Below are 55,962 nucleotides of genomic sequence, written 5' to 3'. Positions count from 1 at the left end.
CAGCCTTTCGGCCGGGATGCCTTTTCAGTGACGCCCGAACGGCCGGTGCGGCCCTCAAGCTCCTTCAGCACCTCGCCCAGCGAAACGCCGGCCATGCCAAGCACGACGAGCCAATGATATATGAGATCGGCACTTTCGGAAACGAGGGCTTTCTCGTCGCCCTTGACGGCGGCAATGACGGTCTCGACTGCCTCTTCACCAAGCTTCTGCGCCGCCTTGTCGATGCCTTTGGCGAACAGTTTTGCCGTCCACGAGTCCGGGTCGCCGGAACGGGCGCGTTCGCCAATGATCGTTTCCAGATCGGACAGCGAAAATTCAGCCATGACGCAGTCTACAGCCTTTGTGGAGTGGATTGAACCGGATAGTCCAGCCGCATCGGCAGCCCGCCCTCGGCCATATGCGCCTTGGCTTCCGTAATCGTGTAAGTGCCGAAATGGAAGATCGAGGCGGCGAGCACGGCGCCGGCATGGCCGTCGCGAATGCCCTCGACCAGATGGTCGAGCGTGCCGACGCCGCCCGACGCGATGACTGGCACGCGAACCGCATCGGCTATCGCGCGGGTCAGCGCAATGTCGTAGCCGGCCTTGGTGCCGTCACGGTCCATCGAGGTCAAAAGAATCTCGCCAGCGCCGCGATCAACCATTTTTCGCGCGAACTCGACCGCATCGATGCCGGTCTTTTCGCGGCCGCCATGGGTGAAGATCTCCCAGCGGCCGGGCTCTTTGGGCGCCGACACCCTCTTGGCGTCGATGGCGACGACAATACACTGGTTGCCGAACTTGTCGGCGGCTTCGGCGACGAAATCGGGATTCTTCACCGCCGCAGTGTTGATCGACACCTTGTCGGCGCCGGCCAGCAACAGTTTGCGGATATCGGCGACCTGGCGCACGCCGCCGCCGACGGTCAGCGGCATGAAGCATTGTTCGGCGGTGCGGGCGACGACGTCGAAGATGGTTTCACGGTTGTCGGACGACGCGGTGATATCGAGAAAGCAAAGCTCGTCAGCGCCGGCCGCGTCATAGGCTTTGGCCGCCTCGACCGGATCACCGGCATCGATGAGGTCGACGAAATTGACCCCCTTGACGACGCGGCCGTTCTTGACGTCGAGGCAAGGGATGACTCGGGCCTTCAGCATCAGCCCTTGTCCATCGTCGCCAGCAACTCGCTTAGCAGTTCGCCGACCAGCGGCGGAACCTCGGCCTGCGCATCGAACGCCGGATCATAGGCGGAAATGGTAATGCCGGAAATCGGCAGCAGGCCGGCCATGCCGCAGACAGCCTGGCGCAGCTGTTTCGGCTCCGGGCCGCCGGGCGTGGTGTAGCGGTTGGCCTGCAGCGCCCCGGGGTCGTGCACGTCGAGATCGAGATGCAGGTGCACCCGCTTCGCGTCCGGCGCCTTCAGCCTGTCGCAGGCCGTGGCCCAGTCCGGGCATTCGGTGCGGATGACCGGCAAAGTCTTCAACAGCTCTGTTTCGGCCGGATCGAGATCGCGCGCGTTGACCAGCACGCAGCGCGCCGGATCGATAGGCCTGAAGCCGGGGATGGCCGAGGCCATCGGCTTCCAGCACAGGCCGAGAACCGTGGCCAGCGCCATGCCGTCGAGAAAGCCGAAGATGGACGTCTCCGGCGTGTTGAGATCGCCATGCTGGTCGGCCCAGATGATCGCATCGGCATCCTCGCCGGCAACCGCACCGGCCGATGTCAGGCAATTGCCGGCCAGCACGATGGGAAACCGGCCGCGGTCTATGGCGATGCGGACCTCGCCGGAGACGGCACCGCACACGGCAAAGCCGGTGGCGATCTCGCGCTGTTGTTCGTCGCCAACCCTGCCGATATCGGTGACGACGACGTCATGCCCGGTGAGCGTCAGCGCGTCGACAAGCCCGCCGGCGATGAGTGCATCCGGGCCTCGGCCCATGCCGCCGTGATAGTGGCCGCTGTCATAGGAGGCCAGGATGATGGAGATTTTCACGGCCGGGTCTCCATCGCCTTGCCCTGCAGCACCGCCAGCGCCTCGGCCGGGTCGATGCGCCCGTCATAGAGCGCGCGGCCGGAGATGGCGCCTTCGAGTTTCTTTGCGTCGGGCATGGTCATGCGCACGATGTCGGCGATCGAGGCCAGCCCGCCCGAGGCGATGACCGGGATCGACACCGCATTGGCAAGGTCGATGGTGGCGTCCCAGTTGATTCCGGTCAGAACGCCGTCGCGGTCGATATCGGTGTAGATGATGGCGGCAACGCCGGCGCCTTCGAATTTCCGCGCCAGTTCGATGACGCCGAGGCTGGAGGCCTCGGCCCAGCCTTCGACCGCCACCTTGCCGCCCTTGGCGTCGATGCCCACGGCGATCTTTCCAGGAAATTCCTTGCAGGCTTCCCGGACCAGGTCGGGATCGCGCACCGCCACCGTGCCGAGGATGACGCGGGCCAGCCCGCGGTCGAGCCAGTCCTCGATCTGCGCCAGCGTGCGGATGCCGCCGCCGAGCTGCACCGGGTTTTTCGTCGCCTTGAGGATGGCGCCGACCGCCGCGCTGTTGACGCTCTGGCCCTTGAAGGCGCCGTTGAGGTCGACGACATGCAGCCATTCAAACCCTTGCTCTTCGAAGGCCTTGGCCTGGGCCGCAGGGTCGTCATTGTAGATGGTCGCGGTCGCCATATCGCCGTGCTTCAGCCGCACGCACTTGCCGTCCTTGAGGTCGATGGCCGGAAACAGGATCACCGTTCAGACCCCTTCCACAATGGCGAAATGCGAGGTCGAATAAGCGCGCCGGAATTTCAGCGCTGCCTGGTATTCGGGGGAATGGAAGCAAGCCAGCGCGACCTCGTAGCTTTCGAACTCGACGATCACATGGCGATTGCCGGATGGCCCTTCCGGGCTTGACGACTGACCGCCTCGCGTCAGGAATTTCGCGCCGTATTTGTCGAACGCCGCTTTGTTGGCGGCGATGTATTTCGGATAGTTTTCCGGATCGGTCACATCGACCATCGCCATCCAGTAGCCCTTCTTGCTCATCTCAAGGCCTCCAGCGCAGGAAGTTGGTGATCAGTGCCAGGCCGAGCGCCTGGCTCTTTTCCGGATGGAATTGCATGCCGGCAAGGTTACCGCGCGCGACCGCCGCCGTTACCGGGCCGCCATAATCGGCGACGGCCAGCACTTCGTCCGGCCTTGTCGCGTCGAGATGGTAGGAATGAACGAAATAGGCGTGCAGACCCTTGGGCCCGGTCGCAATACCCGAAAACAGCGGGTGCTTGCGCTCCAGATCGATGGTGTTCCAGCCGATTTGCGGGATCTTCAGTGCCGGATCGGCGGGCGTGATCTCCTTGACGTCGCCGGCAATCCAGCCGAAGCCCTTGGTCACGGTCTTTTCCAGGCCGCGCTCCGACATCAGCTGCATGCCGACGCAGATGCCGAGGAACGGCCGCGCCTTGGCGATCGCTACCTCTTCCACCGCTTCCCACATGCCGGCGACGCCGCGCAGGCCCGCCGCGCAATCGGCATAGGCGCCGACGCCGGGCAAAACGATGCGGTCGGCGCTGCGCACCCGCTCGGCGTCGGCGGTCAGCTCGATGGCAGCGGCAATGCCGGCTTCATGCGCGGCGCGCTCGAAGGCCTTGGTGGCCGAGCGCAGATTGCCCGACCCGTAATCGATGATGGCAACCCGCATCTCAGGCTTTTCCCGGCGTATGGCTCAGGCCCAGCGTCAGCCCGGTCTGCGCCGGCCGGGCCAGGCTGGCGTCCGGCACGATGCGCGGCAGCGGCGCCGGCTCATCGGCAAGCGCCTCGGCGTCCAGTGACTGGCGGATGTCGGCATCGTCAGGATTGTCGGCTTCGACGACGCCCCATTCATGCCAGCCGCCGCGGCGCAGCGCTGCGAGCCGCAACCCTTGGCCTTCCAGCCCGATATAGAGCGACACCAGTAAAGACAGTGCGGAGCCGGCCCAGTCCAGTCCCAGCCATTGGCCGAGCACCGAGATGAGCCCCATGGCGACGAAGGCGAGCGCGGCCTCGATCCACAGCCTGTGCCAAGCGAGCCACAGCGGCGCCACCAGGAAAGCCAGCCAGGAAAAACCGTCGCGGACAAAAATGGTTGCGTCGGCCGCCTCGGTGCGGCCTGGCGGTTCCATCACGACATAGATGGCCATCAGCCTACCCTTTCAGAGATCCCTTGGTGGAGGGAACCGCTTCCGGCTGGCGCGGGTCGCGCTCCAGTGCGAAACGCAGCGCGCGCGCCACCGCCTTGAAGCAGGTCTCGGCAATATGGTGGTTGTTGGCGCCATAATGGTTGGTGACATGCAGCGTGATGCCGGCATTCTGCGCCAGCGCCTGGAAGAATTCTCGCACCAGTTCGGTGTCGAACGTGCCGATCTTGGGCGACGAGAAGGCGACATTCCAGACCAGAAACGGACGGCCCGACACGTCGATCGCGGCCCGCGTCAGCGTCTCGTCCATGGCAAGGTCGACAGAGGCGTAGCGCATGATGCCGCGCCGCTCGCCCAGCGCCTTGGCCAGCGCCTGGCCGATCGCAATGCCGGTGTCCTCGACCGTGTGGTGGTCGTCAATGTGCAGGTCGCCCTTGGCCTTCACCGTGATGTCGATCAGCGAGTGGCGCGACAGCTGGTCCAGCATGTGGTCGAAGAAGCCGACGCCGCTCGACATGTCGGATTTTCCGGTGCCGTCGACATGGACCGAGACGCTGATCTCGGTTTCCTTGGTCTTGCGGCTGACTTCGGCGGAACGGGACGCCATGACCTTGTCCTTGGCTGAGGGGTTCGAAACTCAAGACGGGGTTCCAAGCTGTCATTTGCTTGAAAACGAAAGCCTTCTAGCAGCATGATCCGGCGATTGCCAGTTGCGATGCGGACAGCCACCGGCCATGGCGTACGCCGTTTGCAATCACCCGCCCCATGCATACATATGGCCGATCGAAATCACTCGTACCGCGCGCCAATCGCCTTATCGGGATCGCGCGAATCGGAGCTAAAAATGTCCAATGAACTGAGTATGCACGCCACGACCATCGTGACGGTGCGCAAGGGCAACAAGGTGGTGATCGCCGGCGACGGCCAGGTCAGCCTTGGCCAGACCATCATGAAAGGCAACGCCAAAAAGGTGCGCCGCATCGGCAAGGGCGGCAATGTCATTGCCGGTTTCGCCGGCGCCACGGCGGATGCTTTCACCCTTCTGGAGCGGCTCGAAGCCAAGCTCGAACAATATCCCGACCAGTTGACACGCGCCTGCGTCGAGCTCGCCAAGGACTGGCGCACCGACCGTTATCTGCGCCGGCTGGAAGCGATGATGCTGGTGGCCGACAAGTCGGTTTCGCTGGCGCTCACCGGCACCGGCGACGTACTGGAGCCCGAATTCGGCGTCATGGCCATCGGTTCCGGCGGCAACTATGCGCTGGCCGCTGCCCGCGCGCTGATGGACAGCGACAAGGATGCCGAGGAGATCGCCCGCAAGGCGATGCAGATCGCCTCCGACATTTGCGTCTACACCAACAACAACTTTGTTGTCGAAACGCTCGATGCCGGCTAACCCGCCGGTGCTCTATGATTTTCGACCGGTTGCCGAAAAAGACCTGCCCATGATCGCCGGCTGGCTGGCCGAGCCGCATGTCGCCGAATGGTGGGACGATCCGGAGACGGAAATCGCCGAAATCCGGGAGCACATCGACTCTATTTCTGTAGAGCCGCTGATCGTCGAGCTCGACGGCAGGCCGATCGCCTATCTGCAGAGCTACGATCCGCATCTGGAAGACGGCCATCCCTATGCCGACCAGCCGTTCGGCACGCTCGGCATCGACCTGTCGATCGGCGTGCCGGACCTGGTCGGCAAAGGTCATGGCTCGGCTATCGTCAGGCAATTCGTTGAGCAACTGTTCGAGGAAGGCGCGCCGCGCGTCATCATCGATCCGCATCCCGACAATGGCCGCGCCATCCGCGCCTATGAAAAGGCGGGCTTCAGGGCTATCGATCGCAGACACTCTAGATATGGGGACGTCGTGCTGATGTCTGTCGATGCCAAAGAGAGCGACGCGGAAGAAGGGGAATGAGTTGATGGCGACACCGGGCACTGCCAAAAATTACTCGGCCTATGAAGACAGCTGGCGGATGGGGCTTCTGCTCGTGCTCGCTCTGCTCATCTTCCAGGCCGGCGCGCTTTACGGCATGGGTCGCACGCCGATCTGCACCTGCGGTTACGTCAAACTCTGGCACGGTGTGGTGAACAGTTCGGAGAATTCCCAGCATATTTTCCGACTGGTACACGTTCTCGCACATCATCCACGGCTTCCTGTTCTACGCCTTGGCCTGGTTCCTGTTCCCGCGCTCGCCAATCGGTCTGCGCCTGGCATTCGCCGTCGTCATCGAGGGCGGCTGGGAACTCCTGGAAAACAGCCCGTTCATCATCGAGCGCTACCGCGCCGGCACCATCTCGCTGGATTACTATGGCGACTCGATCATCAATTCGGTGTCCGACACGCTGGCCATGGTGCTGGGATTTGTGATGGCGCGAAAGCTACCTATATGGAGCATCGTCGGCCTCGCCCTCATCTTCGAACTGGGTGTCGGCTACCTCATCCGGGACAATCTGACGCTCAACGTGATCATGCTGCTGCATCCGTTCGAGTCCATCAAGCAGTGGCAAAGTGGAATCTAGTGATATGACCACCTTCTCTCCCCGTGAAATCGTTTCGGAACTCGACCGCTTCATCATCGGCCAGAAGGACGCCAAGCGCGCCGTGGCCATTGCCTTGCGCAACCGCTGGCGCCGCCAGCAGTTGGAAGGCCAGATGCGCGAAGAGGTGATGCCGAAGAACATCCTGATGATCGGCCCTACCGGCGTCGGCAAGACCGAGATCTCGCGCCGCCTGGCGCGGCTCGCCGGTGCGCCTTTCGTCAAGGTCGAGGCCACCAAGTTCACCGAAGTCGGCTATGTCGGCCGCGATGTCGAGCAGATCATCCGCGACCTGGTCGAGATCGCCATCGGCCTGGTGCGCGAGAAGATGCGCGAGGACGTGAAGGCGCGCGCGCACCTCAATGCCGAGGAGCGCGTGCTGGAAGCCCTGGTCGGCAAGACGGCGAGCCCGGCGACCCGCGATAGCTTCCGCAAGAAGCTGCGCGACGGCGAGCTCGATGACAAGGAGATCGAGATCGAGGTTGCCGACACCGGCACCGGCATGCCCGGCTTCGAGATCCCCGGCATGCCGGGCGCCAATATCGGCGTGCTCAACATCAACGACATGCTGTCGAAGGCGATGGGTGGCAAGAAGACCAAGGCGCGCAAGACGACGGTCAAGGAATCCTACGCGCTGCTGGTCAACGACGAGTCCGACAAGCTGCTCGACCAGGACGAAGTCGTGCGCCGGGCGCTGGATGCGACCGAAAATGACGGCATCGTCTTCCTCGACGAGATCGACAAGATCGCCTCGCGCGAAGGTGGCATGGGCGCCGGCGTCTCGCGCGAAGGCGTGCAGCGCGACCTGCTGCCGCTGATCGAAGGCACGACGGTTGCGACCAAATACGGACCGTTGAAGACCGACCACATACTGTTCATCGCCTCGGGCGCATTCCATGTCTCCAAGCCCTCCGACCTGTTGCCGGAATTGCAGGGCCGCCTGCCGATCCGTGTCGAGTTGCGGGCGCTGGAGAAGGATGATTTCATTCGCATCCTCACCGAGACCGAGGCAAGCCTGATCAAGCAGTATATCGCACTGATGAAGACCGAAGGCGTCGATCTCACCTTCACCGACGACGCCATCGATTCGCTGGCCGGCATTGCCGTCGACCTCAACGCCAGTGTCGAGAACATCGGCGCGAGACGCCTGCAGACGGTGATGGAGCGTGTGCTGGACGAGATCTCCTACGACGCGCCGGACCGCAACGGCACCAGCGTCGCCATCGATGCCGCCTATGTGGAAAAGCATGTCGGCGACCTCTCGCGAAACACAGATTTGTCGCGATTCATCCTTTAAACGAGGGCGCCGGTTCATCCGGCGCCGGTATTAGGGCGCCGCGCGTCCTTTGGACACGCAAAGGTCGCTCTAGCAGTATTGAATCGATGCATCGGACTTTCCAAAAATCGGTTTCGATCTTTGGGCCGATGCTTAGGCAACAATCCGGCTAACAGGTTGATGTGTGGCCGGATGGTATCATCGGGCCACCTTTCGTCTTGCCGGCTGCAGGGGCGCTCTCGACTCGACCGGGAGCACTCCCTAGTTTGCGCGGCAATTCTCTAGGCGGCGGCGCATGAAAAAACTGATCCTGCTCATTCTCGGCTTGACGCTGGCGGCGACGCTGTTCGCGGCTGACGCGGCGACATTGGTGCCGGCGGGCAACCGCAACGCCGTGCAGCCCGACATTCCGGGCGCTTCCAGCCGCCGCACCCAGGCGACCAACACCACCTTCCAGGCCAAATACCGCAAGGTCTACGCCTTGTTGCAGAACGATGCCGAATTGCGCGCCAAGATCAGGAAGGCCGCCGCGGCTTACGGCATCAACCCCTTGCACATCGTCGGCGCCATCGTCGGCGAGCACACCTACAATGTCGATGCCTACGACCGGCTGCAGACCTACTACGTCAAGGCGATCTCCTACCTCTCCAGCAAGCTGTCCTTCGCCTATGACGGCGAGGACATCACCGATTTCGTGCAGCGGCCGGAATTCAAGAAGTGCACAATGTCGGACAGCTACGACCTGTGGGAATGCCGCGAGCAGGTGTGGAACCGCTCCTTCCGCGGCAAGACCGTCGGCGGCACCAGCTTTCCCAACGACCGCTTCGGCGCCACCTTCTTCCAGCCCTATTATGCCGGCCAGACCTTTGGCCTCGGGCAGCTCAACCCGCTGACCGCGCTGCAGATGAGCGATCTCGTGCACAAGGTGTCGGGGCTGCCCGAACTCGATGTCGGCGATCCCAATGGGGTCTACAAGACCATCATGGATCCGGATCTGACATTGCCCTACGTCGCAGCGACGATCAGGAAGTCGATCGACGCCTACAAAAACATTGCCGGCTTCGACATCTCAGGCAATCCGGGGCTGACCGCCACGCTCTACAATGTCGGCAATCCCGAGCAGCGCGCCTATGCGCTGAAAGCAGAGAACGACAAGCGCCGCGCGGCGGGTGAGACGGTCAAACTGCCCGAGGAGAATTATTACGGCTGGCTGGTCAACGACAAGCTGGACGAGCTGAAGGCGCTGTTTTAGGGCTGGGGCCCTTTACCTCTCCCTTGTGGGGAGGTCGGACCAAAGGTCCGGGTGGGGCCGGTGCCGCACCCCCGCCCCGCTGCTTCGCAGCGACCCTCCCCACAAGGGGAAGGGTAAAACTTACGCTGCCAGCAACGACTTCAGCTTCACATCCGGCGACCCCAACGCCTCCGGCGCCGGCTGTGCCCGTTTCGCGATCAGCATCTCGGCCAGTCTGATGTCGCGCGCCACGGCATTGCCCGTACCGAGGCCGCTCGCCGCCACCAGCCTGCCATCCTCGGCCAGATGAAACAGAATAAAAGCACCGTCGCCGAGATCGCGGCGGACCGTGCTTTTGCCCTCGTCCGAAAGCCCGGCGATCTGCAGCGACAAACCATACTGATCCGACCAGAACCATGGCACCGCGGCATGCGCTTCGCGGGCACCCAGCATGTTCTTCGCGGCCAGCGCACCCTGTTCCTGCGCATTGCGCCAGGCTTCCAGCCGCACCCGCCGGCCAGCATAGACAGCGAGCGGAAACGAGCAGCAGTCGCCGGCGGCAAAGATGTCGGGATCGATTGTTTGGAGTTCGCCATTGACTGCGATGCCGTTATCGACGGTCAGGCCCGCTTCCGCGGCAAGCCCGGTCACCGGCACGGCGCCGATGCCGATGACGGCGAGATCGGCGACGATGTCCTGCCCATCGGCGAGCATGATGTGCACCTCAGCGCCGTCGTCGGCGATATCAGCGATGCCCTGACCGGTGAGCACGGTCACGCCTTCGGCCTCATGCGCCTGATGGATGATTTCAGCGATCTCCGCCGGCACCCCGCGCATGAGGATGCGCGGCTGCGCCTCAATGACCGTGACGCTGGCCCCGAGCTTGCGCGCCGAAGCGGCGAGCTCCAGGCCGATAAAGCCACCACCAATGATGGCGATGCGGTTTGCCGGGCTGAGGTGGGCGCGAATGGCCAGCGCGTCGGCAAAGGTGCGGAGGTAGACGCAGCGCGACCCCAATCCCGGCATCGGCAGCTTGCGTGGTGTCGAGCCGGTCGCCAGCAGCAGCTTGTCGTAGGGCAGGGCCGAACCGTCCGACAGCCGCACCATATGCGCCGGGCGGTCGATCGCCACCGCTTGAACGGAATGGATATGCCGGATCGATTTCTCGGCCAGAATTTCGTCGCTGGCGATCGTCTTGATCTCGGCCGCGTCGCTCGTCATTGCGTCCTTGGACAGGGGCGGCCGCTCATAGGGCAGATGGGGTTCGTCACCCACCAGCGTCACCGGCCCGTCATAGCCCAGTTCGCGCAGAGCAAGGGCTGCCCGCCCGCCGCACTCGCCGGCGCCAATGATGACCATTCCCGCCTGCATGGTCCTACCCGATCTGGATCAGCACTTTGCCGGCCTCGACCTTTACCGGATACGTGGCGAGATTGACGCAAACCGGCGCGCCGCGTGCCGCCCCCGTCTTGTAATTGAAGCGGCCATTATGCTTGGGGCACTCGATGATGTCGTCCATCACCAGCCCGTCGGCCAGATGCACCTTTTCGTGCGTGCACAGGCCATCCGTGGCGAAATAATCGTCGTCAGGGCTGCGATAGATGGCGAAGGTGCGGCCGCCATGGTCGAAGCGCATCACATCTTCTTCGTCGATGTCGCCGGCAGCACAGGCTTCGATCCAGTCGCTCATGTGTTCCTCCCAAAAGCAATTCCAGGAAAAGTGCGTTGCGGTTTTCCGTTCGGAGTTGCGACAAAACAAAAGCTTAATCGCGCAATCATTCCGCCGCGGCGGCGACGGCGTCGTTGTGGAGTTCCTCGCGATAGGGCCGCGCCGTTGGCGGCAATTCGCGCTTGAGGAAATAGTCCTCGTTGCGCAGCTGGCGCAAAAAGGCCGGGATCATCTCGCGATAGCCGGCCAGGATCGACGGCGTCGGCGCCGGCAGATCGTGCTTGATCAGCGCATGCAGTTTAGGCAGCGCATGATAGGGCACCATCGGGAACATGTGGTGTTCGACGTGATAGTTCATGTTCCAGTAGATGAAGCGGCTGACCGGGTTCATGTAGACGGTGCGGCTGTTCAGCCGGTGGTCGATGACATTTTCCGCCAGCCCGCCATGCTGCAGCAGGCCGACCATGACATGATGCCAGGCGCCGTAGAGCCGGGGCAGCCCGACCAGCATCAGCGGCAGCCATGAACCGAAATAAAGCGCCAGCGCGATCGTCACGGCATAGATCGCCGTCCAGATGCGGGCGATGCGAATGGCCTTAGGCTGCTCCTGTTCGGGGATAAAAGTCTTTTCCGCCGCGCTGATATTGCCGGCGGCGTTGCGCAGCATGTCCGACATCGCATGCCAGGCATCCAGCACGCCGATAAAGCCAAGCGCAACGCGGAACAGATCCGGCGGCCGCATGACGGAGATTTCCGGGTCGCGGCCGACGATGATGGTGTCGGTGTGGTGGCGGGTGTGGCTCCAGCGCCAGGTCACCGGATTGCGCATGATCATGAAGCAGGCGATCTGGTAGACGGCGTCGTTCATCCATTGGGTGCGGAAGGCGGTGCCATGGCCGCATTCGTGCCAGCGTGAGTCGGTGGAGGAGCCGTAGAGCACGCCATAGACGAAGAAGAACGGCACGCACCACCAGCTGCCCCAGAACCAGGCGCCGCCGGCGGCGCTCAGGATCAGCGCGGCCAGCCAGATCGTGGTGTCGCGGATCGCCGGCCCATCGGAGCGCTGCATCAGCTCCTTCATCTGCTTGCGCGGAATATCGGTGTGATACCACTCGGCCGCCGACAGGCCGGTCTCGACGGCGAGCTTGGCGTCGCGGCCGATCAGGCTGTAGTCGCGCCGGGACGGTGGTGTGGATAGTGTCGCTTCCATAGGGGCTGGCTCCGTCGGCCACAGCATCCGTCAGGACGGATATGTCCATTACAGGGCGCTTGTGTCCGAGCGCAAAATAGCGCCATGCGGTGATAGTCTCAATATCACAAAGATAGTTTCTATCATTTTCCATCAGAACGATGTAAGCAGTTGCAGGCACTCATGCGGGACAGTCATGGCAAAACGGCCAACCATCACCGATCTGGCGCGCATCTCCGGCGTTAGCGTCGCCACTGTCGACAGGGTGCTGAACAACCGGCTGCCGGTGCGCGAGGAAACCGCGCGCCGCGTCTATGAGGCGGCGACCGGCATCGGCTACCACGCCGCCGGGCTGATCAAGCGGCGCATGCGCCAGGAATTGCCGGAATACCGCCTCGGCTTTCTGCTGCTGCGGGGCAATGATGTTTTTTACGGCGATTTCGCGAGGGAGCTAGAAATGGCGGTCTCGCAATCGCAGCGCTTCCGCGGCGTCGCCACCATCGATTTCGCCAGCTCGCTAGCCGCCGACGAGATCGCCGCCCAGATGCGCAAGCTGGCAGCGAAATCCAGAGCAATCGCCGTTGTCGGTCCGGACCATCCGACGCTGACGGCGGTCGTGGAGTCGCTGAAAGCGAGGGGGCAACCTGTCTTCTCGCTGCTGTCCGACTTTGCCGCTGGCATCCGTGAGGGATATGTCGGCCTCGACAATCGCAAGGTCGGTCGCACCGCGGCCTGGATGATCGCCAGGGCGGCAAAGAACCCCGGCAAGGTCGCCCTTTTCGTCGGCAGTCATCGCTTCCACGGCCATGAACTGCGCGAGATCGGATTTCGCTCCTTCTTCCGCGAACATGCGCCGGACTTCACGGTGATGGAAACGCTGGTCAATCTGGAAGCCAACCAGGTCACCCACGATGCGATGATCGATCTCCTGGTGCGGTATCCGGATCTTGCCGGCTGCTATGTCGCCGGCGGCGGCATGGAAGGCGCGGTGTCGGCGCTGCGCGCAGCGAAGCCCGCAAACATGCCGGTGGTCGTCTGCAACGAGATCAACGCCGAATCGCGCGCGGCACTCGCCGACAACATCCTGACCATGGTGATCTCGACGCCGCTCGCCGCCTTGTGCCGCGAGCTTGTCGACCTGATGGCGCATTCCATCGAGGCCGGCGCCGCCAACGCGCCGGGCCAGACCTTTCTGCCCTTCGACATCTATCTGCCGGAAAATATCTAACGCGTTGCCGCGCCGACCCGTTCGGCGCGGGCTCTCCGGCGATGATAGAATCTATCAGATTCTGCCTTCAGACTCGGCCTGGGCCGCTGTCGGCCTCGATTCGACGTGAAATTGCGGCGCGGCGACCGAAAATCCGCTTTCCGACTTAGGAATCGCTCTTGACGTCTCGCGAAAAAATGGAATAAATATTTCATCAGATTGGTATTTTGGTTCTTTCGTTCCGGAACATCTGTTTCAAACTGGGAGCCTGGCGTTCCATCCCTTGGACAAAACGCCATACGGAACAGGAAGGCATCAGGGAGAGATTCCTCGGGCTATCGGGGATTCCGGGTAGATCGGTGCAGCCGGACACCAATGTGGAGGAGAAACACAATGAAGAAACTGATTTTGGGCGTCGCCTTTGCGGCGCTGATGAGTTCGTCCGCTTTTGCCGCCAAGGTCGGCGTGTCGATGGCCAAGTTCGACGACAACTTCCTCACCGTGCTGCGCAACGGCATGATCGAGCAGGCCAAGGCCATGAGCGGCGTGGAACTGCAGGTCGAGGACGCGCAGAACGACGTCGCCAAGCAGCTCGACCAGATCAAGAACTTCGCCGCCTCGGGCGTCGACGCCATCATCGTCAACCCGGTCGACACCTCGGCCACGCAGGCGATGTCGGACGCCGCCGCAGCCGCCAAGATCCCGTTGGTCTATGTCAACCGCCAGCCGGTCAATGTCGACACGCTGCCGGACAACCAGGCCTTCGTCGCGTCGAACGAGGCCGATTCCGGCACGCTCGAGACCAAGGAAGTCTGCCGCCTGTTCACCGAGGCCGGCAAGAAGGAAGCCAATGTCTATGTCATCATGGGCGAGCTTTCCAACCAGGCCGCCGTGCAGCGCACCAAGGACATCGAAGAGGTGATCGCCACGCCGGAGTGCAGCTTCATCAAGATCATCGACAAGCAGACTTCGAACTGGAACCGCGACGAAGCGCAGAACCTGATGACCAACTGGCTGTCGACCGGCAAGCCGTTCGACGGCGTCATCGCCAACAATGACGAAAGCGCCATCGGCGCCATCCAGGCGATGAAGGCCGCCAACATCGACATGAAGACGGTTGTCGTCGGTGGGGTCGACGCCACGCAGGACGCGCTTGCCGCCATGCAAGCGGGCGACCTCGATGCGACCGTGTTCCAGGACGCGGCCGGCCAGGGCGCCGGCGCGCTCGACGCGGCACTGAAGCTCGCCAAGGGCGAGAAGGTCGAGCACAAGGTCTACGTGCCCTTCCAGCTGGTTACGCCGGCCAACATCGACAAGTTCCTGAAGAAGAACTGAGCCGGCAACTCACGCGTAAGCAATTCCAGGAAAAAGTGTGAAGCGGTTTTCCGTCCGGAATTGCGACAAACAAACAAGAGAGCGGCGCAACCGCGCCGCTCCCGTTTCCCCCACCGCCCTGAGGGGCGGAAGGGCAAATGCGGCCTCACGGAGGACAAGGCATGTCACAGACATCTCATGGCGTCGGCGGGGTCAGCTATGACGCGAAGAGGCGGACATGGCCGGCCGAATTCAACGTCTTCCTGGCGCTGGTCATTCTGGTCGTCATCTTCGAAATGATCGGCCGCATCTTTCTTGGCGACAGCTTCCTGTTCAACACGCGCGACAACGTCGCCGGGATCTTCAATGAGGCCCGCCTGCAGATCATCATCCTGCAGGTGTCGATCGTCGGCATCATCGCCATCGGCGTCACGCAGGTGATCATTTGCGGCGGCATCGACTTGTCCTCGGGCTCGATCGTCGGCGCCACCGCCATGATCGCCATGAGTTTTGCCCAGGTGGCGACGGTCAACGGTAACCCCAACCCCAAGGCGATGTTCCTGGCGCAAGGCTGGACCGACCTGCCGGTCATCGTGCCGGTACTAGTCGCCATCGGCTGCGGTCTGCTCGCCGGTCTCGTCAACGGCTCCTTGATTGCATACACGCGCATTCCGCCGTTCATTGCCACGCTCGGCATGATGGTGACCGCGCGCGGCATTGCCAAATGGTGGTCCAAGGGCCAGCCGATCTCGTTTCCGACCGAAAGTTTCGCTGGAATCGGCAAGGGGCTGATGCCGGTCATCATCTTCCTGTCGCTGGCGGTGCTGTTCCAGCTGATCATGACCTACACACGCTACGGCAAGCACTGCTACGCCATCGGCTCCAACGAGGATGCCGCGCGCATGTCGGGCATCAAGATCGCCAACCACAAGATCCTCGTCTATGTCATTGCCGGCATCCTCGCCGCGCTGGCCGCTGTCGTGCTCTCCTCCAAGAACCTGACAGCACAGTCCGGCATGGGCGTCATGTACGAGCTCGACGCCATCGCCATGGCGGTCATCGGCGGCGTCTCTTTGTCGGGCGGCCGCGGCTCGATCGTCGGCACCGTGATCGGCTCGCTGATCTTCGGCGTCATCATTTCCGGCTTCACCTTCCTGCGCCTCGACGCCTACTATCAGGAGATGGTCAAGGGCGTGATCATCGTCGGCGCGGTCGTTCTCGACCAATGGCGCCAGCGCATGCGGGCATTGAGGGCTTGACCATGCCAGATATCTCCACGACAGACATCGTCCTGAAGACCGAAAACCTGACCAAACGCTATGGCGGCGTCCATGCGCTGGAAGGCGCGAATTTCGAGCTGCGCAAGGGCGAGCATGTCGCCATCATGGGCGACAATGGCGCCGGCAAATCCACCTTCGTGCGCCAGATCACCGCCGTCGAGCAGCGCACCAGCGGCCAGATCTGGTTCGACGGCAGGGAAGTGAATTTTGCCGGGCCGATCGAAGCGCGCACGGCGGGCATCGAGACCGTGTTCCAGAATCTGGCGCTGGCCGACGATCTCGACGTGCCGTCGAACCTGTTCCTCGGCCGCGAAAAGGTGCTTTTCAATCTCGGCCCGTTCTCTATCCTCGACCGCAAATATATGCGCAAGGCGACCGAGGCGGCGCTGATCCGCACGGCCGTGAAAATCCCCAATCTGTCCAACACCATCCGTCACATGTCGGGCGGCCAGCGCCAGTGCGTTGCCATCGCCCGGACCGCGACCTTCGCCTCCAAGCTGATCATCATGGACGAGCCGACGGCAGCCCTTGGCGTGCAGGAGACGGCGCAGGTCGAGAACATCATCCGCACGCTGAAGGACAATGGCGAGCCGCTGATCCTGATCAGCCACAACATGCGCCAGGTGTTCGACCTGTGCGACCGCATCGTCGTCTTCCGGCGCGGCCGCATCGTCGCCAACCTGCGCAAGGAAAACACCGACGGCAACGACATCGTCTCCTACATCACCGGCGCCAAGACCGGGGAGGCGGAACTCGCGGCCTGAACAGGATGGTCATCCTGTTTTCTGGCGTGCTCGAAAAATTATCTTGCCACCTTTCTCAAAAGGAAGGTGGAGACACAACTCTCTCGAACCCATCCCCCTAGAGGAAATACCCCATGACTGTTCGTTTCGCCCTCCTCGGTGCCGGCCGCATCGGCAAGGTCCATGCCCGCGCCGTCGGCTCCAACCCGCAGGCCAGACTGGTGGCCGTTGCCGACGCTTTTGAAAAGGCGGCGACCGAGTTGGCAACCGCCTATGGCGCCGAAGTGCGCACCATCGACGCGATCGAGAAGGCCAAGGACATCGACGCCGTGGTCATCTGCACGCCGACCGACACCCATGCCGATCTGATCGAGCGTTTCGCCAAGGCCGGCAAGGCGATCTTCTGCGAGAAGCCGATCGACCTCGACGTCAAGCGTGTCGAGAAATGCCTGGCCGTGGTCGACAAGGCCAAGGCGACGCTGATGGTCGGTTTCAACCGCCGCTTCGATCCGCATTTCGCCGCCGTGCGCAAGGCGATCGACGACGGCGCGATCGGCAAGGTCGAGATGGTCACCATCACCTCGCGCGATCCCGGTGCGCCGCCGATCGACTATATCAAGCGCTCCGGCGGCATCTTTCGCGACATGACCATCCACGACTTCGACATGGCGCGCTTCCTGCTCGGCGAAGAGGTGGTCGCGGTCAGCGCCCATGCCTCGGTTCTGGTCGACAAGAAGATCGGTGAGGCCGGCGATTTCGATTCGGTCAGCGTCATCCTCGAAACCGCGTCCGGCAAGCAGGCCGTCATCTCCAATTCGCGCCGCGCCACCTATGGCTACGACCAGCGCATCGAGGTGCATGGCTCCAAGGGCATGGTCGCCGCCGAAAACCAGCGGCCTGTGTCGATCGAGGTCGCCAATGAGAAGGGCTATACGCGCCCGCCGCTGCACGACTTCTTCATGACCCGCTATCTCGACGCCTACGCCATCGAGATTGCCGCTTTCATCACTGCTGCAACCTCGGGCAAGAAGGCATCGCCGAGCGGCGCCGACGGCCTCGTGGCGCTGAAGCTGGCCGATGCCGCGCTGAAGTCGGCGACATCAGGCAAGACCGTCCGTCTCGACAAGTAAGAACCGGAACCAGGGCACAGGAGCAGAGCGATGAGCACATCCGCCGATCGCAATTCGAACACGCGCGCTATCGTCACCGGCGGCGCGCAAGGCATCGGCTTTGCCGTCGCCGAAGCGCTGGCCGACGAGGGCTGCAAGGCGCTGGCGCTCATCGGCCGTTCGCAGGAGAAGGGCGACAAGGCGGTCGCCCACTTCAACAACGCCGGCGTCGACGCGATCTTCATCAGCGCCGACGTTTCGAAGGTGGCCGACTGCAAGCGTGCCGTCGCCACCGCCGTCTCGCATTTCGGCACCATCAACGCGCTGGTCAACGCCGCAGCCACCTCCGCGCGCGGGTCGCTGGTCGAAACCTCCGAGGAGACCTTCGACCAGATTTTCCAGACCAACGTGCGCGGCCCGTTCTTCCTGATGCAGGGCGTGGTGGCCCATCTCCTGGACCAGAAGGCGCCGGGCTCGATCGTCAACGTGCTCTCTATGTCGGCGCATTGCGGCCAGTCGTTCCTGGCGCCCTATTCATCGAGCAAGGGTGCACTGGCGACACTGACCAAGAACGTCGCCAACGCCTATCGCTCCAACCGCATCCGCTGCAACGCCGTTCTGCCGGGCTGGATGGACACCGAGGGCGAGGACATCGTGCAGAAGAAATGGCACGGCGCCTCCGACGACTGGCTGGCAAAGGCAGAGGCCGGCCAGCCGATGGGCCAACTGGTCAAGCCCGACCAACTGGCGCGGCTGATCAGCTACATGGCCAGCCCGCAATCCGGCGTCATGACCGGCTCGCTGGTCGACTATGACCAGAACGTCGCGGGGACCTCGCCGGAGTAGCTTCAAACCCTGTTGCAGCAACATCGCCATTCCCAAATAGTCATGATAGTCATGATAGTCGCGAGGGATGCGATGCTAACGTCATCCAAAGGCACCAACTGGACGGTTGCCGGGGCAAAAGCCCGGCTCTCCGAGGTCATCGAGCGCGCGCAGTCCTCGCCGCAGACGATCACCAAGAACGGCAAACCAAGCGTGGTTGTCGTCTCGGCCGAGGAATGGCAGCGCAAGATCGCACGCAAGGGTACGCTTGCCGAGTTCCTGCTGGACTCGCCGCTGCGCGGCGCCGATCTCGACCTTGAACGTCAGCGCGACGAACCGCGTGACCTGCCGCGGTGAGACTGCTGCTCGACACGAATGTCCTGTCCGAGGTGACGAGGCCAGCGCCTGTCGCACGTGTCCTGGGCTGGCTGGACGAGCTTGATGAGGACCGCTCCTTCATCAGCGTAGTGTCGATCGCCGAGATCCGGCGCGGCGTCTCTCTGATGGATGAGGGCCGCAAACGCGAGGCGCTGGCCGAATGGCTCGCCCGGGACCTGCCCCAGCGCTTCGAACAGCGGGTTTTGCCGGTGGACGATGCGGTTGCCTTGGCCTGGGGCGACCTGATGGGTTTTGGCAAGCGCCGCGGTCGTGGTCTATCGTCGATGGACGGCCTGATCGCAGCCACTGCGATTGCGCACGAGCTCACCTTGGCAACGCGCAATACGAAACATTTCGAAGGCTTTGGGCTTGAACTCTTCGATCCCTGGACCGCATGAGCCGCTCCGCGTTATACGTGTTGGCGATTGGCGAACCGCCGGCACTTCGTCATCCACGGGCGGAGCAAGGAGCGTGGCGACGCAGCGCAGACCCGAGGATCCATGCCGCGACTTCAGAGCGCTGCTACGGTCCAGAATTCTGCTCCGCCGCACTCCACGGCCCAGGTCACGGAATGGATCCCAGGGTCTCCGCGACGGAGCTTCGCTCCTGCTCCGCCCAGGGATGACGAAATCGCGAGGATTCGGCCCATCCCGAATTGTCTCCGCATACCCCACGTGACAAGCGCCTCGGCATCGACTATATGACGCCTGATGATCAACCTGACCGCCTCGTATTGGTACTTTAGCAGCTCGCTGGCGGCGGGAGGATTGCGCTCGATCTGAAGATTGCAGCAACAAGTCCGAACAGCCGCCAGACCTGGCGGCTTTTTTGTATCAGCCGGCAGGTCTCCTAAAAACAGGAGCAGAAAGCCGTGTTGACCACCACAGACGATCTTCGGGTCAAGGAAATCCGAGAATTGAGTACGCCGGACGAGGTGATGCGGGAGATCCCGCGCACGCTGACGGCAACGCGCACCGTGAGCGCATCACGCAACGCCACCCATGCCATCTTGAACGGCACCGACGACCGGCTGCTTGTCATCGTCGGCCCGTGTTCGATCCACGACCCGGTCGCGGCCGTTGACTATGCCAGCCGGCTGGTGGCGCTGCGCGAGACCCTGTCCGACCGGTTGGAGATCGTCATGCGGGTCTATTTCGAAAAGCCGCGCACGACCGTCGGCTGGAAGGGCCTTATCAACGATCCCGATCTCGACGGCAGCTTCAACATCGACAAGGGGCTGCGGATGGCGCGCAACGTGCTGTCGGCGGTCAACAATCTCGGCCTGCCCTCGGCCACCGAATTTCTCGACATGACGACGCCGCAATACATTGCCGATCTCGTCGCCTGGGGCGCCATCGGCGCGCGCACCACCGAGAGCCAGATCCACCGCGAACTGGCTTCCGGCCTGTCCTGCCCGGTCGGCTTCAAGAACGGCACCGACGGCAATCTCAGGATCGCCGCCGAGGCGGTGAAATCCGCCGCCCAGCCGCATCATTTCATGGCGGTGACCAAGGGCGGACGCAGCGGCATTGCGACTACTACCGGCAATGAGGACTGCCACGTCATCCTGCGCGGCGGCGTTCAGCCGAATTACGATGCGGCGAGCGTCGAGGCAGCCTCGGCCGAACTCGCCCGCATCGGCGTTGCACCCCGGCTGATGATCGACGTCAGCCACGCCAACTCGGCCAAGAAGCCGGAGAACCAGCCCAAGGTGGCGGCGGATGTCGCCGGTCAGGTCGCGGCGGGCGACGAACGCATCATCGGCCTCATGATCGAGAGCAATCTCGTTGCCGGCCGTCAGGATGTCGTGCCCGGCAAGCCGCTCGTCTATGGCCAGAGCATCACAGATGGCTGCATCGACTGGGCGACCACCGAGACGGTGCTGCACGGCCTCGCCGGCGCCGTAGAATGGCGCCGCTCAGCCCGCCGCGCCATGATGGAGAACCGGCCGGGCGCCGCCTGATACGAGGCGATGCGCGGGAAGGACGCTGCGGCTCCCCTTGCACCCCGGCCACCGGTCTGCTAGATACTGAACCATATGGTTCAGTATGCCGACTTGGACTCCTCGTTCGCCGCGCTCTCGGACGCCACCCGGCGTGGCGTTCTGGAGCAGCTCGGACGCGCAGATGCTTCGATCACCGAGCTTGCCGGAAAGTTCCACATGACCCTCACGGGCATGAAGAAGCACGTCGGCGTCCTGGAGCAGGCGGGGCTCGTCACCACGCAGAAGGTTGGCCGCGTGCGGACCTGCAAGCTCGGCCTGCGCGGACTGGAGGAAGAGGCGGCCTGGATCGAGCGGCACCGCCTGCTCTGGGACGCACGCTTCAACGAGTTGGACAAGGTTGTCGAGGAATTGAAACGGAAGGAGAAAGCCGATGCGCCAAAGAACCGAGAGTGAGCCCACGAACAGCCGCACCACGGTCGAACGGAAGTCCGAGCGCGAGCTGGTCGTCACGCGAACAGTCAACGGTCCGGCGCGCATCGTGTTCGAGGCGTGGACCAAGCCCGAGCTGTTCAAGCAGTGGTGGGTGCCGAAGTCGATGGGCATGTTCCTGCGTTCATGTGAGATGGATGCTCGTACCGGAGGCACGTACCGCCTGGTGTTCGGCCACGACGCCTCGGACCTTCACGAATTCTTCGGCAGGTATATCGAAGTGACACCGCACTCACGCCTTGTCTGGACCAATGACGAAGGTGGTGACGGTGGACCCGTCACCACGCTGACCTTCGAGGAAAAGGGTGGCAATACGCTGCTGGTCATGCACGAACTCTATCCCTCGAAGCAGGCTCTCGACGCGGCCGGTACCGGGGCGGCGGATGCGATGGGCGAGACGTTCGAGCAATTGGACGAGCTTCTCGTCGTCTTGGGCGAAGGCGTGAGGCGGTCATGACGTCGTCGATCTCGGGGACGCGGTTGCTGCCGCCCTCGACGACAAAGACCGGGATAGTGATCCGCAAGCGCAGCGCCGAGACGAAGAAACGCGGCGTCATCGCTTGATCGCGATCACGCCATCCTCAGCCCCTCCCAAGCCGTGAACACCGAGACCGCAAACAGCAGCAGTCCGGCCGCGCGGCCCGCAAAAGCGGTCGCCCGCGGGTTGGCCACCAGCAGATTGCGGCTGCGGCCGGCGGTGATGGCGAGCCCGCCATAGATCGCGGCCTGAGTCGCCACCGTCAGCAGGCCCATGACCGTCGCCTGCATCCAGATCGGGCCGTAATCCGGCTTCAGGAACTGCGGATAGACGGCAAATATGAAGAGATAGGCCTTCGGGTTGATCAGGCAGGTCACCAGTCCCTGGCGAAAGGCCTTCCAGGCCGTGCGGCTGCCGACGAGCCCGTCATGGCCGACGGTGATGGAACTGCGCATCAGCGAAATACCGATGAAGGCCATGTAGGCGGCGCCTGCTATCAGCAGCGGCTTGTACAGGATCGGTACGAAATGCATCAGCAGGCCGACGCCGATGGCGCCGTTCAGCGTGTGCACGATGCCGCCGACCATGATGCCGGCGGTGGCGGCGAGGCCCCGGTCGCGGCCGCCGGTGAGCGCATTGGCAAGCACGAACAGCATGTCCATCCCGGGTACGATGATGATGCCGGACAGCAGGATAAAGAACAGCCAGAGATTTTCCGCGTAGCTCATGTCAGTTGCCTGTCGCTTCCTGCTGGGGTGCCGTTGAGGAATTCGTTGATTTTCAACCCGATAGGCAGTCCAATAAATCACCCCAACTGACGGGGATGTGTCAGTAGCGTTCATCAGGGAGAGGAAATGCGCAAGGCGTCGCGGCTGTTCGAGATTATCCAGATCCTGCGGCTGGCGCGGCAGCCGGTGACGGCAGCCATGATCGCCGGGCAGCTGGAAGTCACGATGCGTTCGATCTATCGCGACATCGCCGCACTGCAGGCAATGCGCGTGCCGATCGAAGGCGGGCGCGGTATCGGCTACATATTGCGGCCCGGCTTCGACCTGCCGCCGCTGATGTTTTCGATCGAGGAGATGGAAGCGATCGTCCTGTCGCTCGCCCTGCTGGAGCGCACGGGAGACAGCGAACTCAAGCAGGCGGCCAAGCGCGTCAGCGCCAAGATCGCCAGCGCCGTGCCGCCGCCGTTGCGCCAGGCGTTCGACGCCAACGCGCTGCATGTCTGGGGGTTCGCAGCACCGGCAATCGGCACCATCGATCTGGCGCTTGTGCGCCGCGCCATCCGCGACGAGGAAAAGCTCGACCTGTCCTATCGCGACGAAATCGGCCGCGCCTCCGAGCGGCTGATCCGTCCGATCGCGCTGATCTACTATTCAGAAACCGCCAACATCGTCGCCTGGTGCGAATTGCGCCAGGCCATCCGCAATTTCCGCAGCGACCGCATCGCGGATTGCCGGGCGACCGGGCTGCGCTTCAAGGGCGAAGGCGATCGCCTGCGGCAGGTCTGGGTCAGTGGCTGGGAGGCGAACGCTGTCGCTGGCGGCTGAAGCGGATCTTACCGCACATCCACCCAGCGCTTTTCCTCGAACGACCTCGCCATCGCGTGCACGGTGCGCTCGATCTCCAGCCCTTCGGCAAATTCGATGACCCGTGCCGGCTTGCCGGCAAGCCGCGTCAGCAATTCGTGGCACTCGATGATCTTGAGGTCGTTGAAACCTAGCCCATGGCCCGGCGCCGGGAGGAAGGCGTCGTAAGGCTTGTGGTGCGGCGCCACCAATATGGTGCGGTAGCCCTGTTCGGTCGGGCGATCGGCGGTGACATAGAGCTGGATTTCGTTCATCCGCTCCTGGTCGAACAGGATCGATCCCTTGGAGCCGAAAATCTGTATGGCGATGCGGCCCTTGCGGCCCCAGGCCGAGCGGTTGACCAGCAGCGTGCCGGCAATGCCGTTTTCCAGATGCATCAAAACGCTGGCGATGTCGTAGGTCTCCACCGCACGGCGGCCGCCGCTGGCCAGCTTGCGGTCGACATAGGGTTTGGCCATGTCGCAGATGACTTTTGCGACGCGGCCGAACAGCGTCGACACCAGCGACAGCGGATGCACGGCGAAATCGTCGAGCGCGCCATAGCCGGATGCGGCCTCATGCTTCCAGAAGAACAGCGCTTCCGGATCGGCCATGAAGTCCTCGTCCATCTCGATGCGCAGATGGTTGACCTCGCCGATGATCTTTTCCTCGAGCAGCGCGCCGATGTGGCGGATGGCCGGGCTCTGTATGTAGTTGTAGCCAAGCGCTGCGACCTTGCCGGACTTCTTCGCCGCGGCCGCCATCGCCGCTGCTTCGGCAAAGCTCGGCGCCATCGGCTTCTCGCACCACAGATGCTTGCCGGCTTCGAGAATAGCGATGGCCATCTCCGGATGGAACTGATTGGGCGTGGTCAGCGAGACGATATCGACCTCGGGGTCGTTGACGACGGCACGCCAGTCGCCCGACGCCTTGGCGAAGCCGAACTCACCGGCCTTGCGCTTGGCCAGCTCCTCGTTGACCTCGCCGAGATGGACCAGCTTCGGCTTGGCGACATCGGGAAAGACGGCACCGACGGCGCTCCACGCAATGGCGTGGCATTTGCCCATGAAACCCGTGCCGATAAGACCAACGCCGACCATTTCTTTCTCCCAATAACTGAAGCGATCGATGGATGAATTAGTCCATTTCTTCTCCGAATGGAATGTCTGCCTCATTTTTTATGGCCTTCTTGCGCAGGCTCGCTATGATGGGGCAGAGAGGACGTCACTTGAGTTAAAGAGAGCATGATGTCGTCCGAAAACCGCTGCACACTTTTCGGCATCATGCTCTAGATGAGCTTGGACGGGGCGACGATGGACGAACGGGTACCTCGCGACTTCGAGACGCTGCGCGCCACGATCCTCGATCGCCGTGAAACCTTGCCCAAGCGCATCGCCCAGATCGCCGCCTACGCGCTCGACAACCCTGATGACATCGCCTTCGGCACCGCCGCCAGCATCGCTGCTTCGGCGGGCGTGCAGCCGTCCACCCTGATCCGCTTTGCCCAGCAACTAGGCTTTGACGGCTTCACCAGCCTGCAGCAGGTGTTTCGCGAGCGGCTGCGCGAGCGCAATTCCTCTTATGACGAACGCCTTCAGGCGCTGCGCGCCAAGGCCGATGCGGGTGCTGGACACCGAGCCATCTTCGACGGCTTCGTCGCCGCCGCCAGCACTTCGCTCAACGATATTTCGCGAACGCTCGACGAGGCGCATCTGGAAGACGCGATCTCGCTGCTGGCCAAGGCCGAGACCATCTATGTCCTGGCCAAGCGGCGCTCCTACCCGGTGGCAAGCTATATCGCCTATGCCTTGGGCAAACTGAAGATCCGCAACCAGCTGATCGAATCCGCCGCCGGCCTCAATGCCGAAATGGTCGCCTTCGCCACCCCGGCCGACGCCGTCATCGCCATCAGCTTCTCGCCCTACGCACCGGCCACCATCGAGGAAGCCCGCACCATTTCCGAACAGGGCGTGCCGATCGTCGCCATCACCGACAGTTCGTTTTCGCCACTAGCGCAGTTCGCCAAGGTCTGGTTCGAGGTCGCCGAGGCCGATTTCGCCGGCTTCCGCTCGCTGTCGGCCACCATGGCGCTGGCCATGGCGCTCACCGTCGGCGTCGGCGAGAAGCGGCGCAGCACCGGAAAGAAGCGCAAGGTCTAGGCAATCCCAGAAAAAGGCGTGAAGCGGTTTTCCGTCCGGAAAATGCGGACTTGGGATCTGTGGAAAGGGATCATCCCGTATGCCATGCTAGAACCGAAGTTCATCGAGAATGGTTCATGCATGAATTGGGAACAGATCGCATCGGATTTCGCTTGGGACGGCTCATGGCGAGATATCTACGTTCTGAACACGTCTGAGGCAGATTGGCAGGCCGTCTGGGACATCCTCCTCGAATGGACCCCGCCAATTTCAGTGTCTCCGGCAAGATCGAATCGATGCCATTGGGGGTCGAAGCCGCCCTGGAAAGCGAAACAGACAGCCTACTTTCTTTTTACGTCGGGCCAATCCAGCTTGCATGTCACTTCTTCACCGTTGTCGAAATCGAGTTCGACTTCGATCCTAGGCAAGTCAGCGGAGAAACTGAGATTGAGCACCTTGACCGCTTTGTGCGATTGCTAGGTGACGCTACTGGGAAGCAGGTAACTCTGACGCAGGAAAATGATCAGGAGGCTATCATCGCCCGCTACTCTCCCGACCTTGGGAGTGTGGTCTGGCGTGCTTTTTCATAACCGAATCGTTTTGTCGGCTGGCGGCTTTCCCCCTCAAACTCGTCTCGATCCACATCTGGTTGCGCGGTAACGGGTCTCCATCCTAAGTCTCCAGCAGCCATCGCTCTTCGGCACTTTTAAAGGAAGGAATGCTCATTCCATATTGACTATGGATTGGAATTATTATTTCATATTCCCGGCGCCACGCTGCCGCTCGCGCGTGTCCCCCAACTACGTTGCTCAAGACAACAAGACCGACGGGAGGTTCCAATGAGCGAAGCCGTGGACGCCAAACAGGCGACGCTCGATGTCATCACCATCGGTCGCGCTTCCGTCGACCTTTACGGCCAGCAGATCGGCTCGCGGCTGGAGGACATCGGCTCCTTTGCCAAATCGGTCGGCGGCTGCCCGGCCAACATCTCGGTTGGCACGGCGAGACTAGGCCTGCGCTCGGCGCTGCTCACCCGCGTCGGCGACGAGCAGATGGGCCGCTTCATCCGCGAGCAGCTGCGGCGCGAAGGCGTCAATGTCGATGGGCTCAAGACCGACCAGGAACGGCTGACGGCCCTGGTGCTGCTTTCGGTCGAGAGCGAAGGCGTCTCGCCAATGATCTTTTATCGCAGCGACTGCGCCGACATGGCGCTCGCCGAAGAAGACATCGATGAAGCCTTCATCGCCTCGGCCCGCTCGATCGTCGTCACCGGCACGCATTTTTCCCGGCCCAACAGCGACGCCGCCCAGCGCAAGGCGATCCGCATCATCAAGGCCAAGGGCGGCAAGGTGGTGTTCGACATCGACTACCGCCCCAACCTCTGGGGGCTCGCCGGCCATGCCGAAGGTTTTGAGCGCTATGTCAAATCCGACCGCGTCTCAGCCCAGCTGAAGACGGTGCTGCCCGATTGCGACCTCATCGTCGGCACCGAGGAAGAGATCATGATCGCCTCGGGCGCCGACGATTGCCTGAGCGCGCTGAAGACGATCCGCGCGCTGTCCAAGGCAACCATCGTACTGAAGCGCGGCGCCATGGGCTGCATCGTCTATGACGGGCCGGTCAGCGACGATCTGGAAGACGGTATCGTCGGCAAGGGCTTTCCGATCGAGATCTATAATGTGCTGGGCGCGGGCGATGCCTTCATGTCCGGTTTCCTGCGCGGCTGGCTGGGTGGCGAAGATCATGCGACAGCGGCGACCTGGGCCAATGCCTGCGGCGCTTTCGCCGTGTCGCGGCTGCTCTGCGCGCCGGAATATCCGACCTTCGAGGAATTGCAGTTCTTCCTCAGGAACGGCAGCAAGCACCTCGCTCTGCGCAAGGACGAGGCGATCAACCACATCCATTGGGCGACGACCCGCCGCCGCGATATCCCCTCGATGATGGCGCTCGCCTGCGACCACCGTGTGCAGCTTGAGGACGTCGCGGCAAAGACCGGCGCCGATCCGGCGCGCATCCGCGATTTCAAGGTGCTGGCGGTCAAGGCTGCGGCGAAAGTCGCCGCCGGCCGCGACGGCTATGGCATGCTGATCGACGAGAAGCATGGCCGCGAAGCGATGTTCGAATTCGCCCGCCACCCCTTTGCCTGGCTCGGCCGTCCCGTCGAACTGCCGGGCTCGCGGCCGCTGCGCTTCGAGTTCTCGCAGGACATCGGCTCGCAACTGGTGGAATGGCCGGTCGACCACTGCATCAAATGCCTGTGCTTCTATCACCCCGACGATCCGGCAGCGCTCAAGGAAGAGCAGCAGCAGAAGCTGCGCTCGCTGTTCGAAGCCGCGCGGAAGGTCGGCCGGGAGCTTCTGGTCGAGATCATCGCCGGCAAGCACGGCAAGCTCGACGAAACGACCATCCCGCGCGCCCTGGAAGAACTCTATGCGCTTGGCATCAAGCCGGACTGGTGGAAGCTCGAACCGCAGGCGTCGGCCGGCGCCTGGGCCAAGATCGAAGCGGTGATCCTGAAGCACGATCCCTGGTGTCGTGGCGTCGTGCTGCTGGGTCTCGAAGCGCCGCAGGACGAACTGGAAGCGGCCTTTGCCGCCACCGCCAAGGCGCCGATCGTCAAGGGCTTTGCCGTCGGCCGCACCATCTTCGTCCACGCCGCCGAACAATGGCTGGCGGGCAAGATGACGGATGACGAGGCTATCGCCGACATGGCCGCGCGCTTCGAACAGTTGACCGAAGCGTGGCTTGCCGCGCGTGGCCGTAAAGCAGCATAAAGGCGCGGCAAGAGGACTGCGGAGGAAAACACCATGAGCAAGACAATCCGCCTGACGATGGCGCAGGCGCTGACCCGCTTTCTGAGCAAGCAGATGACCGAGATCGACGGCAGACGAGTGCCCATCTTCGGCGGTGTCTGGGCGATCTTCGGTCACGGCAATGTCGCCGGCATCGGCGAGGCGCTGTACCAGCTGCGCGACGAATTGCCGACCTTCCGCGCCCACAATGAGCAGGCGATGGCGCATGCGGCGATCGCCTATGGCAAGGCCAATTTCCGCCGCCGCTTCATGGCCGCGACCTCTTCGATCGGCCCCGGTGCGCTCAACATGGTGACGGCGGCGGCGCTCGCCCATGTAAACAGGTTGCCCGTCCTGTTTTTGCCGGGCGATGTCTTCGCCAACCGCATTCCCGACCCGGTGCTGCAGCAGGCCGAGGACTTTTCCGACGGCACCGCGACGGTCAATGACTGCTTCCGTCCGGTGTCGCGCTATTTCGACCGCATCACCCGTCCCGAGCAGATCATCCCGGCATTGGCGCGGACCATGCAGGTGCTGACCGATCCGGCGGAATGCGGCCCGGTGACGCTGTCGCTCTGCCAGGACGTGCAGGCCGAGGCCTATGACTATCCCGAGAGCTTTTTCGCCGAGCGCGTCTGGCACCAGCGCCGTCCGCGTCCGGACCGGCATGAATTGGCGGCGGCGGTCACCGCGCTGAAGGGTGCGAAAAAACCGCTGATCATCGCCGGCGGCGGCGTGCTGTATTCGCAGGCTTCGGATGAACTGGCGAAATTCGCCGAGAGCGCCGGCATTCCGGTCTGCGAGACGCAAGGCGGCAAATCCTCGCTGCCCGACACACATCCGCTCAACATGGCGGCGGTCGGCGTCACCGGCACGTCCGCGGCCAACCGGCTGGCGGAAGAAGCCGATGTCGTGCTCGCCATCGGCACCCGCCTGCAGGATTTCACCACCGGCTCGTGGGCGCTGTTCAAGAACTCCGGCAAGACCATCATCGGGCTCAACGTGCAGCCTTTCGACGCCGGCAAGCACCGCGCGCTGCCGCTGGTCGCCGATGCGGCCGAAGGGCTCGCCGAACTCGGTGCTGCGCTGGGGAAGTGGAAAGCACCGGCGACATGGACCGACAATGCGACCCAAGGCAAGAAGGCCTGGCAGGCCGAAGCCTCCAAGGTGACGGCGTCGACCAACGCCGCCTTCCCTTCGGACGCGCAGGTGATCGGCGCCGTGCAGCGCGCGCTCGGGTCCGGCGTAACGCTGCTGAATGCGTCGGGCGGCCTGCCGGGCGAGTTGCACAAGCTCTGGCAGGCAGGCGCGCCCGGCTCGTACCATGGCGAATATGGCTTCTCGACCATGGGCTACGAGATTGCCGGCGGGCTCGGCGCCAAGATGGCCAAGCCCGACCAGGAGGTCGTCGTCATGGTCGGGGACGGCTCATACCTCATGATGAATTCCGAAATCGTCACGTCGGTGATGCTCGGCCTGAAGCTGACCATAGTGGTGCTCGACAACAGGGGTTATGGCTGCATCAACCGGCTGCAGATGGCCACCGGCGGCGCCAACTTCAACAACCTCCTGAAGGACGCGCGCCACGAGATCCTGCCCGACATCGACTTCGCCGCGCATGCGGCGAGCATGGGCGCTATTGCCGAGAAGGTGCCGTCGATCACCGGCCTGGAGACCGCGCTGCAAAAATCGAAAACCAACGACCGCACCACCGTGCTGGTCATCGACACCGACCCGCTGATTTCCACCGATGCCGGCGGCCATTGGTGGGATGTCGCGGTGCCGGAAGTCTCCGCACGGCCGCAGGTCAACGCAGCCCGCAAGGCCTATGACGAAAAGCGGCAGATGCAGACTATTGGCGATTGATGCTAAGTCAGCGCTGCCCCCTACCTCCCCCTTGTGGGGAGGTCGGACCGAAGGTCCGGGTGGGGGTCTGGCGCCGCACCCCACCCCGCTGCTTCGCAGCGACCCTCCCCACAACGGGAGGGTGAACAAGAAACCGGAGCTAAAACTTGAAAGCCAAACTGGGCATGTCCCCCATTGCGTGGTGGAACGATGATCTTGCCGAACTCAGCGACGACGTCTCGCTGGAAGAGTGCCTGCGCCAGTCGCGCTCTGCCGGCTTCACCGGCATGGAAATGGGCCGGCGTTTCCCAAACGAGCCCGAAATCATGCTGCCGATCCTGAAAAAGGCCGACGTGACGCTGTGCGGCGGCTGGTTCTCCGGCACGCTGGTTGATGAGGATATGGGCAAGAACAGGGATCGCATCCAGCCGATGATCGACCTGTTCAAGGCGGTGAATGCGCCTTGCATCGTCTATGGCGAGGTCGGCCGCTCGATCCAGGGTGATCGCTCCAAGCCTCTCGCCACCAAGCCGAAATTGTCGAACGACGAAATGAAGGCCTATGCCAGGCGCCTCACCGAGTTCGGCGAATGGTGCGCAGAGCAAGGCATGCCGCTGTCCTATCACCATCACATGGCGGCGGTGGTCGAGACCGAGCCGGAGCTCGATGCCTTCATGCGCCATTCCGGCGAAGGCATTCCGTTGCTGCTCGATGCAGGGCATCTCGCCTTTGCCGGTGGCGATGTGCTGCGCGCCATCGACAACCACCACAAGCGCATCAGCCATGTCCATGTGAAGGATGTGCGCATGGGCGTGATCGACGGGCTCGACCGCACGAAGCAGTCCTTTCTCGACGCCGTGGCGCTCGGTGCCTTCACGGTGCCTGGCGACGGTTCGCTCGATTTCGGCGCCATCGTGCAGCGCTTCGCCGACCATGGCTATGAAGGCTGGTTCGTCGTCGAGGCCGAGCAGGACCCGAAAAAGAACCCGCCGCTGAAGATGGCCCAAGTGGGTTACAGGGAGCTGATGCGGGTGATGACGGCGGCCGGCTACACGGTGGAAACGCAGGGTTTTCCCAATGCCTGAGGCGATCCAATGAAGGATTACGAGCACCCGTTCTTCCGGCCGCTGTGGCGGCGCGTTGCCGTCGTCGCCGTCTGCGTGATCTGGGCGGGAATAGAATTCGCCTCCGGCACGCCGTTCTGGGGTGTTATCGCGCTCGGCTTTGCTGGCTACGCGGTGTGGCAGTTCTTCTATCTTTACAAGCCGGTGGAGGAGAGCAAGGCTGCGCCTGATCGACCGAAGACCGGCGAAGCGAAGGCGGACGCCGAACCGAAGGAATGAAGCGGCCGCGGCTCGGAAGGAGCTTGCGGGTCGGACACTCGACACCTGGCTTATCGCCTACGTCGGTGATTGGTCGGAACGTCCCTCGCTTCGTCATCCTAGGGTCTTCGCGACGGAGCTTCGCTCCTGCTTCGCCCTAGGATGACGAAGTTGAGAGGCCGACCTCGAAGACATGCGATAGGAGAGACAAAACATGTCGAAACTGCTCGTCAAAGCCGACAAGGGCCATGGCCGCGTCGCCCATGTCACGCCCAAAAGCGCCGGATGGACCTATGTCGGCTTCGACCTGCACCGGCTGAAGCCGGGCGCGACCGCATCCGGCAAGACGCGGGATCGCGAAGTCTGCCTGGTGTTCGTCACCGGCAAGGGCACGGCAAGGGCCGGCGGCCAGGAACTCGGCCTGCTCGGCGAGCGCATGTCGCCCTTCGAGGGCAAGCCGTGGTCGGTCTATATTCCTGAGGGGTCGGATTGGTCGGTCACCGCCGACACCGATCTCGAGCTCGCGGTCTGCTCGGCGCCGGGCCTTGGCGGCGGCCTCCCGGTGCGCGTCATCGTCCCGGACGACCTCGGTCAGGAAGTGCGTGGCAAAGGCACCAACACGCGCTACGTCACCAACATATTGCCCGAGGGTAAGCCGGCCGACTCGCTGCTGGTGGTCGAGGTCATCACGCCCGGCAGCCACACATCGAGCTACCCGCCGCACAAGCACGACCAGGACAATCTGCCTGCCGAATCCTATCTCGAGGAAACCTACTACCACCGCCTCAACCCGCCGCAGGGTTTTGCCTTCCAGCGCGTCTACACCGACGCCGACAAGACCGGCGCCCGCGAGCTGGACGAAGCCATGGCGATCGAGGACGGCGATGTTGTGCTGGTGCCCAAGGGCTATCACCCCTGCGCCGCCTGCCACGGCTACGACCTCTATTACCTCAACGTCATGGCCGGGCCGAAGCGGACGTGGAAGTTCCACAACGCGCCCGAGCACGAGTGGCTGACGAAGGCCTGATCGGCCTTCGCTTGCGCCGGAAGCGGTTGGTCCAGCAGCAAAAAATCGTCGGCTAACGATCCATGGGGTCGATTTGCCTTCGAAAACCCGCATAAGCTTCGTCAATCCGTCATGGAAATCACCTATGGCAGCGGGCTGACGAGGATTTTTTTCGATGCGCTACGCCATCTATTTCACCCCAAGGCAGGACGAGCCGTTGGCGCGGATCGCCGCCAACTGGCTGGGCCGCGACCCCTTTGGCGCCGCCACCAGGCCGGTCGAGGCGGTGGGCGAGCTGTCGGCGGCCGAAGTCGCCTTTCACACCGCATCGGCGCGGCGCTACGGTTTTCATGCGACGCTGAAAGCGCCCTTCCGGTTGGCCGCCAACGAAACCGAAAGCTCGTTGCGCGCGGCGCTGGACGCCTTTGCCGAAGCAACGCCGACGGTCACCATCCCGCGCCTGGTCGTCAGCCAGATCGATGGTTTCTTCGCTTTGCTGCCGGAAGGCCCGCTGCCGCCGCTCAACCGTTTCGCCGATGATGTCGTGCTTAGCTTCGACCGTTTTCGCGCGCCGCTCACCGAGGCCGAGATCGAGCGGCGCAGCCCGGATTCGCTGAAGCCGGCCGAGTTCCGCAATCTCTGCCAGTGGGGCTATCCCTATGTGTTTGAGACCTTTCGCTTCCACATGACACTGTCCGGCCGGGCCGGGCCGCAGGAAAGCCAACGTCTGCGCGCGGCAATTGACAGCCTGTTCGCCGATGTGCTGCAGCAGCCGGTGCTGGTGGATGCGCTGACGCTGTTCGTCGAAACCGAACCGGGCGCTCCGTTCATGGTGCTTTCGCATCATGCGCTCGGCCGCCGCGCTGCCCGAAAAACCGCCTGACCGCAATTCGTCCGAGTAAGCAAGGACTGCCTGAATGACCGCCGAAACTGTTCTCCACAACGCCCGCATCGTGCTTGCCGACGAGATCGTCGAAGGGTCGCTCGTGCTGCGCGACGGTTTTATCTCCGGCGTCGACGCCGGCACCGGCCACACCGGCGGGAGCATGGACGGCGAGGACATGGGCGGCGACTACATCATTCCCGGCCTGGTCGAGCTGCACACTGACCATCTCGAAGGCCACTATGCGCCGCGCCCGAAAGTGCGCTGGAACCCGATCGCCGCCGTCCTTGCCCATGACGCGCAGGTGGCCACCGCCGGCATCACCACCGTGCTCGACGCTTTGCGTGTCGGCATGGACGAGGACGCGGATATTACCTCCGACGACATCCGCAAGCTCGCCGGCGCGATCGAGGACAGCGTCGCGAAAGACCGGTTGCGGGCCGACCATTTCCTGCACCTGCGCTGCGAGGTCTCGGCGCCGGATTGCTTGCGGGCTTTCGCCAATTTCGATGGCGACGGGCGGGTCAAGCTGGCCTCGCTGATGGACCATGCGCCGGGACAGCGTCAGTTCGTCAATCTCGAGACCTACGCCCATTACTATCAGCGCAAGCTGAAATTGACCGATCGCGACTTCCAATTGTTCTGCGAAAAGCGGATGTCGGAATCAGCGAAGAATTCGGGACCGAACCGGGTGGCGATATCAGCCGCCTGCAACGAGCGGGGCATTGTGCTGGCAAGCCATGACGACGCCACATCGGGCCATGTCGACGAAGCGATCGAGCAGGGCGTGCGCGTCGCGGAATTCCCGACCACGCTGGAAGCCGCCAAGGCCTCGAAGGATGCCGGGCTCGGCGTGCTGATGGGCGCGCCCAACGTCATGCGCGGCTCCTCGCATTCGGGCAATGTCTCGGCCCGCACGCTGGCCGGCGACGGCCTGCTCGACATATTGTCGTCCGACTATATCCCTTTCAGCCTGATCCAGTCGGCCTTCTTCCTCGGCGACGTCGTCGAGGGCATCTCCTTGCCGCAGGCGGTCGCGATGGTGTCGAAGAACCCGGCCGAGGCCATCGGCCTCAACGACCGCGGCGTCATCGAACAGGGCCGCCGCGCCGACCTCGTGCGGGTGCGCGTCGACGACCATGTGCCGGTCGTGCGCACCGTCTGGCGCCAAGGGCGGCGGGTCGCCTGATGGTCTCGGCGTCGATCGAGCGCGAACTGACCAGCGAGGCCTTTCCGGTCCGCAACGGCGTCTTCGTCGCCGTCGTCGGCCCGAGTGGCGCCGGCAAGGATACGGTAATCGGTTATGCCCGCACCTTGTTTGCCGACGAGACGAGGCTGGAGTTCGTCCGCCGGGTCATCACCAGGCCGAGCGATGCGGCAAGCGAGGATCACGACACGCTGGCCGACGCGGCCTTTGTCGAAGCCGAGGCCGACGGCGCCTTCGCCATTTCCTGGGAGGCGCACGGCCTGCGCTACGGCATTCCGGCCGATGTCGACTGGTCCATCGCCAATGGCCATGTCGCGGTCGCCAATGTCTCGCGCGCAGTCATCCCGGTGCTGCGGGAGCGCTATGCCAATCTGGCTGTCGTCGAGATCACCGCCTCGCCGGAAATCCTCGCCGAGCGTCTCGCCCAGCGCGGCCGCGAATCGCGCGGCGAAGTGCTGGCTCGGCTCGCCCGCAGCGCCAATGTCGCTTTGTCCGGCTCCGGCGTCACCTCGATCGACAATGGCGGCCGGCGCGAAGCCGCCGGAGAACGCTTCGCCGAGGTGCTGCGCAAGGCGATGGCCTTCTCGGATATATCCGGCGTGATGTAGCGCTACTCGGCCGCGACAGTCTTGCGGCTGGCATCGAGCATCAGCCGCCTTGCGCGGAACACGCCCCATTGCTGGTCGACCAGCACGCCGATCAGGATCACGCCGCCCATCACCGCGAAGTTGAGCGAGGACGGGATGCCGAGCAGATTGACCAGGTTCTGCAACTCCTGCAGCAGCACGGTGCCCAGGATGACGCCAACCAGCGAGCCTTCGCCGCCGCGCAGCGAGAAGCCGCCGAGCACGGCGGCGGCAATGGCGTAGAGTTCGTAGAACTGGCCGTGGCTGGCCGGCGAGATCGAGCGCGTGTACATGGCGAAATAGATCGCCGACAGCGCCGTCAGAACGCCGCAGATGACATAGGCGGCCATCACGACGCGGCCGGTGCGGATGCCCGAATATTTCGCCGCCTCTTCGTTCTTGCCGATGGCATAGAGGTAGCGTCCGAACACCGAGCGGTGCAGCACCACCCACATGACGATCGAAATGACGATCAGTGCGATGAAACTGTTGGGCACGCCATAGCTGCGGCCCGCGGTGAGGAATTCGAGCTCGGGAAAATTCTGGCCGAAGGCGAAGCCGGCGGTGCCGTCGGCGGTATAGAAACGGGCGACCCCGCGATAGATCAAAAGGCCGCACAGCGTCACCACGAAGGGCTGCAATTTCAGCCTTGTGATCAGCCAGCCATGCGCCAGCCCGATGATGCCGCCCAGCACCAGGATCAGCGGCAGCGCCAGCGGCCATGGCATGTCGCGCACAGCGATGAAATCGATGAACAGCGTGCCGAGCAGCGCCACCAGCGACCCCACCGACAATTCGATGCCGCCGGTGATGATGACGAAGGCCTGGCCGATGGCGAGGATCCCGAACAGGCCGATCAGGTTCGAGGTGTTGGCGAGGTTGATCGGCAAAAGGAAGCGCGGGTTGATGGCGGTCACCACGGCGCCGACCACCAGGATCAGGATCAGCAGGCCGAGATCTTTTTTGCTCATCGTCTTCTCCCCAATGCGCCGGACCGGCAATCGCCTGAAGCCCGCTAGTTTGCCGGCTTGCCGACCGCCAGCAACAGCACGTTTTCCTGGCTGAATTGTTCCTTGTCGAGAATGCCCGAGATCTGGCCCTCATGCATGACGGCGATGCGGTCGGACACGCCGATCACCTCTTCCATGTCGCTGGAGATCATCAGCACGGCGACGCCGGCATCGGCCAAGGCTCGCATCAGCCCGTAAATCTCGGCCTTGGCGCCGATATCGATGCCGCGCGTCGGCTCATCGAGGATCATCACCTTCGGGTTCATCGCCAGCCATTTGCCCAGCACCACCTTCTGCTGGTTGCCGCCCGACAGCGTGCCGGTTCGCGTCTGCACCGACGGCGCTTTGATGCCGAGATTCGTCTTCTGCTTCTCTGCGGTGGCGGCCTCGGAGCTTGCCGACACCAGTCTACGCTTCGCATGCGCCGGCAGGTTGGGCAGCGAGATGTTCTGCGCGATCGACAGGTCAAGCAAAATGCCGGTCAGCTTGCGGTCTTCCGGAACCAGGAAAATGCCATGCGCGACCGCATCGGCCGCCGAACCCAGCACAAGCGGCTTGCCGTCGAGTTCGAGCCCACCGCCAAGCGTGCTGTCTATGCCGAAGAACACCCGCGCCAGTTCGGTGCGGCCGGAGCCGACAAGGCCGGCGAGGCCGAGGATTTCACCGCGCCTGATGTCGAGGTCGACCGGCCGGGCAGGGTAGGCGGGGGTGCGGATGGCTTTGGCTGAGAGAGCCGTGGCGCCCGGCGCCCGAGCCGCCTCGGAGGCCTTCTCGCGCTCCTTCAGCATGCGGCCGATCATCAACTTGACCATCTGGTCGTGGTTGATGGCGCTCTTCGGCAAGGTGCCGGCCAGCATGCCGTCGCGCAGCACCACGACGCGGTCGGCGACGCGCTCGACCTCATGCAGCCGGTGCGAAATGAAGATGACGCTGATGCCATCGGTCTTCAGCGCCTTGATGACGTCGAGCAGCTTGTCGGTTTCGGCAAGCGGCAGGCTCGATGTCGGCTCGTCGAGGATCACCAGCCGTGCCTTGATCGACAGCGCCTTGGCGATCTCGACCATCTGCTGCTGGGCAAGCGACAGCGAGGCAACCGGCGTATCGGCGGAAAAGTTGGCGCCGACACGCTTCAGCAGCGGCGCCACCATTTCGCGCAGCTTGGCGCGGTCGACCAATCTCAGCGGCCCGCCGCGCAACGGCTCGCGGCCGAAGAAGATATTGGCGGCAACATCGAGGTTTTCGAACAGATTGAGTTCCTGGTGCACGAAGGCGATGCCCGACCCCAGGCTGCCTTCGACGGTGAGCCCGTCATGCGCAACGCCGTCGACGGTGATGGCGCCGCTGTCCGGCCTGGTGACGCCGCCGAGGATCTTCATCAAGGTCGATTTGCCGGCGCCGTTTTCGCCGACCAGGCCGATCACCTCGCCCGGCCTGACCTCCATGGAAAAACCATCCAGCGCCACCACGCCCGGATAAGTCTTGCGCACGTTCTCGAGGCCGAGGAACGGGGTGGTTGCGACGATGGATGGGTCGGAATAATTCATCACGCCATATTTGATCAGGCTTGCCAGCAGCCGGTGGGCTACAGACTGACGGGCCTTGGCCGGCCCGTCAACACGATCGCCGGCTCAAGGCGAACCCTGAGCCGGCGCAACTGCTCGTGGTCTCAGTTTCCGGACATCGCCTTCAGATTGGCGGCATAGGTGTCGACATCGTCCTTACCGATGATCTTGGTCGGGATGATGATCAGGCCGCCTTCCGGAATGCCTGATTTGTCGCCCTTGAGATAGGCGGCCATCAGCTTCATGCCCTGATAGGCCCACTCGAAGGGCTGCTGCACGACGGTCGCCGCCACGGTGCCTTCCTTGACGCCGCCCAGCGTGATCGGATCGTCATCGAAGCCGACGACGGTGATCGAGCCGAGCTTGCCGGCGTCGCGCAGCGCTTCATAGATGCGCGGCGTGTTGTAGGAATAGAAGCCGACCATGCAGGTGATGTCGGGGCTGGCGACCAGCGCGTCCTCGACATTCTTCTTGGCGCGCGCCTGGTCGATGTCGTCGCCGCGCACGTCCACCAGTTCGATCTTGCTGCCGGCGAGGCCGTCCTTCATGCCCTGGATGCGTTCCTTGGCATTGTCGGCGCCGAGCAGGCCGACGAAGCCGAGGCACTTGCCGCCGTCCGGCATCGCCTTCTTGGCGATCTCGGCCGCCTGCTTGCCGGCGTCGACATTGGACGAGCCGATATAGGCGACGCGCTTGGTCTGCGGGGCATCGGAGTCGGTGGTGAACAGCGCCGTTTCCGACGCGATCTTGTTCAGGCCGTCGGTCGAGGTCTTGGGGTCGACGGCCGAGACCATGATGCCCTTGACGCCGGCGGTCACCAGATCGTCCATCAGCCGCTGCTGGATGGCGACCGAGGACTGCTCGGGATATTTGAGTTCGAGATTGTAGTCGGGCAATTCGGCCTGCGCCTTCTTGACGCCGGCTTCGGCGGCCTTCCAGAAATCGGAAGCGCCGTTGACGACGAAGGCAAGCGTCGGCTTGTCGTCGGCGCGCGCAATGGCTGTCGCGGTCAGGCCAAGCAGCAGGGCTGCGGTGGCCACGGATGCATGTCGTATCAAGGATTTCATGTTCAACCTCCCGTTTTGGCTCAGTCGTCGGACTGAACCGATCTTGCATTCACTGACTTGCCGCTCGCGATTTGGACGCCCTCCTCCTCAGGGGTTCCCGGCGCTGAAGAATGGCGTCGTCGGTCGCGATCACGGACTTTAGAGACTCATCCCGTGCTCGTAAATAGTCTGATTTGTCTGACATATCACATGTCCGAGACCAAGCTTGCGGAGGCAAACCCCGCTCGCCATCGGGCCATTCACGTGCACTTCTCGCCGCACGGGTCCCACCTGACCGGACACGGCGGATTGACGTTACAGCGTCGTTTTGTATTAGTAAACACTATTAGCAGAGGTCTCGCGCGGACACTCGGCGGTGGCCCTAGGTCTAGTTTGCCCGAACAGGTGCAGCACGGCTTCGCGCAAGCAGATGCCTTGCAGTCCTTGAATTTCACGCAGCCCGCAGCGGCATGGCGGGGAACTTCAAAACTGCTAATAAAGATAATCGCCTTCGACTATTTCCATTGGTCGACGGCGCGACACCATCTTGTCGGTGTGGCAGGCTTGCGACTAGACAGGCTGGGGATTGGGACGCAATGCCATGAGCGAGACGAGGGATCCGGACGACACGGCGAAGCGGCGCAAGGCGCCGGCGAGAGCTGCCAAGGGCGGCCGCGTCACCATGACCGACATTGCCAGGGCAGCCGGTTGCTCGCAGGCGACCGTCTCTTTCGTGCTCAACGATTCGCCCGGCATCCGGCTGTCGCAGCAGACGCGCGAGCGGGTGATCGACGCCGCGCGCTCGCTCGGCTACGCAGCACCCGCCTTCTCGGCGCTGCGCAAACCTGTTCCCGCCTTCGATGGACTTGACGGTGTCATCGGTTTCGCTGTCGACCAGCTGGCGACAAGCCCGGAAGCCGTTGTCGCCATCGAGGGCGCGCGCCAGGCGTCGTGGAACGCCGGCAATGTGTTGCTCGTGGCGCAGACCATGGGCGACGCCGTCATGGAGCCGCGCGCCATTGCGGCGCTCACCAGGCGCGGCATCTCGGCGCTGATCTACATGACCATCTTCACCCGCGAGATCACGGCGCCGGACTTCCTCTACGGCCTCGACATCCCGGTCATCCTGCTCAACTGCTACACGGCCGATTATGCCTTCCCGGCCGTGGTGCCGTCCGAGATCGCCGGCGGCCAGAACTCGACCCGGCATCTGATCGGCCACGGCCACCGCCGCATCGCCACCATCACCGGCGAGCCGTGGATGCAGGCCGCGCAGGACCGGCTGAAAGGCTACCGCAGGGCGCTCGCCACCGCCGACATCCCGTTCGATCCCGAACTGGTGGTCGAGGGCGACTGGTCGGCGAGCGCCGGCTATGCCGCGACCGTGGAGCTTTTGGAGCTGAAAGAGCGCCCGACCGCCATCTTCTGCCAGAACGACCGCACGGCCATCGGCTGCTACGAAGCGCTGAAGGAGGCGGGCCTGCACATCCCGCAGGACATCTCCGTCGTCGGCTATGACGACGAGGAGATCGCCCGCCATCTGTTCCCGCCGCTGACGACATCGATCCTGCCGCACATGGCGATGGGCCAATGGGCGATCGAACAGCTCGAAGTGCCGCCTGCCGGCCGCGGCCGCTATCCCATCACCAAGCTGGAATGCCCGCTGGTGCAGCGGGATTCGGTGGCAGCTGTGGCTGGATAAAGTTGAACCAGCCCATCCCGATGCAAATCGGGATGGGTCTGTTTGGTGGTTGCGCCTCAGGGCAGGGTCTATCCGGGAACGTGCCGCGGTTAGAACCGCAAGACGACAAAGGAGCGCCTGCGATAGCAGCGCCGGCGCAACCGGCCATGCCGCCAGAACGTGCGGCAGTGCCGTCTCCAGACATGCCGCCTGTGGTGGCGACGACGGTGCCATCGCCGATGCGATATCTGCTCGACATCGCCCGGGCCTTCGTCGTCATCAAACGAATTGGCATCCTGCTTGTCGAGTTCATCGAGAATGCCGTTACCGACATTGGGAACCCCGGCCACGGCCTCGAGAGGCCGAACCGCGGTAGCAAGCGCCGCGGCCCCCGCAACGCCGAACAATGCTGTCAAGAATGATCGCCGATCCATCAAAACCTCCATCAGCAAGACAAGGCTAACATGACGAGCCTAACACAAAGCAGCTAGAGCGGGTGATACAAAAGGCCAGAGGCGAATCTTCGAGCCGGCCCAAACGGGTGACCGGACGGACGGCAGAGGTCAGATTAAGGCCGCAACCGGGCGGCGCGCTTCCTTCGGCTCGGCGACCAAGCCATGCGGAATGCCGCCGATGAAAGCGCACAGCCTGAGCGGTTCCGCCTTTCCGCGAAACGCTGAACCGCTCGGCAAAGCTCTCTCCCTAAGAATGCCCGCCACCTTGCGGCATTGGGGCTGGCTGAGAGACTGACGCCCCACGGCAGATGCGATGTTGCGGTACTCAGCGCCGCGCCAATATCCGGCAGAGCTCCTTCAGGTCCCGGTCGTAGGTGCCCTTGCCGCTGAGCACGCTGGCGCAGCGTTTCTTCATCTTGGCGATCTGGCCGGCCGACATGGCGCTGATGGCAACCACCGCCGGTCGCGTCGGCACCGCCGGCGTGTTGGGATCCCGAGGGCTGGTGGGCGCGGTCGGTGCGCCAATGCCGACTCCGACCCCGGCCGTCACCCCATTGCCCACCCCGACACCGGCGCCGACCCCGACACCGCTGCCGACGGTTGCGCCGACCCCGACCCCGACGCCCGTGCCCACCGATGCGCCGACGCCGGCCGCAACGCCGCTGGTGCCGCCAACCGTAGCGCCGACACTGGCGGTGGTGCCGCTGGTGCCGCCGACCGTTGCGCCGACATTGGCGCCCTTGCTGCCGCCGACCGAGACGCCGACGCCAAGCCCGCCGCCACTGCCGCCGACCGAGACGCCCACCCCACCGCTGCCGCCGATGCCCACACTGAGCCCGCCCGCGCCAGCCGGAAAGCACAAAGCCACGGCAACAGCGCCACCGGCCAAGGCCTTTGTTAAACTTTTAAAGAAATCCATAATGACGCTCCCCGTGTTGGTTGCCTGTACGCAGGTTGAACAGCATCCGTTACCAATATGATTACGCGAGTGTAGCGTTTTTAGTTTCTGCGAGAATAGGTAGTATTGGAAATCGTTGTTATGGCTGCTTGCGGCGATCGGAATATATATTTTGGAATTGGCGGAAAAAATCGAGGATTTGCGGTTAGACTCGGAACCTTAGACAGGCAGGACGAGTGCTTGCATGCGGGAATTTACCGGGCGCATGCCTCAGGCCGTCTTGCGAAGCCGCTTCCTGCGGTGGAGAATGGACCCTCGAGAATGGGCTCGTGCTGAGGAAAGGGGACGATCCAAGAAACCCGCGACGATCTCCACCGATGTCGGGCGCGTTGTGCGCCACATCGTTCCGCTGCTCGCAGTCGACGGCGTCAGCGCTACCCTTGCGGGCATACCTTCGCCCCGTTTGGCGTTTCTGCCCTTTGGATCGGATGCCGATCGTCCGCTGGCGTTTCGATCTCTTCAACTTACGTCGAGTTTCGCAAATCCACTTTGCATCCCGGCTAACGTTCGAAGGGTTCGCCAAGCGAGGCGACACCGTTCAGCCTGAGCAAGCGGCGGTCCGCCGAGATGACACCGAGCACGACGATCGTAACGAGATAGGGAAGGCTGGAAAGCAGTTGCGATGGCAGGTCCAGACCGGTCGCCTGGGCGGCGAGGCTCATCAGCGAAACCGCGCCGAAGAGGCAGGCACCCAGGAAGATGCGGCCAGCGAGCCACGTACCAAAGACAACGAGTGCGATCGCGATCCAGCCACGTCCGGCAATCATACCGTCCGCCCAAAGGGGCGTGTACACCGCCGCCGCATAGGCGCCGGCAAAACCCGCCATCATGCCACCAAAAGCTATGGCCGCGATACGGATAGCGATGACCGGATAGCCGATGGCATGGGCTGCCTTGGGATTCTCGCCGATTGCCCTCACGACAAGGCCGACTCTCGTATAGGCAAACATCGCCCAGATCGCAAACGTCACGGCAAGGGAAAGCCATACGACGACGTCCTGGACAAACAGCCTGCCGACTACCGGGATTTCCGAGAGGCCGGGAAAGGCAAGTTTCGGGAGCCCCTTGACCGTCAAGCTCTCGTAGCTTTTGCCGAACAGCGCCGAAAGGCCCTGGCCGAGAATGCCGATCGCAAGGCCTGTCGCGACCTGGTTTGCCCGGAATCCGAGTGCCAGCACTGCAAAGACGAGGGACAGGACGGCGCTACCGAGGCCGGCGGCAACGAACCCCAGCAGGTGTCCACCGCCGTGGTAGACGACGATGAACGCGAGCACCGCGCCGAGGGCCATCAGGCCCTCTACGCCGAGGTTAAGAACGCCGGCGCGCTCGACCACCAACTCGCCGAGTGCGGCAAGGAGAAAGGGGGTTGCCGCTGCGAGCATGCCCGAAATAATGAACTCGACGGCGTTCATGGCTGGCTCAGGTGATGGGGGCGGCGCCACTCGATGCGGTAGCGCACGAAGGCCACAGCGCCGAGATAGGCGAGCAGCAAGCTGCCTTGGAAGACGCGGACGGCGGCGATCGGCAGGTTTGCCGACACCATCGCATTGTCGCCGCCGATATAGAGGACAGCCATGAAGAGCGCGGAAAAGATGATGCCGACTGGATGCAACCCGCCGAGATAGGCGACAATGATGGCCGCATATCCGTAGCCGGTCGAGATCGAGCGCTGCAACTGGCCGAGCGGACCCGCGACCTCCGCCGCGCCTGCCAGTCCCGCCGCCAAGCCACCGATCAGAAGCGATAGCCAAATCGCACGCCCTTCGCTGAAGCCGGCGTAACCGGCCGCGCGCGGGGCAAGGCCGCCGACCTTGAGCTTATACCCTATGAAGCTTCGCTGCATGAAAACCCAGGCCACCAGCGAGAGCGCAAGTGTGATGAGCAGCGAGACGTTGACACGGGTACCGGTGATCAGGGTCGGCACCATCGCGTCGTTCTGAAACATGACGGATTGTGGGAAATTGAAGCCGGCCGGGTCCTTCCATGGGCCGAGCAGCAAGTAGTTGAGGACTTGCGTCGCAACGAGGCTCAGCATCAGGGAGACCAGGATCTCGTTCGCATTGAGCCTGACGCGCCAGAAGGCGGTGATAGATGCCCAAAGCGCACCGCCGATGGCACCGAGAAGCAGCATCAGCGGCCAGATCCACTGCCCGGTCGCCTGCGGAAACCAGACGGGGATCGCCGAGGCGAAAATAGCGCCCAGGATAAACTGGCCCTCCCCGCCGATGTTGAACACTTTTGCGCGGAAACCGATCGCCAGCCCCTGCGCAATAAGGAGAAGAGGCCCCGCCTTCAGCAGCACCTCCGCGAACGATGCCCAGGAGAGGAACGGCTCGAGAAGCATCGCGTACAGGACGGCCGCCGGATCTCGGCCTATCAGCACGTAAAGGCCCAGATTGAGGATGATCGCCATGCCAAGCGCGACAGCCGGGGCCAGCATGGCCGCGACGAGCGAGGCATGCTCCCGGCGGACGAGCGCGGGGAGGAACGTCGCGGCCCAAACGCTCATGCAGGAACCTTCTCTGGCGAGGCATGTGCTCCGATCATGTATCTGCCGATGTCTTCGGGGCGCGTGTCCCGCGTGACCAGAGGCGGACTCAGCATTCCATGATGGAGCACCTGGATGAAATCGCAGAGTTCGAAAAGTTCCTCGAGTTCCTCGGAAATTACGAGGATCGCCACGCCCAGGTTGCGCAACGCGATGAGCCGCCTTCTGATGGCGGATGCAGCGCCAATGTCTACACCCCAGGTCGGCTGCGCCACGAAAAGCAGTTTTGGCGACAGCATCATCTCGCGACCGACGATGAATTTCTGCAAGTTGCCGCCGGACAGCGAGCCCGCTTCGGCATCCGGGCCGGAGGCGCGGACGTCGTACCGACGGATGCATTCGCTGGTGAAAGCCGTCGCTCCGGCGCTGTTGATGAGGCCGCGCCTCACGAGATCGAAAGGATGGGCGGTAAGAACGGTGTTGAGCACGAGCGACATTTCAGGGACCGCGCCGCGTCCCAGCCGGTCTTCGGGCACGAAGGCGAAGCCAAATCTCCTGCGCGCGGCCGCATCGAGTGCGCCTACGTCGCGGCCCATCATGTAAATCCGGTCGCGTTGTTCCTTCAGCAGCATCGCTTCGCCCGAGATAAGCGCGGCAAGCTCGCCTTGGCCATTGCCCGATATTCCGGCTATGCCAAGAATCTCGCCTGATCGTACCGTGAGGCTGATGCCGGAGAGCGGCGTGGCAAAGGGGTCGTCCGGCGTGTAGTCCATGCCGATTATTTCCAGCCGCTTCTCCCCCTCGGGCATGGCCAACGCGGGCATCACCTCCGGCATGTCGCGGCCGATCATCATGCGGGCGAGGTCGTGCGCATCATAGTCGCGTGGGTCGACGGTGCCGATAACGCGCCCTCCACGCAGGACGGTCGCCTGGTCACAGATCGTGCGAATTTCCTCCAGTTTGTGCGAGATGAACAGGATGGACACGCCGCGGTCGCGAAGGCGCCTGAGCGTGTCGAACAGCTTCTTCACCGCCTGCGGCGGCAAGACCGAGGTCGGCTCGTCGAGAATGAGCAGCTTCGGGTCCGTCATCAGGCAGCGGATGATCTCCACCCGCTGCCGTTCGCCGACCGAGAGCGCGTGCACATCGGCGAGAGGATCCACTTCAAGGCCAAAATCCTGGCCGAGGCTGCGGATGCGCGCCGCCAGCTCCGCCTTGCCGCCGGGGACGACGAGCTGGATGTTCTCGACGACAGTCAGCGTCTCGAACAGCGAGAAATGCTGAAAGACCATGCCGATGCCCCTGCGCCGTGCCTCAGCCGGCGAGGCAAGGCGCAGAGGCTCTCCGTTCCAGACGACGGTGCCTTCGTCCGGCTGTTCAACGCCATAGATGAGCTTCATCAGCGTCGATTTGCCCGCCCCATTCTCCCCGAGGATCGCATGGATCGATTGGGGCGCCACGTCCAGATCGATGGCTTGGTTGGCCCGGATCTGGCCGTAGCTCTTCGAGATGCCGCGGAGCGACAGAAGGGGCGGGGTCATGACTTACTTCGGCAGTGGTGTGGTGACACCCTTGACGTGCCAGTCCATCGCGACGATCTCGGGATCCGCTATCGTCGCACCGGCGGCGGCGGCTTCGCTGCCGTCGGCCTTGGTGATTGGACCTGTGAAGGGCGAGAAGCTGCCGTCGGCGATCTTCGCCGCCACTTCCTTGATCTTCGTCATCGTGTCGGCTGGGATATCTGAGTTCCAGTCCACGACCTCCACCACCTTTTCGGCGACGCCGAGGAAGGTGTTGGCGCCCTTGAAAGTTCCGGCGAGATGGGCATCCACGGAAGCCTTGAAGAAGGGCGACCAGTCTGTCGCGATGCAGCCGAGATATTTCTTCGGTGCATATTTCTTCATCGACGAATTGAGGTTGAACGCGTAGACGCCAGCCTCCTCGCAGGCCGAGATCACGGAGGGTGTGTCCTGCGCGTTCGAGAAGATCACGTCGCAGTTCTGTGCCATCAGCGCCTTGGCGGCTTCCTGTTCCTTGGCCGGGTCGAACCAGGAGTTCACCCAGACGACCGATACCTCGATATCGGGATTTACGGTCTGTGCGCCGAGCGTAAATGCGTTGATCGAGGTGATCAGCTCCGGAATGGCGAAGGCCGAGACGGAGCCGACCTTGCCGGTCTTGGAAAGAGCTGCGGCGGCTATGCCGAGCAGGTAAGTGCCCTGGAAATACTTCGCCGCGAAGGGCGAGAAATTCGGCGCGGTCTGGAAGCCGGAGGCATGCAGCACGGTGACCGCAGGATCGCGGCGGGCGATCTGTAATGCACCATTCTGGTAGCCGAATGAGCCGGCGATCAGGAACTTGTTACCGTCGGCGACGGTCTTGTTCATGATCCGGTCGGCGTCCGGCCCTTCGGCGATGTTCTCGATGACGGTGATCTTCACCTTGTCGCCGTATGCGGCCTTGACCGGCTCGAGGCCGGCGGCGAGCGCATGGCCCCAGCCGACATCGCCGACCGGCGACGGGAGCACGAGCGTGATACCGAGCGGCTCGTCGGCCGCAAAGGCGGGACGGCTGCCAAGCGCGCCGGCAAGCCCTGTCGCGGCAAGGCCCTTCATCAGAGTTCTGCGGGTCAGATAGTTCAGCATGTCAGTTCCCCTGTCTTAAGTTGTTAGAATTCCACCGCGGCAAAGGCGGCTTCCGCGTCCGCAGCAAGCCGGGCCTCGTTCAGCCCGGTAAACGCACCCTTCTCCCAGACGATGCGGCCGTTGATCATGGTCATGTCGGTGGGCATGCCGATACCGACCTTGGCGATCAGGCTCAATGGATCGTGGCGCGTGCCGACATAATCCATGCGGCGCGTGTCGATCGCGAAGAGGTCGGCGCCCATGCCGGGCGACAGTCGGCCGATGTCATTGCGGCCCAGAAGCGCGGCCCCGCCCGTTGTCGCATAGCCGAGGAAATCGACCGGCGCAGGCACGGGATGAGCGCGCGTCGAGGCCGCCAGGCATTGCAGCATGTAGGCGGAATGGATGCAGTGCATGAGGTTGGAGTTGTCGTTCGAGGCAGCACCGTCGCAGCCGAGACCGACGCGCAGGCCAAAGGCGGACATGGCGGGAATATCAGTCACCTCCGCACCCACCAGATAGACCGGCTCCGGGCAATGCGAGACACCGGTGCCGCTCGCCGCCATCAGCCGCAGTTCGTCATGCGTCAGCTCCCAGCAATGGGCATAGAAAGTGTCTCGGCCGGCAAATCCGAGGTCCTCGAGATAGTCCACCGTACGCATGCCATGGCGGGCCTCGATGATCGGGCTTTCGCCCTCGCCGACATGGGTGTGCATCCGCACCCCGCGATCACGCGCCAGCGAAACCGATTCCACGAAGGTCTCGCGGTAGCAGTTGACCGGCTGGCAGGGAGCGACCACGACCTGACGCATGCTGAAGGGACTGGTGTCGTGATAAGTGTCGATGAGGCGTGCGCAGTCGGCAATGAATTCGTCCGTGGTCTCCAGCATCTCGTCTGGAATGGTCGAGCCTTCCGATTTTGGCAGCGTGTTGCCGCCGCGGCCGGCATGGAAACGCATGCCGAGAAGATCGGCCGCTTCGAACTGCCGGTCGATGAGCCGTTTTCCGGCATGGCGCGGAAAATTGTACTGGTGGTCGAAGGCCGTTGTGCAACCGTGCTTTATCAACTCTGCCATCGCCGTGATAGAGGCGTGGTAGAAACAATCCTCGTTGAGCCGGGAGAAGATCGGATAGATCCGGTCGAGCCATTCGATGACCGAGAGCTTCGTCCAGTCGAGTTCGGCACGGTTGCGCATAAAGCACTGAAAGAAGTGATGGTGCGTGTTGACGAGGCCGGGATAGACGAACCAGCCGTCGGCATCCTGCACGATAGTACCGGCCGGCAACTCGCTTCTGTGCAGGCCTTCGCCGATTGCCTCGATCTGCGGGCCATTCGTCAGCACATCGACATTGCGCCGGACGCTCGGACCCCTGCCCTCGTCGGTGATGACCGCTGCGCAATTCTTCAGGAGATAGCCGGTCACCTCACGCCTCGTCCAGCATGGGTCGCGGTTCGGGCTTCAACTCGTGTAGCCGGTGGATACCGGGCATCTCGATGAAATTGTCGAGGCTGCGGAGCGCTCGCGACCAGAGCCGGATCGTGGGATACGGATCGAGGGAAACGCCACCGTCGGGCGCGAGCGCGACATAGGGAAAGCAAGCAATGTCGGCAATCGTCGGCCGGTCGGATGCGAGAAACCGATCGCCACGCATTTTTTGTTCGAAGAGGCCGGCTTCCAGCTCACGTAGTGCCGCTATGCCATTGGCCTGAAGCGCACCGATGTCACCGGGGCGCAGCAGCATCTCATGCAGGCGCGCGCCGCCGAGGTTGGCGGTCAGCCTGTGCGAGAAGGAAAGCCATTGCTGGATGCGCGCCGTCTCCTCGGGGGCGCCGCTGCCGAGCCAGGCCGGTGCTGCCTTCGCGGCGAGATAGCCAAGCATGGCGGAAGACTCGGTCAGGATCAGGTCGCCGTCTTCAAGGATCGGGATGGAGCCTCCCGGATTAAGCGCCATAAGCTCGGGGCCACGATGCTCGGCGCCGGGATGGAAGTCGACCGGGCGGATTTCGAGCTTCACACCTGACAGCGTCGCCATCAGGCGCACCTTGTAGCAACTTGGGGAGAGGATGTAGTCGTAAAGCTTCACTGTGCCACCAATTGCGCGCCGTAGGTATAATTGTGGCGCTTCAGCCAGCGGCGATAGGCGACCGAGGTCAGGTCGGCGCGCGTCGGGATTTCCATGCCGGGATCGAGCGGCAGAAGACGCGGGATCTGGTTTTCGAGGATCGAGCGGTCCTGCAGGAAAATCGTCTGCTGGAAATGGATGAGGTCGGTCTGTGGCGTCTCGTCATCGAAAAGCGCCATCCACGGCCAGACGTCGCAGAGATCCTCGGCAAGCGGTTGGACGAATAGCGTAATGACATCCCATTCGCCCGGGCGCGGCGGGCAGGTCTTGTAGAGGACTGAGCAGGTCGGAGCCGGCACGCGGTACATGTATTCCGTCGTGATACCTCCGCTCGCGGATTTCGCCGCCTGCGGCTGGTAGAACTTCACCTGGGTCGCCCAGACCTCGTCCTCTTCCTCGCGGATCTCGACCTTGTAGTTTTCGACCTCGGTATGCGGCTCCGAGCCGAGGATGTCGGTATGGACGAAGGGGAAGTGTGCGATGTCGAGGAAGTTCTCGACGGCGCGGAGCGGCGAGCAGCGCACCCGCACCACGCCGACATCGACGAAGCGGCGCCCGGGCTGGTCTGCCTCGGGAATTGGGAAGACCGGTTTCTTCGGTTCGCCGAGCGACGACCAGATATGGCCATAGCGCACCGAAACCGGCAGCACGCGCCCGTTTTCGCCTGTCACTTTCGCCGCGCCATCGGCGTCGAGCGCAACCTTGATCGGCTCGTCCATCAGGGTGGTCTCGCGCCCATAGCGGTCGAGCCGGCTGAAAAGCCCGACCGGATACCATTCGTCGCGCATCGCATCGTCGATCATGGCACAGCCCCTTTCGCCTCGATCCCTTCGGCCATGCGCCGAAGGCTCTCGGCGGCTCGCGAGGCGGCGATGCGCTCGGACGCATCGCAATCGGCTGGAACAAGGACGTGGATCAGCGTCTCGCCGGCTTCCTGCGGGATAGGCACCAGGCGGATTGCCGGCGCGCCGGGCGCCTGCCAGACGTATCCTTCAACGGTGGCCTTCGTACCGGCAGCGACCGAGAGTGCCGAACATCCGGCGCGGGCCGTCAATGAACGGAGCGGGACGTAACCCTCAAAAAGGGGTGGCTTGCCGTCAGGCTCTCCATCAGCGACCCAGATGATCCCGCCCGCCTCTTCGACCAACCGGGTCGCAACGCGAATCGTCTCCGGCGGCGTGAGGCTGGGATGGGCAGGAATGCGCAGGCACTGACCGGCCTGCGAATAGGTCCAGCCGTGATAGATGCAGGAGAGCGCCTCGCCGCGCACGAAGCCATGGGAGAGGCGCATGCCGCGATGCGGACAGCGATCCGCCGATGCCGCCAAGCGCCCCGATTGGCTTCGCCAGAGGGCAATGGGACCGGCGGGCGTCCGCCCCGGCATTACCTGTCCTGTTGGCAGATCCTGGGAAAGGGCGACCGGCACCCAGGTGTCCGTCTTGTCGGACAGCATGACCTTACTTTCCGTACTGATACTACTGTTTCCCGACCAGAGAGATGCCGGCGCAAGGAGTTGGCGAACCGCTCGATGCGGCTGACGTATGCATAATTATTTCGCAATTGCAATATTGATTAAATTAAGTGCAAACGGAGGGTAACCACACGCAAAGCTATATGTTTTTTTGCTCGACAGGCGCGCGGTCGATCGTCTCGACCCAGACTTCAATGGGCCCAAGCGAACATCCCATCTCCATCATGTCGATCAGTTCCGCCGCACCGGCAATATCGAGTTCGATGCGATCGGTGCTTGCATGAGCGATGTGGTGCGCGAGACCGAGCTTGGCCGCATGGCGCATGATCCAGGGCAGGAAGGACGCGGGTTCGAGGTGGCCGCGAATGGTCATCCGCTCATGCAAGCGGTGTTGACTTTGCTTCATCACGAACGGAACGCGCGCCTTGGTGTCACGGTCAGCAGCATAGCGTCTGACTGAACGGGCGGAAGTGGTAATCGACGCGCCAATAACACCGAATATCGACTGATCGCCCGTGCCTAGACCCGGGCACTCATGCATGTCGCCCAGAAGTGCCGAGGTTGTGGGACAACGACATGCATTAAACAAAGACTTCAAGCGGTCGCATGAATCCGTTTCAGCGCGACGCGCTTTAGGGTTATCTGAGCTATTGTAATGCATCGGTAAGTTGGCGCACCCGACAGGATTCGAACCTGTGACCTCTGCCTTCGGAGGGCAGCGCTCTATCCAGCTGAGCTACGGGTGCCTTCAGGGAACCTGAAAACGAACCAGCCGATAGGCCGGCCAGCCACGGCTTCTTAGCGGAAGCCGGCGCGGGCTTCAACGGGCAATTGGCGTGGCGATATTTTCGAAGCCACGTCGCGCGGCTCGGCAACTTCGCGTCCGCCTTGCAGCCTCAGCCCGGGACTCACCCCGCCACCTCCACCTTCGCCACCCGCCTGCGCACCCTGCGCGGCGCCCGCTTCGCCTTCTTCGCGCCGGTCAGTTCGTGCATCGCATCCAGCTGCATCTGCTGCATTTCGGCCAGCCGCGTCCATTGGCGCGAGATCAGATAGTCGAGCTTTTCGTGCAAATGGCGCACTTCCAGCTCGGCTTTCAGGTTCACCCGGTAGTCGTTGAACGAGCGCAGGCGGTCCTTGGCCTCCGTCCGTCTCTGGCTCATCATGATGATCGGCGCCTGGATGGCGGCGATACAGGAGAGCAGCAGGTTGAGCAGGATGAAGGGGTAGGGGTCGAAGGCGCTGCTCACGCCCGCGATCAAATTGATGCCGATCCACACCGCAAGCACGCTGCCGAACGAGATCAGGAACCACCAGCTGCCGCCGAAAGCCGCCATGTTGTCGGAGACGCGGTCGGCGAACGAGCGGTGCTCCTCGAACTCCTCTTCCGAGTTTTCCGAAATCGTGTCCTGCCTGGCGATCGATTCGACCACCTGGCGGTCGAGCTCGGAGAATTCGCCATGCTCCTGCTGCAGCAGCTCCTCCATGTAGCGCATGCGGTAACGGCCGAGCTCCTCCCGGCTGATGCGGGCGCCGCGCGGCAGGTCGGGATGATCGGAGCGGATGCGGTCGGCCAGGCTCGGCCTGAGGTCGTCGATGCGCACCAGGTCACGCTTGCGAAACTTTCTACCTGATATCGCCGACGGTTTTCGCTTCGGCTTCAGGCGGCCATGGGGTTCGGAGTCCGGCACATCGGGCGCTTCCAGCGCCTCGTCGGCAACCAGTTCGGCGTCGTGGGCGGGCGGCGCCTCGAAATACTCGCCGCCGCTGTCGTTTTCATTGTCGGCCTGTTCGGATGGTTTTGGGCTCATGATGCCGGCTCCTGCTGTCGCGCCCACGATACGCCAAGGCGAGGCGGCATAGCCACTGTGGCGGTGAAGATTGGGGGCTTGTGCATGCTTGTGATGAATGCCTGCTGCAATTGCCTGTGGCAGCGCAGCCCCCCGGGGCCTCGCTCGCCTGCTGCTCGGCAACCAGACCGCCGAAGTGCTGTTGCCGACGGAGGTCGCGCCTGCTGCAGAGTTAAGATGAGGCAGCGATCCTTCACGACCCCCCTCTGTCCTGCCGGACATCTCCCCCTCAAGGGGGGAGATCAGATGTCGCCATGGCTTCGCCAAACACGAAAAAGAGGCGAGACGCCGAAGCTGCTAATCTCCCCACTTGAGGGGGAGATGGCCGGCAGGCCAGAGGGGGGTGCTGTCCCGCCGGCGTTTCAGAGTTCCTCCACCCAACGACGGGTTCTATTGCGGCGGTAAACCAGGCAACTGCGACCCCTGCGCCGGCAAACCAGGCGGCGGCAGGCCGGGCGACGCGGCCGGCTGATCTCCCGCAAACATCAGCCGCGTCTTCGTATCGGCCATGGCGGGCGACAGACTGCGCTGGATCAGCGCTTCGACATGGTCGTTGCGCTGCCTAGCGCTGTCGGCGCCCATCACCACCACGATCAGATGCCGGCCGTCGGCATTGTAGGACGTGACGATATTGTAACCGGATGCCCTGATATAGCCGGTCTTGATGCCGTCGACGCCGCGCACCCGGCCGAGCATGTCGTTGTGGCCGCGCACCAGCCGGCCGCGGAACATGAAGTCGCTTTCGGAGAAATAGTGGAACTGCTGCGGGAAGCGGGCGCGCAGCGCCATCCCCAGCGTCGCCATGTCGCGCGCCGATGTGTGCTGGCCATCGTCGGGCAGGCCGGAGGCATTGCGGAAGACGGTGCTGCTCATGCCGATCTGGCGCGCCTTGGACGTCATCATGGCGGCGAACTGGTCCTCCGAGCCGCCGAGATATTCGCCCACCGCCACCGCCACGTCATTGGCCGACTTGACCACGATCGCCCGGATCGCCGAATCGACATCGATGCTCTCGCCGCGCTTGAAGCGCAATTTGGTCGGCGGCTGCCGGGCGGCATTGTCGGAGACCGGAATCTGCGTTTCCTTCGAGACGCGGCCGGACTCCAGCGCCTCGAACAGCAGGTACAGCGTCATCATCTTGGTCAGCGACGCCGGATAGCGTTGCGCCCTCGAACTGACTTCGAACAGCGTCTTGCCACTGCCGGCATCGACGACGATGGCCGCATATTTCTCCTGCGGCGCCGGCACCGCCAGCACGCTGTCGGGCGGTGCGGTGGTGCTGCAGCCGGCCACGAAGACAAGCAGCAGGAGGGCTGCGAGAAATTTCTGGGCGGGGGAGGGGAAATGGAAATTTGGCAAGTCAAGTCCGGCGTTGCTGAGAGGGCCGGAACCTAGCCTAACCCATTTTGTTCGTCCATTTGGTTAACGGCGGAGCTGCCGATGACGCTGCCAATCTCCCCCGCAAGGGGGGAGATCAGATGTCGCTTCGGCTTCGCCAACCATCGGCGCTGAAACGGCAACCTCCCGAAATCGCCTGCTTCCTGTCCTGTTTTGCCTGCGGGGTCGCGGTGCTGCTATAGAGGCGGCAATTGCTTGGGGGATTTGACAATGACCGGTGACATCGGCGCGGCTGCGCCATCTCTTATCAGGGCTTCGCTCAGCCGCACCGGCAAATGGGCCGGCAGCGTCGCTTTCATCGGCGGCGCCGCATCCGACATCCTCAATCCGCTGGCGCCGTTCGCCGCCTATATCGCGCTGGTCGCTTCGGTTGCCGCCGCCATCATCGCCATTGCCATCGTTCTGCGGCTGGTGCTGGCCGCCAAGGCGCTGCCGGTGCTGATCTTTGCCACCAGCGCTGCCGCCGTCGCCGGCGGCGTCTATGGCCTGCAGCAGCAGACCAATTCGCAGAACGGTGTGATCGCCGGCCTGGTGCCGGCCATCGCCCAGTTGCAGCAGCAGCTGGGCATCGTCTCGGCCAGGGTGGCCAGGATCGAGCAAACGGTAACCGAGACGAAGCTGACGGTCGACCAGGTCAAGCAATCGACCGACGCGGTGGCGAAGAAGACCGAGGAAATTGCGTCGACCCAGCAGCAGCAGGCTGAGCAGGGCGCGCAGACGCAAAAGTCGGTAGAGGCCGTCAAGCAGACGACCGAAACGCTTGCTGCCGGCCAGCAGAAACAGGCCGAGCAGGCCGACAAGCTTCAGGCGACCACCGAGCAGATCGCCGCCTCGATCGACACCATCGCCAAGGGCTTTGCCGCATTGGCCGCGCAGGGCGGGGCGATCGCCGAGCCGAAGCGGCCGGATGAATTCTACCACAATGCCCGCGTCTACGAGCTTTCCGGCGACATGCTGAATGCGCGGCGCTCCTATCTCGCTTTCGCCGGTTTCGACGTCGACGCCGTCGATCCCTACACACGCTTCGCCACCCTGCTGCGCGTGCAGGACGGCAAGGCCGGCGCCCGCGAAGTGTTCGGCGCCCTGGCCGACAAGGCCAAGGCGCTGTCGATCAAGCTGGTCCATATCCTGCAGTTCGACGATGCCCAGCGTCTCGACAAGCTCAACGCCTTCATCGCCGCCAATCCGGATTTCGCACCGGCCTATTACCTGCTCGCGCAGGAGTTTTCCGAGGATCGCCTCGGCGTCCAGTCGCTGTCCGACAAGCGCAGCGAGGCCGAGGCGCTGACCAGGTTCGTCTCCTATGAAAAGGAAGGCGGGCTGCTCAAATATTTCGTCGACCAGACGCAGCTCGCCGACTGGCTCGACCGCAGCCGTACCCGCCTGACGGCGCTTGGCGACGTGCTCGACCCAGCACGCTTTGCCCCGACGCTGACGCCGATGCGCTCCAATGCCGGCTGGACGATCTCCATCTCGCTGCCCGAGGCCGCGACCGGCATTTCCTGGCGCATGGGTGTGTCAGGTCCGTTCACCGACACCGGGCTGATGGCGATGAACGACCAGCGCACCGGCAAGCCGATGCCCAATCCGAGCTTCGAATTGCCCGACAGCACCACGGCCACCACCATCGGGGTCAAGTATCTCGATCTCAGGGGCCGCGAGACCGGGCCGTTCAACATAAGTTTCGATCCGGACGCAGCGCTGCAACAGGGCAACAAACAGATCCTCGACCAGTTCTGGACGTCGTGGATCGCCTTCGACGCCAGCGGCAATCATGGCCTGGTCTATTTCTCCCAGATGCTGTCGTTCCGCTGCGGCATCAAGGAGGTGCGCTACAGCCTGAACGGCACGGCGCTCGACAGGGAGATCAAGCTGCCGCCTTGCGACAAGAAGGACCCGTACGCCATTCCTTATGACTACCAGCCTTACTTCAAGGTCGCCGACAACGTGACGTCGATGGCGGTGCAGGTCACCTACACCGACGGCACCAAGTCGCCGGTGCGCGAGTATAAGCGGCAGTAGGCGCCCACCCTCCCCCATGTGGGGAGGGTCGATCCGCGTAGCGGATCGGGGTGGGAGTCTTCGTAGGGCGCTACCCCCC

Annotated in this window: 57 protein-coding genes, 1 tRNA gene and 1 pseudogene (1 of these 59 only partly in view); 30 read left to right on the top strand and 29 right to left on the bottom strand. The window is 63.3% G+C overall.

Translation table 11 applies throughout. From position 1 onward, the window contains the following. The 8 genes in view from NKJ58_RS26825 to hisB are tightly spaced (at most 8 nt apart) and all read right to left on the bottom strand, a layout consistent with a single transcriptional unit that may run on beyond the window. A protein-coding gene (locus NKJ58_RS26825; RefSeq protein ID WP_023681408.1) for a phosphoribosyl-ATP diphosphatase crosses the window boundary here: on the bottom strand, nt 1–323 show its 5' portion. It extends 1 nt beyond the left edge of the window; the window shows 323 of its 324 coding nt (coding positions 1–323); its start codon is at nt 321–323; its stop codon straddles the left edge of the window (only 2 of its three bases are visible, at nt 1–2). A gap of 8 nt (nt 324–331) precedes the next feature. Continuing rightward, entirely contained in the window at nt 332–1,138 is an 807-nt protein-coding gene (hisF, locus tag NKJ58_RS26820) for an imidazole glycerol phosphate synthase subunit HisF (RefSeq protein ID WP_352519374.1), read from the bottom strand. Next, the gene (locus tag NKJ58_RS26815) at nt 1,135–1,971 is read right to left on the bottom strand and encodes an arginase family protein (protein ID WP_352519342.1); all 837 of its coding nucleotides are present in this window, start codon (nt 1,969–1,971) and stop codon (nt 1,135–1,137) included. The genes hisF and NKJ58_RS26815 overlap by 4 nt, the downstream gene beginning before the upstream one ends. Beyond that, on the bottom strand, nt 1,968–2,714 hold the full coding sequence (gene hisA / locus NKJ58_RS26810) for a 1-(5-phosphoribosyl)-5-[(5-phosphoribosylamino)methylideneamino]imidazole-4-carboxamide isomerase (protein ID WP_352519343.1): 747 nt from the start codon (nt 2,712–2,714) through the stop codon (nt 1,968–1,970). The genes NKJ58_RS26815 and hisA overlap by 4 nt, the downstream gene beginning before the upstream one ends. Before the next feature lie 3 nt (nt 2,715–2,717). Beyond that, nucleotides 2,718–3,008, bottom strand: coding sequence for a DUF1330 domain-containing protein (locus NKJ58_RS26805; RefSeq protein ID WP_023672318.1), 291 nt, complete (start codon nt 3,006–3,008; stop codon nt 2,718–2,720). Nucleotide 3,009: 1 nt separating this feature from the next. Next, complete coding sequence (gene hisH / locus NKJ58_RS26800) at nt 3,010–3,660, bottom strand: imidazole glycerol phosphate synthase subunit HisH (protein WP_023695990.1); 651 nt, start codon at nt 3,658–3,660, stop codon at nt 3,010–3,012. 1 nt (nt 3,661) lies between these two features. Further along, nucleotides 3,662–4,138, bottom strand: a complete 477-nt coding sequence (locus NKJ58_RS26795) for a DUF2628 domain-containing protein (protein WP_023739747.1) — start codon at nt 4,136–4,138, stop codon at nt 3,662–3,664. 4 nt (nt 4,139–4,142) lie between these two features. Further along, nucleotides 4,143–4,742, bottom strand: a complete 600-nt coding sequence (hisB, locus tag NKJ58_RS26790; RefSeq protein ID WP_023672321.1) for an imidazoleglycerol-phosphate dehydratase HisB — start codon at nt 4,740–4,742, stop codon at nt 4,143–4,145. Between the two features lie 237 nt (nt 4,743–4,979). On the opposite strand from hisB, the gene hslV reads away from it, so the two are divergent. From hslV to NKJ58_RS26765, 5 genes and pseudogenes are all read left to right on the top strand, one after another. Then, complete coding sequence (gene hslV / locus NKJ58_RS26785) at nt 4,980–5,531, top strand: ATP-dependent protease subunit HslV (protein ID WP_023672322.1); 552 nt, start codon at nt 4,980–4,982, stop codon at nt 5,529–5,531. Continuing rightward, the gene (locus NKJ58_RS26780; protein ID WP_352459979.1) at nt 5,521–6,048 is read left to right on the top strand and encodes a GNAT family N-acetyltransferase; all 528 of its coding nucleotides are present in this window, start codon (nt 5,521–5,523) and stop codon (nt 6,046–6,048) included. The genes hslV and NKJ58_RS26780 overlap by 11 nt, the downstream gene beginning before the upstream one ends. 4 nt (nt 6,049–6,052) lie before the next feature. Continuing rightward, a pseudogene (locus NKJ58_RS26775) lies at nt 6,053–6,653 on the top strand (DUF2585 domain-containing protein). Nucleotides 6,654–6,657: 4 nt separating this feature from the next. Next, nucleotides 6,658–7,968 (top strand): ATP-dependent protease ATPase subunit HslU, encoded by a 1,311-nt coding sequence (gene hslU / locus NKJ58_RS26770; protein ID WP_352519344.1) that lies wholly within the window; start codon nt 6,658–6,660, stop codon nt 7,966–7,968. A 274-nt stretch (nt 7,969–8,242) separates the two neighbouring features. Continuing rightward, a complete protein-coding gene (locus tag NKJ58_RS26765; RefSeq protein ID WP_023694629.1) occupies nt 8,243–9,199 on the top strand; it encodes a DUF1402 family protein in 957 nt (318 codons plus the stop codon). A gap of 120 nt (nt 9,200–9,319) precedes the next feature. Here the strand turns inward: NKJ58_RS26765 and NKJ58_RS26760 are convergent, their stop codons facing one another. The 3 genes from NKJ58_RS26760 to NKJ58_RS26750 form a co-directional block, all read right to left on the bottom strand. Then, nucleotides 9,320–10,537: an NAD(P)/FAD-dependent oxidoreductase gene (locus NKJ58_RS26760; protein ID WP_352519345.1), complete on the bottom strand. Its 1,218-nt coding sequence runs from the start codon at nt 10,535–10,537 to the stop codon at nt 9,320–9,322. Nucleotides 10,538–10,553: 16 nt separating this feature from the next. Then, on the bottom strand, nt 10,554–10,868 hold the full coding sequence (locus NKJ58_RS26755) for a MocE family 2Fe-2S type ferredoxin (protein WP_023672328.1): 315 nt from the start codon (nt 10,866–10,868) through the stop codon (nt 10,554–10,556). An 85-nt stretch (nt 10,869–10,953) separates the two neighbouring features. Continuing rightward, a complete protein-coding gene (locus tag NKJ58_RS26750) occupies nt 10,954–12,057 on the bottom strand; it encodes a fatty acid desaturase family protein (RefSeq protein ID WP_352519346.1) in 1,104 nt (367 codons plus the stop codon). A 175-nt stretch (nt 12,058–12,232) separates the two neighbouring features. Between NKJ58_RS26750 and NKJ58_RS26745 the strand changes: the two genes are divergently transcribed. From NKJ58_RS26745 to NKJ58_RS26695, 11 genes are all read left to right on the top strand, one after another. Then, nucleotides 12,233–13,264 (top strand): LacI family DNA-binding transcriptional regulator, encoded by a 1,032-nt coding sequence (locus NKJ58_RS26745; RefSeq protein ID WP_023684066.1) that lies wholly within the window; start codon nt 12,233–12,235, stop codon nt 13,262–13,264. 372 nt (nt 13,265–13,636) lie between these two features. Beyond that, nucleotides 13,637–14,578 carry a sugar ABC transporter substrate-binding protein gene (locus NKJ58_RS26740; protein WP_023832666.1) on the top strand — a complete coding sequence of 314 codons (942 nt, stop codon included), beginning with the start codon at nt 13,637–13,639 and terminating at the stop codon, nt 14,576–14,578. Between the two features lie 161 nt (nt 14,579–14,739). Continuing rightward, nucleotides 14,740–15,816, top strand: coding sequence for an ABC transporter permease (locus NKJ58_RS26735; protein WP_023687413.1), 1,077 nt, complete (start codon nt 14,740–14,742; stop codon nt 15,814–15,816). A gap of 2 nt (nt 15,817–15,818) precedes the next feature. Next, nucleotides 15,819–16,601, top strand: coding sequence for an ATP-binding cassette domain-containing protein (locus NKJ58_RS26730; RefSeq protein ID WP_027049093.1), 783 nt, complete (start codon nt 15,819–15,821; stop codon nt 16,599–16,601). A gap of 113 nt (nt 16,602–16,714) precedes the next feature. Beyond that, the gene (gene iolG / locus NKJ58_RS26725) at nt 16,715–17,710 is read left to right on the top strand and encodes an inositol 2-dehydrogenase (protein WP_023805775.1); all 996 of its coding nucleotides are present in this window, start codon (nt 16,715–16,717) and stop codon (nt 17,708–17,710) included. A 30-nt stretch (nt 17,711–17,740) separates the two neighbouring features. Next, entirely contained in the window at nt 17,741–18,535 is a 795-nt protein-coding gene (locus tag NKJ58_RS26720; protein WP_023805774.1) for an SDR family oxidoreductase, read from the top strand. A gap of 72 nt (nt 18,536–18,607) precedes the next feature. Next, nucleotides 18,608–18,871 carry a type II toxin-antitoxin system Phd/YefM family antitoxin gene (locus tag NKJ58_RS26715; RefSeq protein WP_023702090.1) on the top strand — a complete coding sequence of 88 codons (264 nt, stop codon included), beginning with the start codon at nt 18,608–18,610 and terminating at the stop codon, nt 18,869–18,871. Then, nucleotides 18,868–19,290 (top strand): type II toxin-antitoxin system VapC family toxin, encoded by a 423-nt coding sequence (locus NKJ58_RS26710; protein ID WP_023805773.1) that lies wholly within the window; start codon nt 18,868–18,870, stop codon nt 19,288–19,290. Before NKJ58_RS26715 ends, NKJ58_RS26710 begins: the two co-directional genes overlap by 4 nt. Nucleotides 19,291–19,763: 473 nt before the next feature. Further along, nucleotides 19,764–20,855 carry a 3-deoxy-7-phosphoheptulonate synthase gene (locus tag NKJ58_RS26705; RefSeq protein WP_023732717.1) on the top strand — a complete coding sequence of 364 codons (1,092 nt, stop codon included), beginning with the start codon at nt 19,764–19,766 and terminating at the stop codon, nt 20,853–20,855. Nucleotides 20,856–20,930: 75 nt separating this feature from the next. Continuing rightward, the gene (locus NKJ58_RS26700) at nt 20,931–21,290 is read left to right on the top strand and encodes an ArsR/SmtB family transcription factor (RefSeq protein ID WP_023687408.1); all 360 of its coding nucleotides are present in this window, start codon (nt 20,931–20,933) and stop codon (nt 21,288–21,290) included. Beyond that, the gene (locus tag NKJ58_RS26695) at nt 21,268–21,783 is read left to right on the top strand and encodes an SRPBCC domain-containing protein (RefSeq protein WP_023805772.1); all 516 of its coding nucleotides are present in this window, start codon (nt 21,268–21,270) and stop codon (nt 21,781–21,783) included. The genes NKJ58_RS26700 and NKJ58_RS26695 overlap by 23 nt, the downstream gene beginning before the upstream one ends. Before the next feature lie 113 nt (nt 21,784–21,896). Here the strand turns inward: NKJ58_RS26695 and NKJ58_RS26690 are convergent, their stop codons facing one another. Next, the gene (locus NKJ58_RS26690; RefSeq protein ID WP_023732715.1) at nt 21,897–22,532 is read right to left on the bottom strand and encodes a LysE family translocator; all 636 of its coding nucleotides are present in this window, start codon (nt 22,530–22,532) and stop codon (nt 21,897–21,899) included. Between the two features lie 126 nt (nt 22,533–22,658). Here NKJ58_RS26690 and NKJ58_RS26685 point away from each other — a divergent pair, with 126 nt between their 5' ends. Further along, entirely contained in the window at nt 22,659–23,357 is a 699-nt protein-coding gene (locus NKJ58_RS26685) for a helix-turn-helix transcriptional regulator (RefSeq protein ID WP_023672341.1), read from the top strand. An 8-nt stretch (nt 23,358–23,365) separates the two neighbouring features. On the opposite strand, the gene NKJ58_RS26680 is transcribed toward NKJ58_RS26685, so the two are convergent. Next, nucleotides 23,366–24,475 carry a Gfo/Idh/MocA family protein gene (locus tag NKJ58_RS26680; protein ID WP_023748282.1) on the bottom strand — a complete coding sequence of 370 codons (1,110 nt, stop codon included), beginning with the start codon at nt 24,473–24,475 and terminating at the stop codon, nt 23,366–23,368. A 213-nt stretch (nt 24,476–24,688) separates the two neighbouring features. Between NKJ58_RS26680 and NKJ58_RS26675 the strand changes: the two genes are divergently transcribed. The 10 genes from NKJ58_RS26675 to phnN all read left to right on the top strand — a co-directional run bounded on the left by NKJ58_RS26675 (nt 24,689) and on the right by phnN (nt 35,176). Continuing rightward, on the top strand, nt 24,689–25,534 hold the full coding sequence (locus tag NKJ58_RS26675) for a MurR/RpiR family transcriptional regulator (protein WP_023714510.1): 846 nt from the start codon (nt 24,689–24,691) through the stop codon (nt 25,532–25,534). A gap of 233 nt (nt 25,535–25,767) precedes the next feature. After that, the gene (locus tag NKJ58_RS26670) at nt 25,768–26,103 is read left to right on the top strand and encodes a hypothetical protein (protein ID WP_023744934.1); all 336 of its coding nucleotides are present in this window, start codon (nt 25,768–25,770) and stop codon (nt 26,101–26,103) included. Nucleotides 26,104–26,352: 249 nt separating this feature from the next. Then, the gene (locus tag NKJ58_RS26665; RefSeq protein WP_352519347.1) at nt 26,353–28,287 is read left to right on the top strand and encodes a bifunctional 5-dehydro-2-deoxygluconokinase/5-dehydro-2-deoxyphosphogluconate aldolase; all 1,935 of its coding nucleotides are present in this window, start codon (nt 26,353–26,355) and stop codon (nt 28,285–28,287) included. Between the two features lie 33 nt (nt 28,288–28,320). Beyond that, nucleotides 28,321–30,171, top strand: a complete 1,851-nt coding sequence (gene iolD, locus NKJ58_RS26660) for a 3D-(3,5/4)-trihydroxycyclohexane-1,2-dione acylhydrolase (decyclizing) (protein ID WP_352854175.1) — start codon at nt 28,321–28,323, stop codon at nt 30,169–30,171. A gap of 146 nt (nt 30,172–30,317) precedes the next feature. Beyond that, a complete protein-coding gene (iolE, locus tag NKJ58_RS26655; RefSeq protein WP_023739737.1) occupies nt 30,318–31,235 on the top strand; it encodes a myo-inosose-2 dehydratase in 918 nt (305 codons plus the stop codon). Nucleotides 31,236–31,244: 9 nt separating this feature from the next. After that, complete coding sequence (locus tag NKJ58_RS26650) at nt 31,245–31,493, top strand: hypothetical protein (RefSeq protein ID WP_023739736.1); 249 nt, start codon at nt 31,245–31,247, stop codon at nt 31,491–31,493. Nucleotides 31,494–31,686: 193 nt separating this feature from the next. Continuing rightward, nucleotides 31,687–32,499 carry a 5-deoxy-glucuronate isomerase gene (gene iolB / locus NKJ58_RS26645; RefSeq protein WP_023728867.1) on the top strand — a complete coding sequence of 271 codons (813 nt, stop codon included), beginning with the start codon at nt 31,687–31,689 and terminating at the stop codon, nt 32,497–32,499. A 154-nt stretch (nt 32,500–32,653) separates the two neighbouring features. Next, nucleotides 32,654–33,361, top strand: coding sequence for a DUF1045 domain-containing protein (locus NKJ58_RS26640; RefSeq protein ID WP_023703742.1), 708 nt, complete (start codon nt 32,654–32,656; stop codon nt 33,359–33,361). Nucleotides 33,362–33,395: 34 nt separating this feature from the next. Beyond that, the gene (locus NKJ58_RS26635; protein ID WP_023695970.1) at nt 33,396–34,550 is read left to right on the top strand and encodes an alpha-D-ribose 1-methylphosphonate 5-triphosphate diphosphatase; all 1,155 of its coding nucleotides are present in this window, start codon (nt 33,396–33,398) and stop codon (nt 34,548–34,550) included. Next, on the top strand, nt 34,547–35,176 hold the full coding sequence (gene phnN / locus NKJ58_RS26630; RefSeq protein ID WP_023710452.1) for a phosphonate metabolism protein/1,5-bisphosphokinase (PRPP-forming) PhnN: 630 nt from the start codon (nt 34,547–34,549) through the stop codon (nt 35,174–35,176). The genes NKJ58_RS26635 and phnN overlap by 4 nt, the downstream gene beginning before the upstream one ends. A 2-nt stretch (nt 35,177–35,178) precedes the next feature. Here the strand turns inward: phnN and NKJ58_RS26625 are convergent, their stop codons facing one another. The 3 genes from NKJ58_RS26625 to NKJ58_RS26615 form a co-directional block, all read right to left on the bottom strand. Continuing rightward, nucleotides 35,179–36,165, bottom strand: coding sequence for an ABC transporter permease (locus NKJ58_RS26625; protein ID WP_023672350.1), 987 nt, complete (start codon nt 36,163–36,165; stop codon nt 35,179–35,181). 44 nt (nt 36,166–36,209) lie between these two features. Then, a complete protein-coding gene (locus tag NKJ58_RS26620) occupies nt 36,210–37,748 on the bottom strand; it encodes a sugar ABC transporter ATP-binding protein (RefSeq protein ID WP_352854173.1) in 1,539 nt (512 codons plus the stop codon). A 122-nt stretch (nt 37,749–37,870) separates the two neighbouring features. Next, on the bottom strand, nt 37,871–38,833 hold the full coding sequence (locus tag NKJ58_RS26615) for a sugar-binding protein (protein WP_023672352.1): 963 nt from the start codon (nt 38,831–38,833) through the stop codon (nt 37,871–37,873). A 580-nt stretch (nt 38,834–39,413) separates the two neighbouring features. Here NKJ58_RS26615 and NKJ58_RS26610 point away from each other — a divergent pair. Both NKJ58_RS26610 and NKJ58_RS26605 read left to right on the top strand, forming a co-directional pair. Further along, nucleotides 39,414–40,514: a LacI family DNA-binding transcriptional regulator gene (locus tag NKJ58_RS26610; RefSeq protein WP_352854172.1), complete on the top strand. Its 1,101-nt coding sequence runs from the start codon at nt 39,414–39,416 to the stop codon at nt 40,512–40,514. Between the two features lie 218 nt (nt 40,515–40,732). Further along, nucleotides 40,733–40,915: a hypothetical protein gene (locus NKJ58_RS26605; RefSeq protein ID WP_196813864.1), complete on the top strand. Its 183-nt coding sequence runs from the start codon at nt 40,733–40,735 to the stop codon at nt 40,913–40,915. Between the two features lie 358 nt (nt 40,916–41,273). Here NKJ58_RS26605 and NKJ58_RS26600 read toward each other — a convergent pair whose 3' ends face one another. The 13 genes from NKJ58_RS26600 to NKJ58_RS26540 all read right to left on the bottom strand — a co-directional run bounded on the left by NKJ58_RS26600 (nt 41,274) and on the right by NKJ58_RS26540 (nt 53,822). Then, nucleotides 41,274–41,867, bottom strand: coding sequence for a hypothetical protein (locus tag NKJ58_RS26600; protein WP_286461242.1), 594 nt, complete (start codon nt 41,865–41,867; stop codon nt 41,274–41,276). A 539-nt stretch (nt 41,868–42,406) separates the two neighbouring features. Then, entirely contained in the window at nt 42,407–43,318 is a 912-nt protein-coding gene (locus NKJ58_RS26595) for an ABC transporter permease (protein WP_023710456.1), read from the bottom strand. Further along, the gene (locus NKJ58_RS26590) at nt 43,315–44,415 is read right to left on the bottom strand and encodes an ABC transporter permease (protein WP_023683613.1); all 1,101 of its coding nucleotides are present in this window, start codon (nt 44,413–44,415) and stop codon (nt 43,315–43,317) included. Before NKJ58_RS26590 ends, NKJ58_RS26595 begins: the two co-directional genes overlap by 4 nt. After that, the gene (locus NKJ58_RS26585; protein ID WP_352854170.1) at nt 44,412–45,935 is read right to left on the bottom strand and encodes an ABC transporter ATP-binding protein; all 1,524 of its coding nucleotides are present in this window, start codon (nt 45,933–45,935) and stop codon (nt 44,412–44,414) included. The genes NKJ58_RS26590 and NKJ58_RS26585 overlap by 4 nt, the downstream gene beginning before the upstream one ends. Before the next feature lie 3 nt (nt 45,936–45,938). Beyond that, on the bottom strand, nt 45,939–47,036 hold the full coding sequence (locus tag NKJ58_RS26580) for a BMP family ABC transporter substrate-binding protein (protein WP_196814159.1): 1,098 nt from the start codon (nt 47,034–47,036) through the stop codon (nt 45,939–45,941). Between the two features lie 26 nt (nt 47,037–47,062). Next, a complete protein-coding gene (locus NKJ58_RS26575; RefSeq protein ID WP_023739726.1) occupies nt 47,063–48,442 on the bottom strand; it encodes an amidohydrolase in 1,380 nt (459 codons plus the stop codon). Between the two features lies 1 nt (nt 48,443). Then, entirely contained in the window at nt 48,444–49,103 is a 660-nt protein-coding gene (locus NKJ58_RS26570) for a glutathione S-transferase family protein (protein WP_023699368.1), read from the bottom strand. After that, nucleotides 49,100–49,945 carry an aromatic ring-hydroxylating oxygenase subunit alpha gene (locus NKJ58_RS26565; protein WP_023689146.1) on the bottom strand — a complete coding sequence of 282 codons (846 nt, stop codon included), beginning with the start codon at nt 49,943–49,945 and terminating at the stop codon, nt 49,100–49,102. The genes NKJ58_RS26570 and NKJ58_RS26565 overlap by 4 nt, the downstream gene beginning before the upstream one ends. Beyond that, entirely contained in the window at nt 49,942–50,595 is a 654-nt protein-coding gene (locus NKJ58_RS26560) for a Rieske 2Fe-2S domain-containing protein (RefSeq protein WP_023689147.1), read from the bottom strand. The genes NKJ58_RS26565 and NKJ58_RS26560 overlap by 4 nt, the downstream gene beginning before the upstream one ends. A 157-nt stretch (nt 50,596–50,752) precedes the next feature. Continuing rightward, nucleotides 50,753–51,019: an acylphosphatase gene (locus NKJ58_RS26555; protein ID WP_023689148.1), complete on the bottom strand. Its 267-nt coding sequence runs from the start codon at nt 51,017–51,019 to the stop codon at nt 50,753–50,755. A gap of 263 nt (nt 51,020–51,282) precedes the next feature. Continuing rightward, nucleotides 51,283–51,359: transfer RNA gene (locus NKJ58_RS26550), tRNA-Arg, on the bottom strand. 162 nt (nt 51,360–51,521) lie between these two features. Continuing rightward, nucleotides 51,522–52,424: a DUF1003 domain-containing protein gene (locus tag NKJ58_RS26545; protein WP_023703727.1), complete on the bottom strand. Its 903-nt coding sequence runs from the start codon at nt 52,422–52,424 to the stop codon at nt 51,522–51,524. Between the two features lie 429 nt (nt 52,425–52,853). Next, on the bottom strand, nt 52,854–53,822 hold the full coding sequence (locus NKJ58_RS26540; RefSeq protein WP_023689149.1) for a D-alanyl-D-alanine carboxypeptidase family protein: 969 nt from the start codon (nt 53,820–53,822) through the stop codon (nt 52,854–52,856). A 249-nt stretch (nt 53,823–54,071) separates the two neighbouring features. Here NKJ58_RS26540 and NKJ58_RS26535 point away from each other — a divergent pair, with 249 nt between their 5' ends. Next, on the top strand, nt 54,072–55,883 hold the full coding sequence (locus NKJ58_RS26535; protein WP_352854167.1) for a methyl-accepting chemotaxis protein: 1,812 nt from the start codon (nt 54,072–54,074) through the stop codon (nt 55,881–55,883). The last annotated feature ends 79 nt before the right edge of the window (nt 55,884–55,962 follow it).

It is taken from the genome of Mesorhizobium sp. M0139 (genome assembly GCF_040322455.1).
GTDB lineage: Bacteria > Pseudomonadota > Alphaproteobacteria > Rhizobiales > Rhizobiaceae > Mesorhizobium.
The sequence above is the reverse complement of the archived record's forward strand: the minus strand, read 5'-3'. Positions and strand labels throughout refer to the sequence as shown.

Bases quoted from the DNA above. Each gene is read 5' to 3' on its own strand.
- NKJ58_RS26805 (WP_023672318.1), bottom strand. From the start codon at position 3,008: ATGAGCAAGAAGGGCTACTGGATGGCGATGGTCGATGTGACCGATCCG.
- hisH (WP_023695990.1), bottom strand. From the start codon at position 3,660: ATGCGGGTTGCCATCATCGATTACGGGTCGGGCAATCTGCGCTCGGCC.
- NKJ58_RS26795 (WP_023739747.1), bottom strand. From the start codon at position 4,138: ATGGCCATCTATGTCGTGATGGAACCGCCAGGCCGCACCGAGGCGGCC.
- hisB (WP_023672321.1), bottom strand. From the start codon at position 4,742: ATGGCGTCCCGTTCCGCCGAAGTCAGCCGCAAGACCAAGGAAACCGAG.
- hslV (WP_023672322.1), top strand. From the start codon at position 4,980: ATGTCCAATGAACTGAGTATGCACGCCACGACCATCGTGACGGTGCGC.
- NKJ58_RS26780 (WP_352459979.1), top strand. From the start codon at position 5,521: ATGCCGGCTAACCCGCCGGTGCTCTATGATTTTCGACCGGTTGCCGAA.
- hslU (WP_352519344.1), top strand. From the start codon at position 6,658: ATGACCACCTTCTCTCCCCGTGAAATCGTTTCGGAACTCGACCGCTTC.
- NKJ58_RS26765 (WP_023694629.1), top strand. From the start codon at position 8,243: ATGAAAAAACTGATCCTGCTCATTCTCGGCTTGACGCTGGCGGCGACG.
- NKJ58_RS26760 (WP_352519345.1), bottom strand. From the start codon at position 10,537: ATGGTCATCATTGGCGCCGGCGAGTGCGGCGGGCGGGCAGCCCTTGCT.
- NKJ58_RS26755 (WP_023672328.1), bottom strand. From the start codon at position 10,868: ATGAGCGACTGGATCGAAGCCTGTGCTGCCGGCGACATCGACGAAGAA.
- NKJ58_RS26750 (WP_352519346.1), bottom strand. From the start codon at position 12,057: ATGGAAGCGACACTATCCACACCACCGTCCCGGCGCGACTACAGCCTG.
- NKJ58_RS26745 (WP_023684066.1), top strand. From the start codon at position 12,233: ATGGCAAAACGGCCAACCATCACCGATCTGGCGCGCATCTCCGGCGTT.
- NKJ58_RS26740 (WP_023832666.1), top strand. From the start codon at position 13,637: ATGAAGAAACTGATTTTGGGCGTCGCCTTTGCGGCGCTGATGAGTTCG.
- NKJ58_RS26735 (WP_023687413.1), top strand. From the start codon at position 14,740: ATGTCACAGACATCTCATGGCGTCGGCGGGGTCAGCTATGACGCGAAG.
- NKJ58_RS26730 (WP_027049093.1), top strand. From the start codon at position 15,819: ATGCCAGATATCTCCACGACAGACATCGTCCTGAAGACCGAAAACCTG.
- iolG (WP_023805775.1), top strand. From the start codon at position 16,715: ATGACTGTTCGTTTCGCCCTCCTCGGTGCCGGCCGCATCGGCAAGGTC.
- NKJ58_RS26720 (WP_023805774.1), top strand. From the start codon at position 17,741: ATGAGCACATCCGCCGATCGCAATTCGAACACGCGCGCTATCGTCACC.
- NKJ58_RS26715 (WP_023702090.1), top strand. From the start codon at position 18,608: ATGCTAACGTCATCCAAAGGCACCAACTGGACGGTTGCCGGGGCAAAA.
- NKJ58_RS26700 (WP_023687408.1), top strand. From the start codon at position 20,931: ATGGTTCAGTATGCCGACTTGGACTCCTCGTTCGCCGCGCTCTCGGAC.
- NKJ58_RS26695 (WP_023805772.1), top strand. From the start codon at position 21,268: ATGCGCCAAAGAACCGAGAGTGAGCCCACGAACAGCCGCACCACGGTC.
- NKJ58_RS26690 (WP_023732715.1), bottom strand. From the start codon at position 22,532: ATGAGCTACGCGGAAAATCTCTGGCTGTTCTTTATCCTGCTGTCCGGC.
- NKJ58_RS26685 (WP_023672341.1), top strand. From the start codon at position 22,659: ATGCGCAAGGCGTCGCGGCTGTTCGAGATTATCCAGATCCTGCGGCTG.
- NKJ58_RS26680 (WP_023748282.1), bottom strand. From the start codon at position 24,475: ATGGTCGGCGTTGGTCTTATCGGCACGGGTTTCATGGGCAAATGCCAC.
- NKJ58_RS26675 (WP_023714510.1), top strand. From the start codon at position 24,689: ATGGACGAACGGGTACCTCGCGACTTCGAGACGCTGCGCGCCACGATC.
- NKJ58_RS26670 (WP_023744934.1), top strand. From the start codon at position 25,768: ATGGACCCCGCCAATTTCAGTGTCTCCGGCAAGATCGAATCGATGCCA.
- NKJ58_RS26665 (WP_352519347.1), top strand. From the start codon at position 26,353: ATGAGCGAAGCCGTGGACGCCAAACAGGCGACGCTCGATGTCATCACC.
- iolD (WP_352854175.1), top strand. From the start codon at position 28,321: ATGAGCAAGACAATCCGCCTGACGATGGCGCAGGCGCTGACCCGCTTT.
- NKJ58_RS26650 (WP_023739736.1), top strand. From the start codon at position 31,245: ATGAAGGATTACGAGCACCCGTTCTTCCGGCCGCTGTGGCGGCGCGTT.
- iolB (WP_023728867.1), top strand. From the start codon at position 31,687: ATGTCGAAACTGCTCGTCAAAGCCGACAAGGGCCATGGCCGCGTCGCC.
- NKJ58_RS26640 (WP_023703742.1), top strand. From the start codon at position 32,654: ATGCGCTACGCCATCTATTTCACCCCAAGGCAGGACGAGCCGTTGGCG.
- NKJ58_RS26635 (WP_023695970.1), top strand. From the start codon at position 33,396: ATGACCGCCGAAACTGTTCTCCACAACGCCCGCATCGTGCTTGCCGAC.
- NKJ58_RS26625 (WP_023672350.1), bottom strand. From the start codon at position 36,165: ATGAGCAAAAAAGATCTCGGCCTGCTGATCCTGATCCTGGTGGTCGGC.
- NKJ58_RS26620 (WP_352854173.1), bottom strand. From the start codon at position 37,748: ATGAATTATTCCGACCCATCCATCGTCGCAACCACCCCGTTCCTCGGC.
- NKJ58_RS26615 (WP_023672352.1), bottom strand. From the start codon at position 38,833: ATGAAATCCTTGATACGACATGCATCCGTGGCCACCGCAGCCCTGCTG.
- NKJ58_RS26610 (WP_352854172.1), top strand. From the start codon at position 39,414: ATGAGCGAGACGAGGGATCCGGACGACACGGCGAAGCGGCGCAAGGCG.
- NKJ58_RS26605 (WP_196813864.1), top strand. From the start codon at position 40,733: ATGCGATATCTGCTCGACATCGCCCGGGCCTTCGTCGTCATCAAACGA.
- NKJ58_RS26600 (WP_286461242.1), bottom strand. From the start codon at position 41,867: ATGGATTTCTTTAAAAGTTTAACAAAGGCCTTGGCCGGTGGCGCTGTT.
- NKJ58_RS26595 (WP_023710456.1), bottom strand. From the start codon at position 43,318: ATGAACGCCGTCGAGTTCATTATTTCGGGCATGCTCGCAGCGGCAACC.
- NKJ58_RS26590 (WP_023683613.1), bottom strand. From the start codon at position 44,415: ATGAGCGTTTGGGCCGCGACGTTCCTCCCCGCGCTCGTCCGCCGGGAG.
- NKJ58_RS26585 (WP_352854170.1), bottom strand. From the start codon at position 45,935: ATGACCCCGCCCCTTCTGTCGCTCCGCGGCATCTCGAAGAGCTACGGC.
- NKJ58_RS26565 (WP_023689146.1), bottom strand. From the start codon at position 49,945: ATGATCGACGATGCGATGCGCGACGAATGGTATCCGGTCGGGCTTTTC.
- NKJ58_RS26560 (WP_023689147.1), bottom strand. From the start codon at position 50,595: ATGCTGTCCGACAAGACGGACACCTGGGTGCCGGTCGCCCTTTCCCAG.
- NKJ58_RS26555 (WP_023689148.1), bottom strand. From the start codon at position 51,019: ATGAAGCAAAGTCAACACCGCTTGCATGAGCGGATGACCATTCGCGGC.
- NKJ58_RS26545 (WP_023703727.1), bottom strand. From the start codon at position 52,424: ATGAGCCCAAAACCATCCGAACAGGCCGACAATGAAAACGACAGCGGC.
- NKJ58_RS26535 (WP_352854167.1), top strand. From the start codon at position 54,072: ATGACCGGTGACATCGGCGCGGCTGCGCCATCTCTTATCAGGGCTTCG.